Genomic DNA, 57,671 nt, shown 5'->3' with positions numbered 1-57,671 from the left:
CAGGATAGTGCTGAACTCTAACTTTTGTATTGTACCACAATTCTCCCTTTAAGCAGTACTTCACTCTATTTTTCTTTTAAGGGAAAACATGCTATTCTTTTAGGCAGGAAATGTAGAAAATGAGGTCGATATATTATGCATTATGATGTTATTGTCATCGGCGGTGGCCCTTCTGGGCTAATGGCTGCAATCGGTGCTGCAGAAGAAGGCGCAAATGTCTTACTTCTTGATAAAGGAAATAAATTAGGGCGTAAACTTGCGATTTCGGGTGGCGGTCGCTGTAACGTAACGAACCGTCTACCACTTGATGAAATCGTTAAACATATACCAGGAAATGGCCGCTTCTTATACAGCGCTTTTTCTATTTTCAATAATGAAGATATTATTACATTCTTCGAAAATCTCGGTGTAAAACTGAAAGAAGAAGATCATGGACGCATGTTCCCTGTATCAAATAAAGCACAATCGGTAGTAGACGCACTTTTAACACGATTAAAAGACTTAGGTGTAAAGATCCGTACGAATACACCGGTTGAAACGATTGAATATGAGAACGGTCAAACGAAAGCAGTTGTACTACAAACTGGCGAAGTGTTAGAAACAAATCACGTCGTTATCGCTGTTGGCGGAAAATCTGTTCCTCAAACTGGATCTACTGGAGACGGATATGCTTGGGCTAAAAAAGCCGGGCATACAATTACAGAATTATTCCCAACAGAAGTACCAATCCTTTCAAACGAACCATTTATTCGTGATCGCTCCTTACAAGGTCTAGCTTTACGCGATGTAAACTTAAGCGTATTAAACCCGAAAGGAAAAGCTATCATTTCTCATAAAATGGACATGCTCTTCACTCATTTCGGCCTATCTGGTCCTGCTGCACTTCGCTGTAGTCAATTCGTCGTGAAAGCACTGAAAAAGTTCAAAACGAATACCATTCAAATGAGTATCGATGCATTGCCAGACGAAAATAGTGAACAACTATTCCAGCGCATGCTGAAACAAATGAAAGAAGATCCGAAAAAAGGAATTAAAAACGTTTTAAAAGGTTATGTACCTGAGCGTTACTTCCTATTCTTATTAGAAAAAAATGAAATTGATGGCAGCGAACAAGCTGGACAAGTTTCTCACGAAAAGATTCGTGCACTTGTGAAAGACTTTAAAGAATTTACTGTGAATGTAAATGGTACGCAGTCAATTGAAAAAGCATTCGTGACTGGCGGCGGTGTATCCGTTAAAGAAATTAATCCGAAAGAAATGTCTTCTAAATTCACGAACGGCTTATATTTCTGCGGGGAAGTTCTTGATATTCACGGTTATACTGGTGGCTATAATATTACATCTGCTCTCGTTACTGGTAGAATTGCCGGAACAACAGCTGGAGAAAACGCGAAAATGCAATATTAAACTGAGAAACAGGGATTCCTGTTTCTTTTTTTATAGGTACATGAAATTATATCGGCGATTCTGTAAATATATCAGCGATTCTATTACTTATATCGGCGATTTTTCAAATATATCGACTTACCGACAAGAAACGACAAATATACGCTCCCCTTAACTTCCCATTGCTTTTTTGTTGCTTTATATACCTTAGTACCTTTATATTTTATATTGTTGAATATTTGAAAAAGGGTAAGGGGAAAACATATGAGAAAAAAAGTCATGATGTCTTTAATGCTAATGACGTTTCTTTCTGCAGTAGAAGGAACGATTGTTAGTACAGCAATCCCTCGTATAACGAGTGATTTGTCAGGCGTCGAACTTGTTAGTTGGGTATATGCAATTTATATGCTTGCAACAGCTGTTTCGACTCCAATATACGGAAAGCTCGCTGATTTATTCGGCCGTAAAAAAGTTTTACTTATCGGAGCTACAATCTTTTTAGTCGGTTCTGCACTTTGCGGAGTCGTTACATCGATGGAACAATTAATTTTCTTCCGCGCTCTTCAAGGTATCGGTGCTGGTGCTGTTATGCCGATCACAATGACAATTATTGGAGACTTATATAGCGAAGCGAAAGACCGCGCGAAAGCACAAGGCTGGATGAGTGCCGTTTGGGGTGTATCTGGTGTTATCGGACCGTTAGTAGGTGGATTTTTAGTTGATTCCCTATCTTGGCGTTATATTTTCTTCTTAAACGTTCCATTCGGCATTATCGCTTGCTTAATGATTGCCATTTACTACAAAGAATCTATTAAGCCCGCTAAACACCATATCGACTATCTTGGTGCAACAGTCTTCTCATTAAGTACGATCGCTCTACTATACGCATTATTAACAGGTAGCAGTAAGCAAAACTGGGGAGACATAACAATTATCGGCCTATTAATCTTCGCCGTCGTTTCATTCATTATTTTCTTATTCATCGAGAAAAAATCTCCGGAACCATTAATTCCGCTAGCACTTTTCTCTAACCGTACATTATCTACAATAAACATATTAACGCTTATTGCTGGCGCAATGATTATTAGTATTACAATGTACCTTCCAATTTGGAGTCAAGGTGTATTAGGAAAAAACGCAACGGAAGCTGGACTTATTTTAATGCCAATCCCTGTTATGTGGACATTTGGCGCTATCTTCTCTGGTAACTTAGTAGGAAAATTAAAAACGAAACAAATCATTTTACTTGGAGCTAGCATTTTATCAGTCGCTACGTTCTTATTATTTACATTATCAACACATTCACCATCGTTCCTTATTTATGTAGCAGTCGGATTATTCGGCTTAGGAATGGGGCTTGTGACACCGATTTACATGGTAACAATTCAAGCAGCCGTACCAGCTCATACACGCGGAACAGCCGTTGGTTTAAACACATTCATTAATACATTTAGTCAAACATTAGGTGCTGCAATCTTTGGAACAATCTTCAATACGATGATTCACGCACGTGGCATTAAAAACCTTGATCTTGTATCTGGCGGACACGGCGGGGCTACAACAAGTGTAGCCACTGAATCACAATCCGCATTAGCAGCAAGTGTACACGTCATTTATATGAGTACTTTCGTATTAGCAGTATGTACATTAATTATCGCTTGGCTTTTATTAAAGCCAGCTACACAAACAAGTGAGCAATAATAAAGAGGATGACCATTTCGGTCATCCTCTTTATTATTCTTCATTCTCCACAATATGTTTCAGCATGGACAATTTATTATCCCAAAAACGCTCATAATACGAAAGCCACTGTTGTAATTCCTCTAATGGTTCTGGATGCAAGCGATATATTTTCTCTCTTCCGCTTTTTCTTCCACTTACTAAATTCGCTTCTGAAAGAATATGAAGGTGCTTTACAACCGCAGTACGACTCATCGGAAAATGATCCGTTATTTTGGAAATCGGTAACTCTTTGTCACTTAATAACCGTATTACTTCTCGGCGGGTTGGATCAGCAATTGCTTGAAATACATCATATTTCGCTGCTGATGAGGACACTTAGCCTTCGACAACCTTTTTCAGTTTTTCGTTTACAATCGCTACCCAGCCACCGCTCATTCTATCGCGAATAATAGAGCTCTTCGCATTCGCTTTCGGAAGAATTTCATCAGGATGTTTCCAGCCGCCGTGAATTAACGTAAATTCTGTTTTATTATCTCCTAGGTCTTTCAAATGAAATGAAACAACCCAGCCATCTGTATCCCATGAGAAAGATAGGTGGTTTGGCTCATCGATTTCTAGCACTTTACATGGTGATGGCCCAAATGGTGATTGCACATGAAATTCATGTCCTACCTCTAATACAAAATCATTTGGCATAAACCATGAAGCAATCCCTTCTGCAGTTGATACTACATTCCATACTTTTTGAATAGACGCGTTAAAAACGATCGTTTGTTTAATATCAGTTAATGTATTTTGTTGTTCCATTTTCATTCTCCTTTATTCGGCAATCAAACATAACACCTTTTGGTTTCATTTCAGATAATATAACACCTTTCAGTTTCATGTCAATACTAACTCTTTTTTAATGTTGAGAAATTCTCAACATTTTTTCAACAGGACAAACACCCTCTGAGCATTCCCTCATAATATACTCACAAAGGCAACAAAAAATAAAAACTTCTCTCAACATGAAACTCCATCATTCATCTTGAAAGAAGCGCCTTACGTATATCATGCGTATTTCGTCTCTCCTCCTTCCCTCAGGGACACTACGCGAGATATGAAAAATCAGAAGGAATATGCCCACCATTTGAGTAGGTAGTTATTTCTCTTCTCCTCAACATTTCTTTAGGAGCGAAATGACTACCGACTCACTTTTTTCAAACAAAAATAAAAAGGGGTTGAACGCTATGTTCTATTGCATTAACTGCTCTGACATTCATCATGAAAAACATCCGAATGATAAAGTATTCAAAAACGGTTTTTATATTGATCCATTTTTAGGTGATCGTTATCACCTCGGTATGTGTAAAGATGCCCAAAATCATGAGACAGGGGAGCCTCTTCTAACGACGAAGAAATTAGGCACAACCCAATCTATTATGAATGTATTACCGACACATGTTGTCCCAACATAAAGCATAAAAAAGAGCTNNAGCTCTTTTTTATGCTTTATAAACGATCATTGCTGAAAAACAATAAATTTGGTTTTCATCATCGTTAATGGAAACACCAACTTGATACTTAATATCTACAAAGTTACTATCATCAATCTTTTTCAAAAAAACATTTACAGCGTCTTCTAAGTCTTTTTCGTGACTTTCATCAAATACTTTTACACGAATCATGTTAACACCATCCTAGATCGCAGCCCTCCGCCGCTTGATTATTGCCACGGTGCGTATCTATGATGCGATAAAATTTTCCGTCTTCATATATATATCCGTCTTCTAACACATATTCTTTACCTTCAGTATAGACATAAAACTTACCTATCATAAATTTACTCGTATATAATTCCAAATAATCTGGCCTAAATTTAGCTACAACTTTATTTGTAATATCAATTTTTATTGTGCGCCCCACCTTCTCTCCCTCCTTTGCAAAGAACGGATTTAGGTATATTGTATTAGCGATTTTACATTTTATGCTTAAAAAATAAGTGGATATGCCTTCCTCCCTCACCTGTACTATTTTTCTAAAAAAGTCATACATAAGTAAGAACAAAAAAATATAAATAAAAAGAGCTTTTACTTATTGACTATAATATTAACATTATGGTATTATATAAAATTTGACATTTTTATATACTTATGATATCATTAAAGATGGTTACCACATATGGAGGTGGATGATTTGTTTCAAATTGGTGATAAAATTGTTTATCCAATGAACGGCGCAGGAGTCATCGAAGCCATTGAAGAGAAAGAAATATTAGGAACAATACGTCAATATTGTGTGATACGCATCATTAGTAAAGATATGCAAGTAATGCTTCCTATGGATCAATTACAAAAATCGGGTATTCGTTATATCGTAGATAAAGGTACGTTAGATGATATACTTCTTGAATTTCAAAACGGGGAATCAGACACATCACTTTCCTGGAAACAAAGATATACAATGAATATGGAAAAAATGAAAAACGGCAATCTGCAAGATAGCGCAGAAGTTGTTCGGGATTTACTTCGCCGCAATAAAGAAAGAGCTTTAAATGCGAGCGAAAAACAAATGCTAGATAATGCCCGAAAAATGATGATTAGCGAAGTTGCACTTGTGCAAAATGTTTCTGAACATCAAGCAACAGAATTTCTTCAAGATACAATGAATCACTAAATTTAAAATAGCTGGCGCTATTTTTTTTGCAAAAAAAAGAACAAAGAGATTTATCTCTTTGTTCTTTTTTATTACCCGCGCCCTGCTTGAAACGATGGATATAACGTCATTCCACCGTCTGCAAATAGCGTAATTCCAGTTACGTAACTTGCCTCTGAGGAAGCGAGCCACGTTGCGACTGCTGCAATTTCTTCCGGTTTACCGATGTAGCCCATCGGTATCATACTTTCTACGTCAGCACGTTTTTTAGGATCAGCAAACTTCTCTGCATTAATTGGCGTATTTATTGCACCCGGTCCAATATTATTTACGCGAATGCCTTTTGGTGCGTATTCTAGCGCTAACGTTTCCGTCATCAATTTAATACCGCCTTTACTCGCCGCATAGTGCACAAATAGCGGCCATGGAATTTTCTCGTGAACACTCGACATATTAATGACAGACCCTTTAATATCGTTCTCTACAAAATATTTAATCGCTTCTCTACTTCCTAAAAAAGCACCTGTTAAATTTGTATTGATTACTTTATTCCAGTCTTCAAGCGGCATTTCATGCGATGGTACTGCATTTTCTATCCCTGCATTATTAATCATAACGTCGAGCGTACCAAATTCTTTCACAGCAGATTGAATGAGGTTCACAACATCAGACTCAACCGTCACATCACCTTTTACAGCAATCGCTTCTCCGCCTACTTTTTGAATTTCTTCTAATACATCATGCGCTTCTGACTCTCGCGAGCGATAGTTAATCACTACTTTCGCTTTCTCCTTAGCAAATCTTACCCCCATGGCTCTCCCAAGACCAGTTGCTGATCCTGTAATAACAACTACTTTTCCTGCTAAATCACTATACATTCCCATACCTCCTTTAACTTTTGGCAATACCTAACATAATTCCGGCTGCGATAATAAAAACGATACCGATAACAATACCTGTTAATTGGCGTTTTGTTTTCTTTTCACCTAATATAAGAATCCCGCCAAGCGTTGAAATAATAATTCCCATTTGTGATAGCGAGAAACTTGTTGCCACTCCAACACGCGGTTGCGAAATGAATAAAAACATATTTCCAGCTGCCCAAATTAATCCTGGAATAATATTTCGTATTGCATATTTATTAAATGGATGATGTTTAAACGTAAGCAAAATGCCCCCTAACACCATACCAACCGCTTGTGGCAATAAAGCTGACCAACCATCTACGTTAAATAGTCGAATCACTACTACGTAAACTAAATAACCGACTGTTGAAATCAATAAAATGATAATACCCCTTTTAAAATTTCCCGCTTGCTCTGCATTCTTTTCTTCTTCACTTTGAAGCGATGTTAAAATAACACCGATAATAATACAAACGAGCGCCAAAACGCCAAGGACGACTGATATTGTCGTGGACCATTCATGAAATACGATGACTCCGAATAAAGTCGTCGCAACTAATTGAAGTCCTGTTGAAATGGGCATCGTTCTCGAAACGCCCATTAAATCAATGCTTTTTAATTGATTCGCCTGACCAAGCGCCCAAAATAAACCTGACACAATTCCAACTCCAATAACAGTAGGAGTTAATACTGGCTTCATAAAAATATAAACAACAATCGAGAAAATAAGTGCACCAAACGTTGTACCGAGCGTTTGACTATACGGTCCTCCGCCCAGTTTCACGTTAAATAGCACAATACTTCCCCAAAATATAGCCGGTAAAATCGCTAAAAATATGTCCATCGCTCATTACCTTTCTTTATTAAATGTTATAAGTTATTACTCTAAATCATTAGAGTGAGCTTTTATTTTTTCTTTTTCTCGTTCACAAACTTTCTCTGCAATAGAACTAGAAACATTCTTTTCTCGCTCCACTTTCTTTATCTTTACGTGATCTAAATGATCTTCCAAAGTAAGTGTAACTTTATCATTCGGCGGATTATGTGCACCTTGGAACGTAAGAAATTGTAACGTAGTTTCAAATCTAGGAACGAACTCATCATTCTTGCCGAGACGCTTTACATTTATAACTGAAGCACATTCATATTGATCTTCTGTTACTTGTCTAATAACTGAATAGTACCTATTCGATAATGCACTCTCTAAAAGCTGCTCCCTTGATTCTTTCGCGAAAGAATCACTTGGAGAAAAGAAAAAGACCGAACATAGCATAATAATAACTACACATATTTTTTTCATAGTACCCTCCTTGTTCTATACGTTAGTGTTCGCAAAACTGCCATAAAAAAACGACTTCCCTTATATAGGAAAGTCGTTTTAATGAATCCAATATTAACCACCGCTCACCGGTGGGATTAGTGCAACAACATCACCAGATTGGACCCTGTCATCTTCATTTGCATATTCTTCATTAATCGCAACCATAATTGGTGCTGCCACTGGTACATTATATTCTTTAGCAACAACATCTTTTAACTCTGCAACCGTAATATTTTCTTTCTCTATTTGCAACTCACTTGTTCCAGCTTCCTCTTGCAAGTGTGCAAATAACAATACTCGAATCATACTTATAGCTCCTTCCCAGGCTCTCCCGACGGATATGGCGTTTTTTCTAATTGATCACCAATCCAAGAGTCTCCATCTTCCCAAAACTCCTTTTTCCAAATCGGAACAATTTGTTTTATGCGTTCCATAATATATTCATTCGCTTCATAAGCCGCTTTACGATGCGGTGTTGAAACAGCCACCACAACCGCAATATCAGAAATTTGTAGTGTACCAATGCGATGTGTAATCGCAACGTATGTGCCTGGCCACTTCTCTTTCACTTCTGAGCCAATTTTCTCTAGCATCTTTTCTGCCATCGTTTTGTAAGCGACGTATTCTAAGTATAATGTACGACGCCCTTTCGTAAACTCTCTAACCGTTCCAATAAATGTTGTAACAGCACCACATTCACGGCGAATAACCTTCTTCGTTACCTCTTCAACCAAGATTTCTGTATCAATTACTTCATAATACGTATTTGTCATTTCGTACTCCTTACCGTTTGTACAAACCAGTCTATATACAAATCTTCTTCTGTTATATGAAATACTTTATATTCTTCCCGTAAGTTTGCGGGAACATCATACCACGCAATAACCGCTACTATATTCTCTACTTTATGTAAAAGCTCAACGTCTTCCACAGAACGAAGTAAAACTACTTTTGGATAGCTCTCTTTTTTATAGCCTTCAATTAAAATTGTATCCACTTCAAAAAACTCATATAAGCGAATGATTTCTTGCAACGACCATTTCTCTCTTAATGATGAAAGGGAAAGTAATCCAGCACCTTCTACACTACTGACAACAGCACCAGCCTTTCGGTGCTTTTCACTATCCTTTTGTGCTACTTCCGGAAAACCACCGTGCCCGTGATGTTTAATGGTAGCAACCTTCATTTTCTGTTCAGCTAACGTATGCACGATTTTCTCCACAAGTGTTGTTTTTCCGCTATTTTGATATCCTACTATTTGTAAGATTGAAGGGGCTTTTCCCATGGCCAATCACATCCCTCGGCGTGCTCTAACAATAATACAGATACTTTCATCCCTGCCTCAAATCCTCTCGTTCCTCCAGGTAGCACAATAAAGGCATTCGCATCGGCAAGTGAAGATACCGCACTCGATTTATCTAAACCGACCGGCATCGCTTGTAATGCTCCGTCCATAATTGTCACCTTTGCTCTTACAAAACGAGTAAACGGATTTGGCTTTGGAAAGTCTTTTTGTAAAATAGCATCTGCTCTATATACGTGAGGCTCCTTCGCATACAAATATGTTTTTATAATCGGATGCACAAATAGCTCAAATCCTACGTAACAAGCTGACGGATTCCCTGATAAACCGAAAAGTAACTTTCCGTCAACTTCAGCTACTGTCGTTACACTTCCTGGTCTCATCGCTATTTTATTAAAGAGTACATTCGCTTGTAATCTTTCATAAATAGCCGGCAAGTAGTCATAATCCCCTACCGACACACCGCCTGTCGTAATTAAAATATCAACCTCATTCATCGCTGATTGAACAGCTGCAAAGCATGCATCTAACTCGTCGGCAAGTTGGCCATAATAACGAACTTTCCCTCCGGCTTTCATAATTTGAGCGGCAATCATATACGAGTTACTATTTCTAATTTTCCCCGGCTGTAACGACTCATGTACTTCTAACAGTTCACTTCCTGTCGTCACAATCCCAACAACAGGCTGTTTTACAACCTTCACAGTACTATATCCAAACGTCGCTAATAAGGCCGCAACACCTGGATTAATTGCAACACCTTTCTGAACGAGAACTTGATTTTGCTTTATATCTTCTCCTTTAAATGATACATTGTCACCACTGTGAAAAGGACGCTTTAACTTCATATATGTTTTTCCGTTCTTCTCAAAACCTTCCGTCAACTCTAGCATGACGACTGCATTACAATCATCTGGAATAGCTGCTCCTGTCATAATACGAACCGCCTGAAAAGATCCTACTTTTTCTGTAAAAACAGATCCCGCCCCGATTTCTCCTATTACTTCAAACTCAATCGCATTCTCTTGATTTGCTTCCTTCGTATCTTCTGCTCGAATTGCGAAACCATCGTAAGGAGAACGATCGAAATGAGGAACGTCATGATCAGAGATAACATCCTCCCCAAGAATTCTCCCGTAACTTTCCGTAATAGAAACCTCTTCTATTTCACCATTCTTCGCATATTCCATTACTCTCTCTACTGCCTCTGCAACTTGAATCGGAATTCGTTTTTCTACCATCGTTTCTCACCCCATATTTGCAATTTTTTTTATCTCGATTAAACTTTATATATTGAATAGAAATTACTTCAAGGAGGAATTCCATGTCTTCATTCACACACTTTAATGACCAAGGACGCGCGAAGATGGTTGATATAAGCGACAAAAAAGCAACCGTTCGAACAGCAATTGCGTGCTCTAGCATTGTTGTTACAAAAGAAATTTACGATAAAATCTCTCACAATGAAATCGGGAAAGGTGACGTATTAGCAGTTGCACAAATCGCAGGTATTATGGCTGCGAAACGCACTTCTGATATTATCCCAATGTGCCATCCTTTATTGTTAAAAGGTGTTGACGTTTCCTTCGATTGGAAACAATCCGGTGAACAATATCGATTACTTATTGAAGTAAAAGTTAAAACAGAAGGTAGCACCGGTGTTGAAATGGAAGCTTTAACAGCGGCTTCCGCTACCGCTCTTACCGTGTACGATATGTGTAAGGCTGTTGATAAAGGTATGATTATTGGCGAAACGTACTTACTTGAAAAAACAGGTGGAAAAAGTGGAGATTATACGCGAAAAGTTTAATCTTCCCTCTGTTGAACCTAAAGGGCTTCTTTAGGTTCAACCTATATATCTTGCATATAAACGTCTTGCTACATTGATATCATTCGTTCCATGAATAAACGCCCTGCCATCTGTAAATAAAACAAAACGAAATTCCTCTACTGGAAATGATAATAAATACGGAGTAGCTTTTACATCCACACTTCTTTGTAAGCGCTTTTTAATTTCCTCTAAATGAAATTCATTCCGCACACCTGGACGGATTTGTACTGTATTTCGGCCACATAGCACTTCTGTTTTCGTTTGTGCTTCAAATGTTAAACTTGGATATGTACGTAATCTTCCGCAAGATAAACACGTTTCTTTTTTCTGTCTATTCACTTTAAATGCCATCTGCTGATTATTCCAAAGGTCAAATGATAACATCGTTTCGCGAAGTACCCCATAGTCTTCTACTAATATTTTCAGCGCTTCCGTGATTTGATGCGCCACAACTAATTGTACTGCCGGCTGTATAATACCAGCCGTATCACATGTTGCTCCGCTTGCCGGATGCTCCATTAAACAGCGGAAACACGGTGTTTTTCCTGGTAAAATTGTATACGTTACTCCGTAGCTTCCAACGCAACCACCATATATCCACGGAATATTATACTTTTGTGAAATATCATTAATAAGAAGACGCGTTTCAAAATTATCTGTTGCATCTAATATTAAATCTACATCCTTCACTAACTCTTCCATTTCTTGCACTGTTACATCAGTCACAACCGGATTTATTTCCACCTCAGAATTAATCGCTTTTAAATGCTCTGCCGCTGCTACCGCCTTCGGTTTATACTGCTTTGCGTCTTCTTCTGTATATAACTGTTGCCTTTGTAAATTGCTCCATTCTACATAATCACGATCCGCAATTGTTATTTTTCCAACACCTGCTCTAACAATCGCTTCTGCATTTGCCGCACCAAGAGCACCAGCACCAATAATAAGTATATGCTTCTCTCTAATTTTTCTCTGCCCTTCTTCCCCAACACCAGCAAATAATATTTGTCTTGAATATCGCTCCTGCATACGATAGCCCCCTTTCTTATCCTCCTATATAAGACATTTCAATTTTCGGACGATTTTTTGCACTTTCTTCTGTCCGTTCATCCGAATATCTATCTTTTCTATTCATCCATACATCTTGTATAACGCTTAATAGCTCATCATCCGAAAGCTTTCCTCTAAGAAGTTCCCTTATATCGAGTCCTTCTGTTGCAAATAAGCAAGTATAAAACTTTCCATCTGCCGAAATTCTCGCTCTCGTACAAGAAGAACAAAATGACTCAGAAACAGAAGTAATAAAACCGACTTCGGTATTTGTTCCAACGTAACGATATCGCTTCGCAACTTCACCAAAATAATTCGCTTCAGCTGGCTCAAGCGGATACACATTATGAATCATTTCAATTAGTTCTTTCTTTGTAACAACTTGATCAAAGTTCCATCCATTTGTACTACCAACATCCATAAACTCAATAAACCTAAGCGTGATTCCTTGCTCTTTAAAATATGCAGCCATCGGAAGTACTTGATGATCGTTCATTCCTTTTTTCACAACCATGTTTACCTTTACATCAAGCCCAGCCTCTTTTGCAGCCATAATTCCCTTTATAACAGGTTTCGTATTAATATTTCGGCCATTAATAGCCTTAAATACATCGTCATCTATTGCATCTAAACTAACATTTACTCTATGTAATCCAGCTTCTTTTAATACTTTTGCTTGCTTCGTTAAATGAATCGCATTGGTCGTTAACCCTATATCTAACAGCCCGTCAATTTTCACGAGACGTGCAATAAGTTTTGCTAAATCTTTACGAAGTAGTGGCTCGCCACCAGTAAGTCTAATTTTTCGTACACCGATGCTAACAAATAATTTTGCCAATCGCTCAATTTCATCAAACGTCAGTAAAAACTCATCTTTCAAAAAAGCATAATCTGGCCCAAACACTTCCGCTGGCATACAATATGTACATCTAAAATTGCAACGATCAATGACAGATATGCGTAAATCTTGAAGTGGGCGTCCAAAAAAATCTGTAACCATCTCCTGCATCGCCACCCTCCCTTTCTGCCAAATTTCTCTCTTTTCATTCTATTATAATATATTTTCGAACTGCGATGTTTTTGCTCAAGTGAATAAAGTAAAACTTTCCTAATCAATGAGACTACATACAAATAAGGAGATAAAAAACCTTGAAGCATAGAAGCCCCAAGGTTTTCTTCTTATTAACTCAATCTAATAATCGTTAGAGTAGCTCCTGGCGTTGCCGTAGATAATGTAGCGATTGCAACTAATCCAAATAACTGCAGACTAATAGCAGCTCCAGCAGGCAAATTAGCAATAATTGTCGCATTAAATGAACCTGTAGCTACCGCTGGTGAATTTATCGTTCCCGCAAGCGGACTACCATTTACAGTTATACGAGAACTTACAAGTAAAGAGGCTGTTAAATTTATTGTATAAGCTATATAGTAATTCCCCGCATTCGCAACCGTAAATACAGTATTCCCTCCGCTAACAGTAATTCCTGGACCAATATTTTGATTGTTCGGTAATGGTACATTCGTGCCACCTAATAAAACAGAAATAGCGGTTCCTGATGTATTATTCGCAAATGCATATGTTGCAGTTGTACTAACTCCGGTCACACCCGTTGCTCCAGTGGCCCCGGTATCCCCCGTTGGACCTGTTACTCCTGTTGAACCCGTTGCTCCAGTGGCTCCCGTATTTCCCGTTGGACCTGTTACTCCTGTTACTCCTGTTACTCCCGTTGCCCCAGTACTTCCGGTTACTCCTGTATTTCCTGTTACTCCGGTACTTCCTGTTGGGCCGGTATCTCCTGTTGGACACGTATTTCCCGTTGGGCCCGTACTTCCTGTGGCTCCCGTATTTCCCGTTGGACCCGTATCTCCCGTTGGACCCGTGCTTCCGGTTGAACCCGTATTTCCCGTTACCCCCGTACTTCCCGTTGGACCCGTATTTCCCGTTGAACCCGTGACTCCTGTGGCTCCCGTATTTCCCGTTGGACCCGTATCTCCCGTTGGACCCGTACTTCCTGTGGCTCCCGTATTTCCCGTTACCCCCGGTACTTCCCGTTGGACCCGTACTTCCTGTGGTTCCGGTACTTCCCGTTGGACCCATACTTCCGGTTGAACCCGTATTTCCCGTTGGACCCGTATCTCCTGTTGGACCCGTACTTCCTGTGGCTCCCGTATTTCCCGTTGGACCCGTATCTCCCGTTGGACCCGTGCTTCCGGTTGAACCCGTATCTCCGGTTGCTCCTGTACTTCCGGTTGGACCCGTACTTCCCGTTGTCCCTGTCATTCCAGTCGGTACTGGAGGGAAAGTAGGGCCGACAAGATCTGGGGATAACTTAAAATTAGAATTTATCAACCTCTGTATTTTTTGATTTTCATCATTTCCTTCCACTACTCCCACCACCTCCCTAAAAATACAACTACAAAATATATTTCATATAAAGTGAAACTTTAATCAGCCCTCACCAATCGGGCTTTAACGGGCAGCCCGCCCCCCACTTCTTTACTTTCGCTGAATTTTGAGGTGAGGTCTTACTGCCCGTTAAAGTGGGATAAAAACTCACCTTCTATTTGAATTGTATTTTTCAAAAAGGCCTCCAATACTAATTTCCAAACAATTACTTCAATTTTTATGCTATAGATTTTCTTACAAATAAAAACTCCCCTACGATTTTAGGGGAGTCCAGCAATTGAATCCATATTATCTGTATTAGGGACAGCCTGTGCTATACTCGATGCATTTACACTTTGCCCCATATTTGTTCCTATTACAGTACCAGCAGGAGTACCTCGTGTATATGTTGTCGTCACTGAATCACCTGGCTGTAAACAAAGCTTCGTCTCCGTTCCTATTACTGTAACAACATCAATCCAAGTACACCCCATTGAACCACTATACGATTTCGAAGCAGTAAATGAAGTATCACTCAAATTATCACCAGTAAATATATTCCCAGTGTTATTTACAATAACAAACTCTTTTATATGAGCAGGCATAATTACACTCTACCTTTCCTCTATGAACCTAATGTACGTGTGCTCGTTGCTAATGGTGGAAGAAACACTGATGTCCGAATTACCGCTTCCGGCTGTCTTTTCCCATTTAAAAAAATAGCTGCACTCGATCCTCCAGCACCTGCATATACTTTCGCTACAGCTAAAGGTGAGATATCATAACAATCACCGACATTAACAGCTCCTGTATTATTCATAATTTTTACTTTACGCAAGTTAATCCCCATTTCCCTATCCCCCTTTTGTACACTGTATGCAAAAGAAAAAAACTTGAAACAAACACGTTTCAAGTTTTTTAAGCTACTTATTTCGTTTCTCCCTCATATTGAAGCATACCGCCAACCATGTTCACTGTTTTAAATCCTTGCTCATTTAAATAATGGCATACATTTTCACTGCGCATTCCCGAGCGACAAATAAAGATATACTCATTCTCTTTATCAAAGAAATCTACTTTATTTGGGATATCGCCCATTTTAATATGTACAGCTTCTGGAATTTTCCCTGCTGCTACTTCTTCATCTTCCCTTACGTCTACTAGAAATAATGTTTCTCCATTCTCTAAACGTTCTTGCACTTCTTCTGTAGTAATTGTTTTAACTTCTGTCATATGTCGTTCCTCCTTATATACAATAAAGCCTTTAGTTTCTTCTTTTAAATAATCATTTCTAATCAATTTTAGCATGCGAAAGAAAGAACGCAAAGAATGCAAAATTTATTTCTCAATTTTCTCGCAAAACTTATTCTTTACAAACATAACTCGTGCATTGTATCCTCAATATACTTGTTTTATGAAAGGAGTCAATGAAAATGACACTTTTTCTTTTCATTATGAGCATCATTTTCTTACTCGCTGCAATTATTGCGCTTAGTATGAAAAATAATAAAAAGATAAAATCACCACAAGAAATGTCATTCTTATTTCTATTGCTTAGTATCGCATTCTTCGGTATAGCAATTGCCACATATATTTTCCGTCTACAAATCATGTAAAAAAAGGTGCCTACTACATACATTGCACCTTTTTCACATCATTTATTTTCTACACAAAACTAGACACCTTCCGATTTAAAAATTCATAAACTTTCTTTTCAAATAAATGCGTATCAAATGCTCCCGCCATATGCCCATTTCTACTTTCTATCTCATACACTTCCGCATACTTCCCTTGTTTTTGCAATATGTCTACCATTTTGTAATTATAACGTGACGGCTGAAGTAAATCTTGTTTACACGGAATCATAAGTACATTTGCTTCTACCCTAGAAAGGGCCTCTTCTAAAGATGAAAATCCATGCGCAATATCATGTAATAAAACTGCTTTCGCAGTGTACATCCATGAATTTGCATCTACTAAAGCTATACTTCCATATGTCACTTTATTGATTTCTTTCTCAAATGATGTTAATGCAGCAAATGTTTCATAAGGTTCTTTCTCTATACTATTACGAGGGAATGTCGTTTCATAAAAATGCTCATCAAACGCGTTCATAAACATCATTTTATTTGCCAAATGAAGTCCCTTCGTTGGCTGCTCCTCCCCATATTTTCCGCCCTTCCAATTTGGATCCAGCCGGATAGCCTCAATTGCATTTTGCGCTACATTTACCGACGTAATAATTGGATTTTGCGGATTCGTAATAACCCCAATCATCCGCTCTACCATATGAGGATAATGAACAGCCCATTGTTGCGCAATCATCCCGCCAGCTGACGGCCCCATTACAGCATGTAGCCTTGCGATCCCCATATCTTTTATTAACTCATATTGTATACGAGCTACATCAAGAAATGTAAAAACCGGAAAATCCATCGCATATTCATCTCCAGTTTTCGGGTTAATCGATTTCGGTCCCGTTGTAATCACATAAGGGTTCTTCACCTGCACATTACAAAGATTATCAGTGCATATAACGAAGTATTTATTTGTATCAATTGCTTTTCCTGGTCCAATTAAACCATCCCACCAACCAGACTCCTCATCATGCGCTGTATATTTTCCTGCCGCGTGACTCGTTGCACTAAAGTAATGACAAATCAAAATCGCATTTGATCTCTCTCTATTTAAAGTACCGTACGTCTCATACCCCATTTGAACAGGAATTGCCCTACCATTTTCAAATGTAAGCTCCTTTAAAATAAACTTCTCCTTTTTTACAATTTGCACAGACTCGCCCTCTTCTCGTCATAATATGTACTGCTTACTAAAGGATTTTTTCTACGCAAACCAATCTCCTCCTTCTTTTCATAAATAAATGAATAATATACAAAATTAGCCACAAAATAGCACTATATTACAAAATTAAAGAGGGCATACATATGATTTGGAATTGGCTACGCAAGAAAAAAAAATCAAACAAAACAGAGAAAAACGAATCAGGTAACTCGGAGCAACAACTTAGCAATCAAGAGGATGATAACCAAAAACAGACTAGAAGTATGAAACATAATAAAGATAACAATGGAGAGCAAAAAAAAGAGGAACACAAGGAGTCTTCCCAACATAAGCAGCAAAATAAATCGAATCAAAAACAGCAACAAAGTGCTAAACAAGACGAATCTTCTCAACAACAACAACACTCTAAACAAGACAAATCAGAGCAAAATCAACAGCAACATTCAAAGCAAGACAACTCGGAGCAAGATCAACAACAACACTCTAAGCAAGACAACTCAGTGCAAGAGCAAGAACAACAACAACAACAACAACAACACTCTAAACAAAACAACTCAGATCAAGGGAAACAGCAGCAAAACTCTACAGGTAATAGTATTTATGATTTTACGAAACCAGAAAAAGATCGTATTCATTCTCTACAAGATTTAATAGAGAAACTCAAAAGGTCTAGTGATTTTGTTAATTATCATACATCTGACGATGAAACGATGCCTTATTGGATTTCTTACTATCGACCTTCGCTTGATGGTGAGAAGTTGCAAAAATATTTAATGCCTACTCTATTAGAACGACCTAACGCTTCATTAGAAGAGCTGAAAGAACATATTCCGATGAGCGGCATTACAATTACGAACGATTTACAAAAAATTGAGGATATGGTTTTAAAGGGGCATGCGATTGTTCAAGTAAATCAACAAGAGCAAAAGTGTATGCTCGCAAATATTGCAATTGATAATTATCGTGCACCCACTCCTCCTTTAAATGAATCAACTGTTATCGGTCCTCAGGAAGGTTTCGTAGAAGATATCGATACAAATATTAATTTAGTTCGGAAACGTCTTCCTGTTTTAGATTTACAAACAAAAGAAATGATTGTGGGCGAATTTTCCAAAACAAAAGTTGTCATGATGTATTTAGACAACCTCGCTGAAAAAGAGAATATAGATTTTCTCGACGAGTCATTACGCGCTCTTGAATATGATCAAATTAATGATAGTGCTTATATACAAGAACTAATGGGAGAAAAGTCAATTTTCCCTCTCTATATCAATACAGAACGTACTGATAGAGTTACAAAAGCACTCATTGATGGAAAAATCGCGATTTTTGTGGATGGTTCTCCAAGTGTCCTACTAACACCTGTATCCTATTTCGATTTTTTCATTTCCCCAGAAGACTATAACGTCTCCTGGATGTACGCTACATTTTCAAGGGTTTTAAGATTAATTGCCGTTCTATTTTCAATTTGCGCTACACCGCTATACGTTGCAGTTTTAAATTATCATTATGAACTTATTCCAAGTGATTTACTTGAAACTTTGATTTTATCAAGAGCACAAGTACCGTTCCCACCTTTAATCGAAGCACTATTTTTAGAACTTGCAATCGATTTATTAAGAGAAGCTGGCGCGAGGTTACCGATGAAAGTTGGTCAAACGCTCGGTATTGTAGGCGGTATCGTAATCGGGCAAGCATCTGTACAAGCTGGTTTAACGAGTAATATTTTATTAATTATCGTTGCCTTATCAGCACTCGCTTCCTTTATTACACCTATTTATAAAATGGGTAATGCGGTTCGACTACTACGTTTTCCTTTTCTTATGTTTGCAGAAATAGGCGGATTATTCGGGATTTCTCTTGGATTTATCTTTTTATTTACTCATCTATTTAGACTTACTTCCTTACGTAAGCCGTACGCTTTGTTTTATCCGACGAGGCAACAATCGGTTAAGGACTCTTGGATTCGTTTTCCTTTAACGATGATCGATACAAGAGATGTACAAGCAAGACCACAACATGTAAAAAAATCAGCAAAAGGGATTTCAACAAAACATAAATCCGACTTCGACGATTAAGAAATGAGGTGCATTGATGAGTAAAGTTCAAGAAAAATATCAAATATCTCCTGTCTTTGTCTTCTTCTTAATTCACGGTGCACAGTTTGGAGCTGGCGTTCTCGGCTTCGCTCGAATTACTGCCAAGGCCGCTGGATACGACGGCTGGATGGGCGTTCTAATCACAGGACTCTGTATCCATCTCCTTATATGGATGATGTATTTTTTATTAAAAGAAACAAACGGAAATTTAATTGATTTACAACGACAAACGTTTGGAAAGTGGATAGGGAATGTCTTTAATATTATCTTTGCAGCCTATTTTTTAATTGTCAGTATTTCGGTCATTCGAACGTATGTTGAAATTATTCAAGTATGGATGTTCCCAACTGCTTCCACGTGGATGTTAACACTCTTTTTATGCTTAGTTAGCTATTACATTGTCTCTTCTGGATTTCGTGTCATTACCGGTATTTGCGTCATCTCTGTTGGTGGTACATTAGGATATTTATTTCTAAGCTTATTCGTTTTGAAATATTCACATTGGGATAATTTATTACCTATATTCACACATTCTTTTTCAGACATTTTAAAATCCGCTCAAGTGTCAGTCTACAGTATGACCGGTTTTGAGATTTACCTCATGGTGTATCCATTTGTGAAAAAGCCTATGCAATCTCATAAATACGCTCAGCTTGGAGCACTATTTTCAAATCTTCTATATTTATTTAGTACCCTTTTAGCCTTTGCATTTTTTAGTGAAAAACAATTGTTAAAAACGATATGGGCCCAACTTTCTATGACTCAAGTCATTCAATTACCATTTATAGAAAGACTTGAATATATTGCAATTTCAGGCTATGCACTCGTTATTATTTCAAGTTTTATCCTCCCTTTATGGGCAGCAACGAGAGCAACACATGAAATATTCCGTGTAAAACAAAGAGGTGTTTTAATCGCTTTTATCTTTATCACTCTCATTGTTTCACAACTTTTAACAAACAGACACGATATTAATAACTTTATTAGTAATGCATCAAAGGGGAGTTTTTGGCTCATTTATGTATACATCCCAATCCTATTTATCATTGTGTGGGTGAAAAGAAAATGGAAAAAATCAAAAGCAAATTAATACTTATTTCTTGTATAGCACTTTTTAGTTTAACTGGATGTTTACAAAAAAATATTATCGATGACGTACACCTTATACAAGGAACTGTCTTTGATGTAGCAAAAGATAATAAAATAAAGGTAACATTTGTTTGTCCTATTCAGCAAAAAGGTAACAAAGTTCAAGTTTTTGAAGGGACAGCAAATGCGGTAAAACAAGTAAAAGCAGACACATCTTTAGAGTCTTCTCAACCATTTGCCAGCGGACAAATGCGTGTTTCTCTATTTACCCTCCGAATTGCTAAAAAAGGAATGGTTGCTTCCTTCGATACATTAATTCGTGATGTAAATATCGGAAATGCCTTATATGTTGCTTTACTCGACGGCAATGGTACTGAACTTTTAAAAGGAAAGTACACGACTTCATCTAACGTTGCAATTTATATAAAAAAAATGCTCGAACATAATATGAAGACAGGTCCTTTACCAACAGATAATCTGCATATAGGAGCGTTCCGTTATTATCAAGAAGGGCAAGACTACTATATTCCAATTCTAAAGAAACATGGTGATAAAATAAAAATCACGGGAATTGGTCTTTTTAAAAAAGATAAATATGTTGGTAAAATCGCGGAAAAAGATATGTTTGTATTTAAAGGATTGTTAGAAGAACATAAGTTAGATTCACATGAATTTAAAGCAGATCCTGGGTACGTAATGATTAACAATATTCGTTCTGTTCCAACATACGATATAAAAATAAAAAACGGAAAGCCCTCCTTTTCCATTCATGTGAAGCTTGATGCCCGTATTCAAGAAGTATCGAAACAAATTAACTTAGAGAATGCTAAAAACACAAAAAAGATTGAGAAGGTCGTTCAAAAACAATTAAATACACAAGCTGCTAAATTAATTAAGCAGTTTAAATCTTTAGGCGTCGATCCGCTTGGGCTAGGTGCTAAATATAAACAACATTATCGCCCATTCAAGTTAGAGGAGTGGAGACGAATGTACAAAGATGTTCCAGTTCATATAAAATACACCGTAAATATTACAAATTCTGGTGTGATTGAATGAGAAATGATTGAACTCCTCTCTCCAGCATGATACAACGGAAAGAGGAGTTTTTATTTTAGATAGAGAGAGAAGATATTTATGGGGGAGCTTATGTCTAAAAAATTAGTAAAGCCTATTTTAAATGGTATTTTATTTCTCGGCGTCTTTTTATTTGCTCATACATATTTAAAAAATGTTTCCTTCACACGTTATTTACTTGTCGTTATACCAATGTTGCTCGTTGGTATGTTTGGCATCGACCTTATTTTATCCATTTTAATAAAAGAAGAAAAATAACGAGCAGGGCCGTCCCAAAAGTATTCCGGGATGGCTTTCTTTTATTAATGGGTTATGTTTTGTCGTTTATTCGATATAGTCTTTCCCTATCTTAACTAAAAGCTAAAACTTTTGGACAGTCCCTTTTCATTTCATAATCACCCTATGTTACAATGAGATTCGGACAAAGCGAGAAAGGATGAAACAACATGACAAACGAAAAAGGTTTAGATAAAGGATACGAACTTGTTGCAAAAATGCATAAAGAGTTCGGACACCCTGTGACAAATACTCCAACAAAACTAACAGAAGAACGTGCAAAAATCCGTGCGAGTTTTATGCAAGAAGAGCTAGAAGAATTTCTGGAAGCAACGACTGTTGAAGATCAATACGATGCACTAATTGACCTTATTTATTTTGCATTCGGAACATTTGCCGAAATGGGCGTACGTCCTGATAAAGGATTCGAAATTGTAAATAACGCAAACATGGCAAAACTATTCCCTGATGGAAAACCTCGATTCCGTGAAGGCGACGGCAAAATTCTAAAACCAGAAGGCTGGCAAGCACCAGAACCACAACTTCGTGCTGAAATCGAACGTCAGCGCCAAGAAGCTGAAAAAAACTGCTAGGATTTCCTAGCAGTTTTTTATTATGTCTTTTTTTCTGCAATTCATTAATGACCAACGTGTCCAGCGTGCCCTGCTGCTCCACCAATACTAGCCGCTCCTGCCGCTGCCCCTGCTCCTCCTGCTCCAATTCCACCTGTCCAAGGAGAAGATTGTTGTTGATATTGCTGATATTGTTGGTGTTGGTGTTGATGTTGACCGTGTTGACCTTGGTGTCCTTGATGTTGATGACCATGATGACCTTGTTGGCCTTGGTGGTGGTGACCATGGTGACCTTGTTGGCCTTGATGATGATGGTGTCCATGGTGACCGTGCTGGCCTTGGTGCATTTGATAAAGAACAGCTTGCGGATGAATGTGGTGGTGACCGTGGTGATGTACTTGTTGTTGATGACCATGGTGGCCGTGTTGACCTTGGTGATGATGGTGTCCATGATGGCCATGGTGACCTTGATGATGCCCATGATGGCCGTGTTGACCTTGGTGATGATGGTGTCCATGATGGCCATGGTGACCTTGATGGTGGTGATGACCGTGAACAACTTGCGGATACCCACCTACCCCTCCAGCTACAACACCTACTTCTGGTACCGGAAATCCTGTCTGCACTCCTCCAACGAAAGAAGGAAATGTAGTTGGTGCTCCTACTGGAAATCCTGTCTGTACGCCAGCTACTGATGTTGGGAAGCTTCCTGTTACTGTAGGCATTCCAACCCCTGCTGTCGAAAAGCCTCCCATTGATGTCGGCATTCCAACCCCTGCTGTCGAAAAGCCTCCCATTGATGTCGGCATTCCAGTTTGCATACCAGCTACCGATGTTGGAAAGCCTCCTGCTGCTCCACCCATCCAGCTCGGAATCCCACCGTATCCTTGTTGGCCAGCTCCTCCCATTAACATCATTTGTTCATAACTACCCGATCCACCTCCGAAGAAGCCATGTGGTGCATTATTATCTATCCCTTTCATTCCTTTCACCTCTTCTACTCATTTTAGCCTACCTTTTTTATCATATTTCCTATAGAAAAATAGGTGTTTGTCTGTATGGGAATTCCGCTCTTTTATTTGTACGTAATGGAATAATTGAAAACTTAGACTAAGGTAATCCAGAAATTATTTTCTACACAAAAAAGCTCAGAGCATAAATACTCTGAGCTTTTTTGAATGAATTAGTTTGCAACAACGTTAACAAGTTTTCCAGGAACAACAATTACTTTACGAACTGTTTTCCCTTCAATTTGGTCTTGAATTGCTTCAAGTGCAAGTTGTTCCATTTCTTCTTTTGATGCGTCTTTACTCATTGTTAGTTTCGCGCGAACTTTGCCCATAACTTGAACAACGATTTCAACTTCATCTTCTACAAGTTTAGACTCATCAAATGTTGGCCAGCTTGCATATGTGATTGTTTCATTGTATCCAAGTTTGCTCCATAGCTCTTCCCCGATGTGAGGTGCAACTGGTGCAATCATTTTTACGAAACCTTCTACATATTCTTTCGGAAGTGTTTCAGCTTTGTATGCATCGTTGATGAATACCATCATTTGAGAAATCGCTGTGTTGAAGCGAAGCTCAGCATAGTCTTCTGTTACTTTCTTCACTGTTTGGTGGTAAGCTTTTTCAAGCTCTTTATTTGGTGCATCCGTAATTTTCTCACTTAATTCACCGTTATCTTGAATGAATAAACGCCATACGCGATCTAGGAAACGACGAGCTCCGTCAAGACCATTTTCAGACCAAGCGATCGAAGCATCTAATGGTCCCATGAACATTTCGTATAGACGAAGTGTATCTGCACCGTGGCTTGCTACGATATCATCAGGGTTTACAACGTTACCTTTTGATTTACTCATTTTCTCGTTGTTTTCACCTAGAATCATACCTTGGTTGAATAATTGTTGGAACGGCTCTTTCGTTGGAACTACACCGATATCGTATAATACTTTATGCCAGAAGCGAGCATATAGTAAGTGAAGTACAGCGTGCTCTGCTCCGCCGATATAAATATCAACTGGAAGCCATTGTTTTACTTTTTCGGGGTCTACAAGTGCTTCACTATTGTTTGGATCGATGTAACGTAGGTAATACCAGCAGCTACCAGCCCATTGTGGCATTGTGTTCGTTTCACGACGCCCTTTTTTACCAGTCTCAGGATCAACAACATTTACCCATTCTTCAATGTTAGCAAGTGGTGATTCACCTGTACCTGAAGGACGAATATTTTCTGTTTTCGGAAGAACTAACGGTAATTCTTCTTCTTTCACAGCTGTCATTGTGCCATCTTCCCAGTGAATTACTGGAATTGGCTCACCCCAGTAACGTTGACGGCTGAATAACCAGTCACGTAGACGGTACGTTACTTTTTGATTTCCTGCGTTTGTTACTTCAAGCCATTCAATCATTTTTGCGATTGCTTCTTCTTTATTTAAACCATCAAGGAATGCTGAGTTTACGTGTGCACCATCACCTGTGTACACTTCTTTCGTAATATCTCCGCCTTTTACAACTTCCTTCATTGGAAGATTGAATACCGATGCGAATTCATAGTCACGCTCATCGTGAGCTGGAACTGCCATTACAGCACCTGTTCCGTAAGTTGCAAGAACGTAATCAGCGATCCAGATTGGTAATTTCTCACCGTTTACTGGGTTAACTGCGTAAGCACCAGTGAATACACCAGTTTTTTCTTTCGCAAGTTCTGTACGCTCTAGGTCACTCTTCATTTTTACAGCGTTAATGTAAGCTTCTACCGCTTCTTTTTGTTCTGCTGTTGTAATTTCTGCAACAAGTGCATGTTCCGGAGCAAGTACACAGTATGTTGCACCGAATAATGTATCAGGGCGCGTTGTGAAAACTGTGAATTTCTCGTCTGTACCGTCGATATTGAAGTGTACTTCTGCACCTTCAGAACGACCGATCCAGTTACGTTGCATATCTTTTAAGCTTTCTGGCCAATCAAGCTCATCTAGATCTTCTAATAGACGATCTCCGTAAGCTGTAATTTTTAACATCCACTGTCTCATCGGACGACGCTCAACTGGATGTCCACCGCGCTCACTCTTACCGTCAATGATCTCTTCGTTTGCAAGTACTGTACCAAGTGCTGGGCACCAGTTTACAGGTACTTCGTCAACGTAAGCTAAGCCTTTTTCAAATAGTTTTAAGAAGATCCATTGTGTCCACTTGTAGTAGTTTGGATCTGTTGTATTTACTTCACGGTCCCAATCGTAAGAGAAACCTAATGATTTAATTTGGTTACGGAACGTATTAATATTATGCTCTGTAAATTCAGCTGGGCTGTTTCCAGTATCAAGTGCATATTGCTCTGCTGGAAGACCGAATGCATCCCATCCCATTGGATGAAGAACGTTATATCCTTGCATACGCTTCATACGAGATAAAATATCTGTCGCTGTATATCCTTCTGGATGTCCTACGTGTAGGCCTGCACCTGATGGATATGGGAACATATCTAGTGCATAAAATTTTGGTTTTTCTGTCTCATCTGGCGTACGGAATGTTTTATTCTCTTCCCAGTACCCTTGCCACTTCTTCTCAATTTCTTGATGATTAAAGCTCATGAGATACCCTCCTTGAAATTATATTTATTTTCACCGCCCAAAATACAAAAAACCTCTCATCCCTAGAAAGGGACGAGAGGTTGTAGATTCCCGCGGTACCACCCTAAATTAATGTACAAATATACATTCGCTTAGATCCGTAACGTGGATTAACGGCAATTGCTACTATTAGTTTCACAACTGCAACTCAAAGGCGAGTTCATAACGAAACGTGGATTGACTTGCACCGACCGTCAACTCTCTAAACCAGCTTCTATTACTACTACTCCTTCTCACTGTTATTACAAATATGAGTTAAGTGAACTACCCTTCGCTTAGAATCTCTTAAGAGCTTACTTAAAGCGGGGCTTCTCGGTTAATCGTTACTCTTCATAACTAATGAATTCGTCTTACGACAGCCGAGCAATCTCCCTTGTTCGAAAGGTTGTTTTATTTAAATATATTCTAAAACATGTGAACATGTTCCGTCAAACTAAACTGCAATTTTTTCTTCAACTGTTTCTTCTACTTTTACTCGTTTATCATAAATGCTCGTTGCTATAAGCGCTACTACAAGCATTACCATGATTGCTATAAACAATACTTCCATATTGTATAAATCAACAATCGCTCCGCCAACGACCGGTCCGAACATTTTTCCTACAGTCGCCGCGCTATTTACAACACCTTGATAAAACCCAAGCTTATCTTTTGGCGCAAGTATATTTGCAATGGTCGGAACTGCTGGCCATACGAATAGCTCACCAATTGTTAATGTTATCATCGCAACGAGGAACATTGTAAATTGCTGCGCTTGACTTAACACAATAAATGACGCCGCAAAAATAATAATTCCAATCATAATTTGTTGTTTTAAAGAACGCTTCATCCAGCGAATTAGCATACTAACTAATGGCTGCGCACAAACAATCATCGCTCCGTTTATCGTCCATAATAAACTGTAGTGACGAAGACTAATGTTTAATTCTTGCATATGTGTTGCAATTGCCCCTTGCCACTGTACGTATGTAACCCAGCATAAAGCATATGCTACACACACGATAAGAAGTGCTTTGAATCCAGGTGTAAGCGACCAACCTTTTTTCGTTTCGACTTCTTTTTGCACTCCCGGCTCTTTTTTGTCTTCCATACCACGGAATCCAATAAAAGCAATCAAAAAGAAAACAAAGTATAAAATAAAGTTCGCTAAGAAAATATAATCAAAACGATACGATGCAACTAATCCACCACATGCTGTTCCAATCGCAATACCAACGTTTTGTCCAACATACATCGCATTAAATGCTCGTCTTCCGCCCTCTGGCCAAACCGTACCAACCATCGCGTACATCGATGGGAAGACCATTCCAGAACCGAAGCCGATTAACGCTAGCCACACAACATATAATGGCCAACCGTGGAAGAACACAAGACCTAAAATTGATACGAGTGTAATCACAATTCCTACTAAAGTTGATTTATAACCGCCCCATTTATCAAATAAAACACCGCCGAGCAAGTTTCCGATTACACCAGTAAGCGAGTTGATCATTAATACCATTCCGGCCACAGATAAAGATTTTCCTAGGTGATCATGCAAATAAATTGTATTAAAAGGCCATAAAAAAGAAGCACCCGTGACATTAATAATCATCCCAGCTACTAATAGCCATACTTTCCTTGGCATAGTCTCCCCTCCTATTCTATTTTTTCGTTCATCTATAACAGTAAAATTGTAGTCGTTTTTAAATAGGAAGGCAACTGATTAATAGTTGATGAAATTCAGATAACGGTTTGTTGGTAAATAAAATTATATTGATTGCTGTTTGAAAATATATCGACTTACCGACAAAAAACGACAGCAGTAACAATAAAAAAAGAGGAGATTACATGAAGTTCATGCAGCCTCCCCTTATTTATACTATCCAACTTCTTTTTCTCGCTTCGCACGTTCTTTAGCGCCCCATTTAAATACCTTATCTAGTAGAGAGTATATTCTCCCAGACTCTTTCGTTAATAACGGCCCTAACGATGCTAATATTAAAACGTACAGTGCGGAGAACGGTTTAATCGCTGCCATTAAACCACCTGCAATACCGATATTCGCGACAATAATAGAGAACTCTCCGCGTGATACAAGTGTTAAACCTATATTCGTAGAAGCCTTATGCGATAACCCGGCTTTACGTCCTGCAATCATTCCAGCTGTAAAATTACCGATGAGTGTAATGAACACTGCTCCTAATGCCAACCACACTGCTCCTCCAAGCGAAAACGGATCTATACTTAAACCGAAACTGAAAAAGAATATGGCCCCAAAGAAATCACGAAACGGGACGACGAGGTGTTCAATCCGATCGCTATGCTCCGTTTCTGAAAAAACAAGCCCTAACAATAACGCTCCAATCGCTTCTGCAACATGAATCGTTTCTGAAAATCCTGCTACAAAGAATAAAATAGCAAATATTACGATAATAAAAATTTCATTTGACGAAATATCTAATATTTTATTTAAAAACGGCGTAGCTTTTCTAGCGATTACGAAGAATAGTAGCATATATCCTACTGCGATTAAAACCGATGTGAGAGCACCTACAAATGATGTGGCACCACCGAGTACTAACCCTGAAACGACTGATAAATATACAGCCAAAAAAATATCATCAAACATAATGATTCCTAATATTAATTCAGTCTCTTTATTACCAGATCTTCTTAAATCAACAATTACTTTCGCAACAATTGCACTTGATGAAATTGTAATGATTCCAGCAATAATTAACGTTTCTAGTAAGGGAAATCCCATCACATATCCATAAAGCAAACCTAATATGAAATTAAGCGATATGTGGACAGTCCCCCCGAAAGCAATTGACTTTCCTGATTTAATTAATTTTTTTATTGAGAATTCTAAACCTAAGTAGAATAGGAGGAATATGACGCCAACACGGCCGAGGAATGAAATAACTTCTCCGCTTTCAATAAACCTTAAATCGATAAGTCCTAAATCTGGGGCATGAGGCCCCACTAACATACCGAGTATAATGAGAAACGGAATAATCGAGAACTTTAACTTCGCAGCGAGGATAGCTGCAAAAGCTACTAATACTAACGCAGTTCCAACTTCAAAGATTAAAGTATCCATCGATTATGAATCACCTCCTGCTGAAAGCAATTCATTAATAATTCTTTTCACTTCATGTCTCGCGCCCGATAATACGAGCATATCGCCAGCTTCAATAATAGAATCTGGACCTGGATTAAAGAATTTCTTCATATTCTTTTTCAAAATGGCAATAATCGTTACGTTATATGTTTTTCTGACATGTAAGCTACCAATTGTTTGTTGTACGACTGGCGCATGATTTTCTACCTTAAACCATTCAATTGATAATCCTTCAAAAGCCATCTCAATTGTGTCTAACGCTTGCGGTCTATATACCATTCCGCCTAATATAGCCGCAATTTGTCTCGCTTCAGAATCACGAAGAGAAATGCTTGAAACACTCTCATCGTGATCCGCATCAAAATGATACATTTCCCTTCGGCCATCATCATGAATAACGATAACCATTTTTTCATTACCTTTTGTTATTACTTCAAATTTACATCCAATGCCCGGTAATTCACTCTCTCTAATATTCATATGTTCCGCCTCCTAAAATTTTTAGTTACGGCTTTTACAAATCTACATCAATCTCTGTTTTAAACTTCTCATCTTTTGAAATTCCTAAATACTTGAGCGTCTCAGATGGAGTCGCGTGATGGAAATGCTTTTGTAATAGCGCAATCGCTATTCCTCTTTTGTACGCGTGAAATCCAAATGTTTTTCTCATTGAGTTCGTTCCAATCTTTCCAACAATCCCAACTGCTTCAGCTGCGTTATGAATAACGCGATACGCTTGTTGACGCGTAATTGAATTTTTCGTTTTATTCGATTGAAATACGTAGTTTTCTCTTTGAGCATCAATAGATTGTACATACTCTAAAAGTGCTTCTTTTACTTTTGTATTTAAATAAATATCTTGTTTGAATTTTTCATCTTTCACAGGAAGAGAGTAAAACTCTTTCACAGTTCCATCTTCATTTAATACCTCTTCAAATTTCATACTAAGTAGTTCAGTAATCTTTAATCCGGTGTTAATTCCAATAACAAATAAAAGATAATCTCGCTGCGAGTGCTCTTTTAAATACTTTTTCATAGCCTCAATTTGGCTTATATCTTTTAATGCCTCTACAACTTCCATACATGTATCTCCTCATCTTATGAACGGTAATTTTCTCATTATCCTGTTCATTTTACCTTATCACGCTATGGGATTTCCATGTATTATCCATTATTTTCACAATATACGACTTAGGTCTGACAATTTTTCATTTGGAAATTTATGATTGCACAAATATGGTGTGGGTAGAAAAATAGGGGATACAAGTTCAGCTTCTTTCTATAGATCGGATTCCTCCTTTCATTCTCCAGTAGCTGATACTCACATATTATGTTACTTATTTATATTATATTATATATTTCAGTAACATTAAAGTATTTTTTCTGAAAATATAAAAAACCGAGCGTTTTCACTCGGCTTTTTACGTATTAATCTTCTTTCGGAAGAACAATTCCTTTATACAATTGAACTGTAATGAAGTAATAAATCGCATAAATTACTACGAAAATTACGATTGGTACCCAAATACGGAAGTAAGGATCAACTAGAATAAATCCGAAAATATTCATACCAACTAATACGTGGGCGATACCTACAATTGCTGGGAATAGGAAGACTAAGAATAACTCTTTATAAATTGATTTTGTTAATAATTCACGGCGCACCCCGATTTTACGAAGCATTTGATAACGCGTAATATCTTTTGATGCACCAGAAAGAATTTTGAACATTAAACAACTTGCCATCATTGCTAAGAAAGCAATTCCAAGGAAGAATCCCATAAACACTGTTCCGCTCGCAATGCCATAGAACATGTCGTAAGCTTGATATTTACTATCTAATCTTTCAGCTGCTACATTTTTATATTTATCTAGTTGCAACTCGTCAAGTTTTTTCCATTCTTTTGTGTGTGCTTCAAAATCATCTGTTTTTCCAATAAATACGGTTCCTTCTTTACCGTTTACAGTATCGTACATTTTTTGATCTACAATTTTAATTGCATGATCTTCATGTACGTAGAATGGCTCGATTGTTCTGAAAGTCTCGTCCCATTGTTGTGGAAGTTCTTTAGCGTTCGCATCTTTTTCATTCATTTCTCTAGAAACTGCACCCACTGGTAGTTCCTCTGAAACTTTTTTCGTTTTCACTAAATCTTTCATCGACTTCATGTTTTCCATATCTTTTACTAAAGGACGATTTTTCTCTAAATCCTCTTTTACATAGTAAACGTATTTATCATCGACTTTGTAACGATATTCGCTTTTCTCTTCAAATGTAATACCGTCTAAAATTTTCTTTTCCTCAGCTGTTGGATTATGAACTACTGAATCATAGATTACTAAACCATCAACCATTTTTATAACGTTATTTTTAAATGCCATACCACCTGAAATTGCACCAGCTCCAAGCGCTACTAACATCGCTACTGTCGCAAGTACTTTCGTTAAGCTATTAATACGGAAGTTTAATTGGGCGAACGTAAAAGCGTTAAGTCCTTTTTCACTACGTTTTTTATTACTTTTTAACTTTTTAATAATAACTGGAAGAAGAGATCCAAATAACATGTAAGTACCAGCTGTTGTTGTAACTAATGCAATAAGGATTCCCATCTCTCTTAGTTTTTCCATGTAAATCATTGATGCATATCCAATGCCTAATAAAATAACCGCAAGGAATGCAACTAAACCTGTCATTTTTCCTTTTACTGCAACACGCTCTGTTTGTGCGTCTGCATGTACAAGTTGCAGTACAGAAATACGTGATAATTTAATACTGTTCATAATTGCTGATAAGACAAATAATGCAAAGAAGAAAATACAAGTAACAGTCATAGATGGTAAATAAAATGCTTTATAGCCTTCACCAGCAAATTCAAGCTGTTTCATTAATAACTGTCCGATACCTTCTGCAAGCCCTACACCAACTGTAATACCAATCGCAAGAGACGCAGCACCTAATACAATCGTTTCAATAAACATAAGTAATGTAACTTTATGTTTTTTTGCTCCTAACATCATATACATACCAAACTCTTTTTGACGAAGAGATAATAAGAAAGAGTTCGCATATAGAATATAGAAGAACGTTATAATAGCGAGTAAAAATGAACCTGCTTGGAATACAAATCCAATCGATTGAATAACTGAGTTAGATTCGATAAACGCTTTATTCAGCGCTAACGTTTGGAACATATAAAAAATTGAAATGGACATGACAAGACCAACAAGTAAGACGATATAATCCTTCAGCTTACTTTTCAGCCCCGACATGGAAAGTTTGAATAACATGTCTTAGAACCTCCTCTCTTACGCTTTTTGTGTACCTAAATCTGCAAGTACATCTAAAATTTCTTTGTAGAACTCTTCACGCGTACCACCGCGATGAATTTCTTTATATAACTCACCATCTTGAATGAATAAAATACGCTGACAGTAACTTGCACTGTACGGATCATGTGTAACCATCATAATCGATACGCCTTGATCTTTATTTAAATTTGTCATCGCATCAAGTAAACTCGTTGCATTTTTAGAATCAAGCGCTCCTGTTGGCTCGTCCCCTAAAATAATTGCAGGCTCATGCACTAATGCACGCGCTGCTGCTGAACGTTGTTTCTGTCCACCAGATACTTCAGATGGATACTTTTGAAGTATTTCTGTAATCCCTAACATACCCGCTACTTTTTCTACTTTCGGTCCAATATTACGTGATGGAACACCTTGAAGAGAAAGTGGAAGTGCAATGTTTTCATAAATAGATAAGTTCTCTAATAAGTTAAAGTCTTGGAAAATGAATCCTAATTTTTGTGAACGGAAATCAGAAAGTTCACCTTGTTTCATTTTCGTAATATCCGTACCCGCAATTTCAACAACGCCGCCCGTTGCTTTATCAAGCGTTGAAATTACATTTAATAATGTTGTTTTACCGGAACCAGATGGTCCCATAATCCCAACAAACTCACCCTCTTGAATTGAGAATGAAACACCTTTTAACGCGTGTGATTGGTTCTCACCTTTTTTACCGTACACTTTTTGAACGTTTTTCACGTCTACAACTGGTTTCGTCATATATATCCTCCTACGCTTGTTTTTCCATTACCTATTTTGCGCCTTTTGAGGGTGAACTGCTATTTGTTAACATTACAATTACCTTACACTTTTGTAATATAAAAAAGGGGGCGTGTAAGGTTCGTTGGTAAATGAGATTTTATTGGCGATCTACCAAGGAATCTCCACTTACCGCCAAAAGATGAAAATAAAAATGGGCTGTTCCACAAAAGGAACAGCCCACTTCTCTCTTTATCCCGCTTTAATGGGCAGTAAGACCCCCCACTGATTAAAGTTTCACTTTATTTCTTTAAAGGTGTTACCGTCCAATACGTAATAACACGCCAAATCCATTCTAGCGGACCCATTTTAAAGATTTTCATCCAAATTACACTAAACACAATTTGAATAGCATAAATTGCGATACATACATATAACGTCTGTATGTATGTTAAGTTTCCTGCAAAGTTAAATACGCTACCGGCAATTAAAATCATTGCAGTTTGTCCAATGTAATTCGTTAAAGCCATACGTCCATAATATTTCAGTGGTGCTAATAATGTTTGAACTGGTTTTAACTGAAGTAATAAAATTAATGCTCCGACATAGAAAGCTGAAATAATTGGTCCGACTGTAACACCAATTTTTAAAAATTGACCTGCAGCATCCATTGTTCCATCCTCAGTCATAATTATCATATTTACAAATGGCTCAGCAGGAACATGCCCATATTGATACCATATAGCTACGACGCTTAAAACGAACATAACACCTGTAAAAATAGCGACTTTCTTTATGTTTTGTGAGAGGTTTTCAAATACACGATATTGTCCTGCAGCAAGACCTAATAAAATTAAGCCAAGTGGTAATAGTTCTTTAACGCCCATCACACTAAAAGCAATTGTCAAAATAAGACCAATTATTAAGTTCACTTCTTTTTTCGCTTTATAAAATGGTAAAACGATTAACCCGCAGATTGCATATAACGTTAACGCTTCGCCAGGCTGAAACATGTAATGAAGCAAACCGAAAATAAATAGCGCAACTAGACGGCGTAAAAATAGAACATATCCATTTTTCCCTTTTGCAATTGCTCTCGAGATAAAGATATAGAATCCCACTCCAAATAAGAATGAGAAAATCGAAAAGAAACGACCTTCTACAAATAAGTATAGAAACCTTTGATAGCTAGCATCTACTGTATTAGGATCTGGACTTTTAATATTAAGTAGTGCAAGAATATTCACTAAAATAATCCCCAGTAATGCGAAGCCACGAATGTAATCTAACTCATCAATTCGTTTGTTTGTAATGTTGTTCCCCATAAAGCAACTCCTTGTCCAAAATTTAATCCTCCCTTACTCTACTGGAAAAGTAAGCTTACAACTATCGACAAACCTTACAGAAATCTTACATTATTGTCATATAGCAAAATAAAACCAGGTCATATTGCGACCTGGTTTACTCTGATTGCTTTGATCTTTGAGGTTGTCCTTTTTTACTGTTGCGTTGTTTTACTTGAACAATTGGATCAAGCTCATTTGAAAATTCAGCGTTATGTCCATTTTGCGTTTTTTGCTCTGGATTATTTTGATCTGAACGTTTCGCCATTACATTCACTCCTTCTTAGTGCGGTGTAATAATCATTTGATGTTGTAGTTGGCGAATTGCCATGCGTGCTCTATTTAATTGCTCACGTTGCTCATCATTCGCATGTTGTTGCATCGTTTGTAAATCGTTATATGCTTGTTCTAATTTTAACTGCGCATCCGAATACTCCATCGTATTGTAATGCTCTTGTCTCATGCCTTGGTCTAATTGTTCTTTCGCATATTCCACAGCTTGTTCCGCTTGTGTAATATACGATTCAAGTGATTGACGCTCTGCCATAATTGTCCCTCCTTGCTTCAATTCCCCTTTAGTGTGTCCCTTCCATCTCTACCTTATGAGTATGTTATAATGGATTTTGTTTCATTTTGACTCGGCTTAGGAGGGAAAGTAATGAAGGTTCAAAACCCTTTTCCATATACAAACGACAATAAACGTTATCATACATGGAATTACCATTTACGAAATGAATTTGGTGAAAAAATCTTTAAAGTTTCATTAGATGCTGGCTTCGATTGTCCGAACCGTGACGGTACAGTTGCTTACGGTGGCTGTACATTTTGTAGCGCTGCCGGATCTGGCGACTTCGCTGGTGATCGCCGCGATGATGTTATAACGCAATATCATGAAATGAAAGAAAAAATGCGTTCAAAATGGAAAGATGGCAAATGTATCGCTTATTTCCAAGCGTACACAAATACACATGCACCACTTGAAGTGTTAAAAGAAAAATTCGAACCGCTTCTAGCAGAAAAAGACGTTGTCGGTCTTTCTATCGCAACTCGTCCAGATTGTTTACCAGATGATGTTGTTGAATATTTAGCGGACTTAAATAAACGCACATACCTTTGGGTTGAACTTGGTTTACAAACTGTTCACGAACGAACTGCAAACCTTATTAATCGCGCTCACGATTATCCGTCTTACGTGGAAGGCGTAAATAAATTACGTAAGCACGGCATTAAAGTTTGCTCTCATATTATTAACGGTCTTCCACTTGAAAATTACGACATGATGATGGAAACAGCTCGAGAAGTAGCGAAACTTGACGTACAAGGAATTAAAATTCATTTACTTCATTTATTAAAAGGAACGCCAATGGTGAAGCAATATGAAAAAGGACAACTAGAATTCCTTTCTCTTGAGGATTACGTAAGTCTCGTTGTTGACCAACTTGAAATAATTCCAGAAGACGTAATTGTGCACCGCATCACAGGTGACGGCCCACCTGATTTAATGATTGGTCCAATGTGGAGCTTAAATAAATGGGAAGTATTAAATTCCATCGATGCAGAATTTGTACGCCGCGGAAGCTGGCAAGGAAAATATGCAAATGAGGAGAAACAACAATGAAATTAGAACGTGTATTACCGTTTGCTCGCACACTGCTGCAAACGGCAGTTAAAGAAGGCGATTACGCTGTAGATGCAACTTTAGGAAATGGTCATGACACTTGCTTCCTAGCTGAAATCGTTGGAGATAACGGAAAAGTTTTTGGATTTGATATTCAAAAAGAAGCAATTGAAAGCTCAACTATTCGTTTAAAAGAAAAAGAACTTTTTGAACGTACTGTTTTAGTTCACGATAGTCACGATACACTTCTATCCGTACTACCAGAAGACGCAAAAGGAAAAGTAACAGGCGCTATCTTCAACTTAGGTTACCTTCCTGGCGGTGACAAGCATATCGTTACAAAACCGAACTCAACAATTTCGGCAATTGAACAATTACTAGAAGTAATGGCACCTGAAGGAATCATCGTCATTGTCATTTACCACGGACACCCAGAAGGACAAGTAGAACGCGACGCTGTTCTTAAATTTGCAGAAGAACTAGACCAAAACCAAGCTCACGTACTGCGCTATGGCTTCATTAACCAACAAAATAACCCGCCATTTATTGTGGCGATTGAGAAACGATAAAGTGAAACTTTAATCAGTGGGGGGGGAATCCCCCACTGATTATTAGTTGAACCAATCGGGCATTTATGGGCAGTTTATCTTCCTCCTAATCTCTTTGCTCCACCCGAATTTTAAGGTGGGAGTTTTACTGCCCGTTAATGCGGGGTAATATATCGACGATTTTTCAATTTTATCTATCGTAACTCCGGATATATCAACGATTTTTTCGATATATCGGCGAGTCGACACACTATATCGACTTATCGACAAAACATAACAAAAAAAGACGTGCACTCATTGCACGTCTTTTTCTTATTCTCCTATATAATGGATGTATACAATATTTGAAGAAAGAAGGATAAAACTTTGCTAGTAGAACTAAGGGGAATTCAAAAGAAGTATGGCAAATCACTTATACTAGACAACATTGATTTATCCATTCCAGAAGGAGAGGCACTCGCTATTATTGGCGGGAACGGGACTGGAAAAAGTACTCTACTCAAAATAATTGCAGGCTTTATTTCACCTACGGCAGGGACAATTCAAAGAAAAGAACATATACAAATCGGATATGTACCTGAACATTTTCCTGAAGGGATTCGTTTTACATTAGAAGATTATCTATATCATCTCGGCCACATTCACGGTTTATCAACAAAATATTTAAAAGATAAAATTCCGATGCTTCTGGAATCTTTTCACCTACATCATGCAAGACATTCTGTTGTACGAAACTTTTCAAAAGGTATGAAACAAAAGACTGGTATTATGCAAGCATTACTTACAGACGTCCATTTATTAATTTTAGACGAACCGCTTTCTGGGCTCGATCCTAACTCTCAGCAAGAATTAGAGCATATTTTACTCTCATTAAAACAACAAGGCATATCTATACTCTTCACATGTCACGAAAAACAGCTACTAGAAAACTTCGCCGATAGAATTGTGACGTTAGCAGATCATACAATTGCAGAAAATATCTCTTCACAAAAAGGAGCAGAACAAGTCTATATTGAGGCAATCGTTCACGAAACATTTTCAGCGATAGAACTACAAAAGCAATCCGGTTTTATACACGTTACACACAATGCAAATCAAAACCTTATTCAATTACAAATCGAAAAAGAATATACAAATGACATACTTCAGTTTTTATTACATAAAAAAGCATCTATCACACTGTTACAACCTAACTTTTAAATCGAAAGAAGGTTTATTATGTTCGCGCTTATTCGTTACCATTTTCTCGACTATACAAAATCGTATAAGTACGTCCCTCCTATTGCGATGTACTTTGTGAGCTTACTTTTTGTATATACATATAAACCAACTCCTATTGTACCGACATACTTAGAAACAGCTCTCGCACTTTATTTATTATCTGCCTGGATTACAGTCACAATTTTTCATACGGAAGACCCTGTACAAGAACAAATTACTATTTCTCACACAAATAATATTTCCGCACTATATGTGGGTAAATATATTACGGCTCTTCTCATTTGTACTGTGCTATCTTTTATATCTGTAATCTATCCAATTATTTTGCAAATGTTTAATGAAGAAATGACAGTTTCTTTATTTTTAGTCGGATTTCTCACTCATATGTCTTTCTCTATACTAGGAATTTCAATTGCAACTTTATTTACTAGAAATGTTATTCCAAAAGCAAGCACTGCTTGGCTTAGCCTTACATTTATATTGCTTATAACGATTGCATCTATCCGGTTTAAAAAAGAGTTACTATGGTTTTTACCACCTGTCGAAAGCTTTCTAATGCTTGGACAATACAAATATAATATACTGTCTCACACGCTATGGCTCACAGCTTGGGCTATCGTATATTCATTTTTATTACTTACTTTATTTCTTTTTATTGTTCGCAAAAAACGTTTTTAATTACATATTAAAGGAGACGAAACAATGATCGGAATACTAGCAGGAATGGGACCAAAATCAACTGGGCCATTCGTTGATACAGTTGTAGCAAAGTGCCAAACAATATACGGAGCAAAACATGATATGGACTTTCCTCATATGATGATTTATTCGTGTCCAACACCGTTTTATATGGATCGCTCTATTGATCACGAAGCGATGAAAAAAGCGATTATTGACGGGGCACAAAAACTTGAAAGTACTGGCGTAGACTTTATCGCTATGCCGTGCAATACGGCGCATCTTTATTTTGAAGAATTACAATATTCTCTATCCATTCCGATTTTAAATATAGTCGATGAGACGTTACAAGCAATTCCTGAAAATACAAAAAGAGTCGCTCTTCTCGCAACAGAAGCGACAGTTCAAGCTGGTATTTATCAAGACAGGATTGCAAAACGGAATATAGAATACATTCATTATGAAACATGGCAAACGATGATTAATCAAATTATTACGTATATTAAAAGCGGAGAAGTTGAAGAAGCTCGCAAATTATGGAGCGCGCTCGTTGTGCAGTTGAAAGATGAAGTAGATACCGCAATTATCGCATGTACTGATTTAAATGTAGTGGCGGGTGAGGATTTTGTTGATTCCACTCAATGTCTTGCAGAGGCGGTTGTTAGGATGTATTTATCAAATATAAAGAAATCTTCATAAACATAGAAAACACTCCTTCTGAAATTTATTTTATGTTTAATAAAAATCCCACAAACTTTTAACTTTCTTCACAATTCTTTCAAAGTATCCACACTTAATCTCGCTATATTAAATAAGTAGTTATTCATATAGGGAAGGTTAGGGGAACTGAAAGTATGAAAGTAAATCGTTCGCTTCATTACATTTTTTGGCGTTGGCATTTTTATGCTGGGCTTTTTATTACGCCGCTTCTTATTACGTTGTCACTGAGCGGCATTGGGTATTTATTTCGGGAAGAGGTTGAGGATTTCATCTATAAAGATTTATATTTTGGGAAGAGCGCCCAAACAGAGTCTATTTCGATGTCTGATTCTATTTCCTTAACCGAGAAAAAATATCCACATTATAGTGTGGCGAAAATTAGTGAGTTTAATGGGGATTATAATACGAGACTTACGATTGCAAATGAATATACAGGGCAACAAAAGTATGTGTATTTAGATAGCAATAATCAAATTGTCGGAGATCAAAACGCAAGTGAAACGTTTGCCAATATAATGCGGGAATTACATAGTTCTCTTTTAGTTGGTGGCACTGTCATCAACTATACTGTAGAACTTGCGGCGTGCTGGACAATCTTTTTAATTGTAACTGGGTTGTATATGAGTATACGACAGTTCAAAAACACACCAGCATCCAATAAGCGAGAAAAAGCAAAACGACGTCATTCTATTATCGGTATTATATTTACAATTCCACTCGTTCTGCTAGTCGCATCTGGATTGCCATGGTCAGGATTTATGGGTAACCAAATTTATAAAATCGCATCGTCGAATGAATCGCTCGGATATCCGAAATTGTATATGGCGCCGCCTGAATCAAAGGTAAAAGAATTGCCATGGGCAACAAGAAAAGAAGCTCCTCCTGAATCGGATTCAAATGAACCGAAAGCTATTTCTGTCGATGAATTACAAAAAGGAATTGAAATAAAGAAGCCATACGTTATCTCACTACCAGCTGATCCGAAAGGCGTATTCACCGTTTCGAAATCAAGCGGTTCTGGTATTACAGGTATGCATGTTGCACCAAATGAAGAAATAACAGCTTACTTTAATCAATATAGCGGAGAACTCATTTCAAAAACAGACTATCGTGATTATGGATTACTTGCACAATGGTTCACTTACGGCATCCCGCTTCACGAAGGACATTTATTCGGATGGCCAAATAAAATATTATGCTTACTAACGACATTATCTTTATTACTTCTTATTTATTACGGAGTAAAAATGTGGTTTGCAAGAAAGCCGAAAGGAAAATTAGCAGCACCTCCAAAGCAAAGAGATAAGAAAAGCATAATCGTTTTCTTTATCATGATGGTTATACTAGGCGCTGTCATGCCTTTATTCGGACTATCTGTTTTAGTGATTTTTGCGGTTGAACTTCTTATATATGTATTTTCAAAAATACGATCATAATAAAAAAGCATTTGTACTACCGTGTACAAATGCTTTTTTATTTACTATTTTCTTTCTTTCTACCACTTATTAAAAAGACCATATCTACTATAATAATCAATGCAATGATAACTTGGGCTACATAATCCATTGTTGTAGGACCACCGGCTTTATTCATCATCATATACATTCCTGTTACAAATGAAATGGAAAGTAGCACGAGTAACGTTATTTCAATATGGTCATATAGCTTTTGAAACAATTGCTTCATTTCGCCACCACCTTTACCATATTATAACAAAAAAACCACTCAATATGAGTGGTTTTCTTCATCACTGCGCCGTTTTCTTTCGGTACATCTTCCCGTTCCAATAGAAGAATCGTGAAGTGAGACCTCCGTATTTTACAATGCGCCGTGCCATTTTGTGCATATTCTTTTGTGCTGATACTTTTTGGTCTGATAAATAAATACCAAGTAACCCGCGGCTTATAAGACGATGAAACTTCGCATGAGGCAAATCACCAATGCTCTTCTCTGCTTCTTCTACAAAATGTTTCATACGATCTAATATCACTTGCTCGTTTTCGTAATAACTACAGAAATTCAAATCCCCGCCAGCGCGGTCTTCTTCTTGATCAATGAAATAATCAAGTAAGATATGAAGTCCTTGTACGTAAGGGAAGTACCCTTGTCTAATTTTCGCAATATCTTCATCATGTAATTCATCATGGAATGCGTATGCGACAAGACAGAAGATTCCAAGCGTAGAACCGGCACATGCTGAAAATTCAAACCAACTCATCTCAGGTAAGTTTTCTTTATGTGCTTCAAACCACGTTTGTAATCGCGGTTCTCTTTCTTCTAATTTTACATGTTTATGAATTTGCAAATCACAATAATAACAAGCAAGTTCATGAAGAATAGGAGCAATTTTATCATAGTGCTTCGTTTTCTTTAAAACATCTTGGCATGTTTCAACAAGTTCATCTAAATAACCACCATCATCTTGATCATCACGATAACGATAATAATTACCGCCACCTTCTACTTCAGGTGATAATGCCATTAACATAGATTCATGCAATGCGGCAAAATCATTCGGATCAAGTGATGTACTGCGATCACATAAATTATCTAAATAGTCGCTGATCGTTTGATACGCTACGATAAAACGAATACATTCCTCTCGGTGCTCATTTGCTAATAGCGCTAAAATGCCACCGCCTTCACAATGAAACGTTTTATGCTCAATACTTGCGATTGCCTGACTATGAAGCTCATCATTCGGAATATGGTAGGCACGCTCTTTCCACATCGCTAGCTCATGGTGTACAACCGGAAACACATCACGGTATACTTTCGCCATGAGCGTTATGGGATTACTCGGTACGTTCACTTCTTCCTTCATCTCCTCTATTCAATGTACAAATAAATTACTTATTTGTTTGTTTCTATTATGTTATTGATGCGTATTTCAGTAAATGACTGAATATAATTCAAAATTTCATCACGCTCATACTCATTTAATAACTCGTGATAACAATTCGGCCATTCTTTGAAAGCCTTATCACTTATTTTAACATTATCAAACCAAGTGCGGACACGTATTTTATCTACAAGTTTATCCTCACAAGCTTGCATTAGCAAGAGTGGAACGTCTGGAAAATCATCTATTTTCTTATGAGCAATTTCGATAGACTTAATCAATTCACTATACCAACGTACTGATACTTTGCGCAAGAACAATGAATCATTCTCCATCGCGTCCCTAACTTCATGATTACGAGTTGACATTTCCACTGTAAGATTCGTTGCAAATTGCAATTTTGGAGCGATAATATTTAATATTTTTGAGGCAGCTTGAAGTGGTGCTGAAGGTCCAGCCAATACGCCTAAACATGGTGAACTTAAAATAATACCGTCTACATCTTCTCTCTTCGTTTCTTGCATCATACGAATAACGATAAGACCACCCATACTATGACCGAATATAAAAATAGGTAACCGATACTTTCTTGCCTCTTTCACCCATAATTTAACTTCCTCTATGTATTCATCAAATGAATCAATATGTCCTCTATTTCTTGAAGTCGTTCCATGCGACGGAAGGTCTCCCATCACAACGTGGTAGCCGTTATGATTCCACATTTCCGCAACAGCCTCGTAACGTCCGTGATATTCCATCGCGCCGTGCACAATAACGATTACAGCCTTTGCTTCCTCCGCTTCATAATTCCACATACGGACATCCTCCATTTCACTCTTTTTCATAATTTGATACACTTAAACTAGTCTCTAGGAAAGGAAGGCTTTACATGATATATTCTTACAAAGAAAAAAATCCGAAAATTGCGAGTAGTGCTTTTATCGCTGACTATGTTACGATTACAGGCGATGTTTCCGTTGGCGAAGAATCAAGTATTTGGTTTAATACAGTCATCCGTGGTGATGTGTCACCAACAATCATTGGGGATCGAGTAAATGTACAAGACCAATGTACACTCCACCAAAGCCCTCAGTATCCTCTTATTTTAGAAGACGACGTTACAGTTGGGCATCAAGTTATTTTACATAGCTGTCATATTAAAAAAGATGCTTTAATTGGAATGGGGTCTATTATATTAGATGGTGCTGAAATTGGCGAAGGAGCTTTTATCGGCGCTGGAAGCCTCGTTTCACAAGGAAAGAAAATCCCGCCAAACACGTTAGCCTTCGGTCGCCCAGCGAAAGTCATTCGTGAATTAACAGAGGAAGACCGTAAAGACATGGAGCGAATTCGCACGCAATATGTTGAAAAAGGTCAGTATTATAAATCATTACAGAAGTAACTTTTCCAGCTGCCATTAAAGTGGCAGTTTTTTTATAAAAACTAACTTTTTCTTTACAAAACATTATTACTCCCTCAACAAAATCTTATTAAAATAAAAGCTAATATCTCCATATATATGTAAGCGAGGGAGGAGAATTTTCATGAAGGCCAGTGGACTGTATAAAATAGAATGTTACATTTTCAAAGGAATTAACCGATACTTTGATCAAAAAACATTAAATATCTTTTTCAGCAATATTACTCATATAGGTGGTGCTACTTTCTCAATCGCACTCACACTTTTCTTTTTAATGTTCGCAAAAGGGACTTTGCATCAAGCTGCAATCGCATCTGCTATTTCTTTAGCAATTAGCCATATTCCTGTACAAATATTAAAAAGATGGTATCCGCGAAAACGTCCTTATTTAACAATTCAGGATGCGAAATATCCAGTCCATCCATTAAAAGACCACTCTTTCCCATCTGGTCATACAACAGCCGTTTTCTCTGTCCTTATTCCATTTATTTGTTATAATCCAAGTTTATTTGTTTTTTTATTACCGTTAGCATTATGCGTCGGTATTTCTCGCATTTATTTAGGGCTTCACTATCCATCTGATGTATTTGTCGGTATGTGCCTCGGCGCTTGCTCTGGCATCATCTCTTTTTATCAATTCATCCCACTTTTCACATAAAGGAGTGATATGATGAGAGTCGCCATTTTCACCGATACTTTTACACCACAAGTCAACGGGGTTGCGAAAACATTAGAACGATTAACACGTTACTTTCAGAAAGAAAAGATCCCCTATTCTGTTTTCGCCCCTCAGCATACAGCTGAAGATAATTTCGTGGCTAATGTGAACAAGATGAGAAGTATCCCGTTAACAATATTATATCCAGAATGTCGCTTTTCTTTTCCTACTCCGCGCATTAAACGAGAACTTCTTTCCTTTAAGCCTGACATGATTCACATTGCTACACCTTTCAACATGGGACTTTGTGGATTGTATTATGCAAAAAAGTTAAACATCCCAGTTGTCGGTTCTTATCATACTGATTTCGATGCTTATTTACGTTATTACAAAATCGAATTTCTCTCTCATATGCTTTGGAACTATTTAAAGTGGTTTCATAGTCATATGCAAAAAAATTTTGTCCCCTCTCCCGAAACATTACATCAATTAAAAAATAAAGGCTTTCAAGCTCTCTCTATTTGGGGACGGGGTGTAGATTGCAATCTCTTTCATCCAGCTTACAATACAGACCTATTCCGAAAAAAATATAATATTACAGCTAAGTACGTCCTTTCCTATGTTGGACGGATTGCCCCTGAAAAAGATATTGATACGCTGCAAAATCTTATCGTTAAATCAGCGCATACTCGAAACGATATTCATTGGCTTATAGCAGGAGACGGTCCTCTAGCAACAAATTTACGTGAAGCTGTTCCGAAAACAAATGTCACGTTTACTGGCTATTTACAAGGCGTGGATTTAGCTGAAGCATATGCTTGTTCTAACATCATGGTATTTCCATCAGCTACTGAAACATTCGGAAATGTTGTACTTGAATCGCTTGCATGCGGTACACCTGTCATCGGTGCAAATAGTGGCGGGGTTAAAAATATTATTACAGATGGAAAAACAGGAATTCTTTGCCCGCCCAAACATGCGGATTCATTTCTATCATCCATCCATTCTTTATTGCGAAATGAAGAGCAACTTATACAAATGGGCATAGCGGCTTCGTCTTATGCTAAAACAAAAAGCTGGGATGAGATTTTCCGTGGGTTACTTGACCAATATGAAGAAGTCCTTCAGCACACCGCATCAGAATTACTCGCTTAAACAGAAGAACTCCCTTCAACTAGACGAAGGGAGTTTATTACACAGTTATAAATTTTAGTTTCATAAATGATACATAAGGTTAAATATCGTTTTATTTCTATATTTATTATATCAAAAATAAACATAACTAAATAGACTTGTAATAAAAACCCATAAAAATCAATATATAGTTATACAATATTTTAACTGTATAGTGATTTTAAGAAATTCCCCTTAAAATCAACTTACTCACATACCTTTATACAGTAATTGTTCCCCAATTTCTGTATACCAAAAAACCTTTCATTCATTTGAAAGGTCTTTTTGAGCCTGCACATATTCTTCTTTCGTATTCACATTTATAAACCAATCCGCATTCGCTTGTACATCTTCACCAGCAATATATTTCACATTACATTGTGATAAAAGCTGGCCCATACTTCTTTTCTCTTCCTGAAGCAATGCATAAATCTTTTCTTTCACGCGGTTATGATACGCTGCAAGTAACGGTTGTTTCCTTCCATTAATAATAGGTACAACCGCATCATATTCATTGCTCGTTTGCTCTAGCAAAATGGTAAACCATTCTTGTGAAACATTTGGCGCATCGCAAGGCATAATAGCATACCAATCTGCTTCTATATATTCCATTCCTGATACAATTCCAGCAAGTGGGCCATTTCCTTTATAATGCGGAATATCTTCTATAACAGGAACTTGTACGAGTTCCTCCACTCGCTCCTTTATATCGGAGTTACTAATGACCAAAACTTCTTGCAACGCACTTGTCATCACTTTCAAAATATGCTCAATAAAAGTACTACCCTGCCAGCTCGCTAACGCTTTCGGCTCACCGAATCGACTCGACATACCGCCCGCTAATACAATTCCAGCATACTTACTCATTGGCGATGCAGCTCAAATGTAATATGACCTAATTCCGGTAAAATTAATTTATTCATCGCAAGACGAACTGCTCCGCTAGATCCCGGCATAGAAAAAACAACTTTACGCCCAATTGTACCGCCGATTGCTCTACTTAACATCGCGCTGCTTCCGATATCTTCTAAATAACTAATCATGCGGAACAACTCACCAAAACCGACAATTTCTTTATGTAATAACGCTGATACTGCTTCAATCGTCACATCACGCTTCGTAATACCAGTACCGCCATTTGTTAACACGACATCAACATCTTCTCTATGATAACCATCTAACACTGCTCGCTGAATACTTTCTTTATCATCTTTTACAATTTCATAAGAGGTCACTGTATGCCCTGCTTCTTTTAATAATTCATGTAATAGTTGTCCGCTCTTATCCGTCTCTTCTGTACGTGTATCGGAGATTGTTACGATTTTGCAATGCACCTCTTTCGGTGCTTGTTTTTTATGTTCGGTTACGCTCATTTTTTATCTTCCCTTTCCTAAAGTCTTTTCTTCATTTTATCATACCTATCTTTACACAATTATGTATGAAGCCGCTAATACATCATGATACAATATAAGTATATACAACCACAAAAAGGAAAATATACTTACTTATGCTCCTAGACTACACATCATTAGCTACTCTTTAAATCCTCTTATATTTTCCACATAGTAGATTTCATTTTAAATTACAAAATAATTTGGAGGTTCATTCACTATGGAACTTTATAAAAAACTAACAACAACATTCATCCTCTTATTCGTCGCTTCCATTACTGTCGGCTTTTCTCTAAAAGGCGCAATTCCATACGCTACATTCGTAAGCATTATATTCGCAACACTATTTTTACTAAGCAGTGCCTTTTGCGCAGGTAAAGCACGTCAAATGAAAGGATAATTACATATATTCAAGAAGAAACCAATCCTTTGTAAATCATGCGGGAAAGAAATACAAACGTATGAAAAAGCATGGATTCATATGCCATTTCCGGCAAGTGGTATGACTAATATAAGAAAGTATATTGAACTAGACGGACACATTTATTGTAGCTCGTGTATTGAAATAATGAACAAAAACTAGTAAATATAAAAGGTGGGCTTGTATTGTTTGAATCAAACCGTATTCAGTTACGAAAGTTTTCCGAAGATGATATTCTAACGTATTATAAATGGCATAATGATATAGACGTTATGAGTTCAACTACCCTTAACCTTGATAAATATTCCTTACAAGATACAGAAAAACTTTGCCAGCAATTTATTCATTCTTCAAACTCTAAGAGCTATATCATTGAAGAAAAAGCTACGAATCTTCCAATTGGTATTACTTCTTTAATTCATATTGATTCGTATAATCGAAACGCTGAATGCATTATTGATATTGGTAAAAAGGATTACTGGGGGCAAGGTTATGGGAAGGAAGCTTTCACTTTATTATTGAAGTATGCATTTTTAGAATTAAATTTACATCGCCTTTCTTTACGAGTATTTTCTTTCAACGAGAGAGCAATTAAATTATATAAATCACTCGGTTTTCAACATGAAGGAACTTGTAAAGAAGCTATATTCCGCAACGGCACTTGGCATGACATTGAACTCTTCGCTTTATTCCAACGTAATTATAAATAAAAAAAGCTTTGCGCTCACGGCGCAAAGCTTTTTTTCATATATTATAGACCAGCTTGCTCTTTTAAAGCTGCAGCTTTGTCTGTACGTTCCCATGTTAGATCTACATCAGTACGTCCGAAGTGGCCGTAAGCTGCTGTTTGTTTGTAAATTGGGCGACGTAAGTCTAGCATTTTAATAATACCAGCTGGGCGAAGATCGAAGTTGTTACGAACTAGTTCTACTAGTACGTCTTCAGATACTTTACCAGTGCCGAATGTATCAACTGAAATTGATACTGGTTGTGCTACACCAATTGCGTATGCAAGTTGTACTTCTGCTTTCTCAGCAAGACCAGCTGCTACGATGTTTTTCGCAACATAACGAGCTGCATATGCTGCAGAACGGTCAACTTTCGTTGCATCTTTACCAGAGAATGCACCGCCACCGTGGCGAGCGTATCCACCGTAAGTATCAACGATGATTTTACGTCCTGTTAAACCAGCATCACCTTGTGGTCCACCAATTACGAAGCGGCCAGTTGGGTTAATGAAGAATTTCGTTTCTCCATCGATTAATTCTGCTGGTACTACAGCTTTAATTACGTGCTCTTTTAAGTCGCGATCGATTTCTTCCCATGTAACATCTGGGTGATGTTGTGTAGAAATTACGATAGTATCAACACGTACTGGTTTACCATTTTCATCATACTCAACTGTAACTTGCGTTTTTCCATCTGGACGTAGGTATGATAATGTATCATTTTTACGTACTTCAGTTAAACGGCGAGCTAATTTGTGAGCAAGCGAGATTGGAAGTGGCATTAACTCTTGTGTTTCATTACATGCGAAACCAAACATTAAACCTTGGTCTCCTGCACCAATTGCCTCAATCTCAGCGTCAGTCATTTGACCTTCGCGTGCTTCTAGCGCTTGGTCAACACCCATAGCGATGTCAGCAGATTGCTCATCGATAGATGTTAAAACTGCACAAGTTTCTGCATCGAATCCGTATTTTGCGCGTGTGTAACCAATGCCTTGAATTGTTTCACGAACGATTTTTGGAATATCTACGTAAGTAGAAGTCGTAATTTCCCCCGCTACCAATACTAAACCAGTTGTTACAGTTGTTTCACAAGCTACACGTGCATTTGCGTCCTTTGATAAGATCGCATCTAAAATTGAATCAGAAATTTGGTCACAAATTTTATCTGGATGTCCTTCAGTTACAGACTCAGATGTGAACAGATGACGTTTTTTTGTCATGTGGTAAACCTCCCTACAGTAATTGTATATATTGTACGGAACTCATCCTTAATTTGCCACAGATTGCGACATACATTTATTCTCCCACACAAGCATACAGAAAAACCTTTCCTACTTTAATAGAGGAAAGGTTTAATTTGCTACTTGCATACTGCTTTTTGCCCTTCGCTCTTATCGTTCGAGACCTGTAGCCTCGCACAGGTTTTAGCACCTATTCACTTGTGTTTACCAATACAAGTGAGGTTGCTGGGCTTCATCGGGCCTGTCCCTCCGCCAGCTCGGGATAAGAGAGTATCCGTCCCAACCTATACTAAAGAAATGATATTCATTTGTCAATTAATATTCACATTTTCCTGAAAGTTTTTCTCAATACGCCTAAAATGAAATATTAATAAGGAAATAATGTATTCACACAAACAAAAAGAAATAAATAGTATACATTATTTATATAATTGTGTTATACTCTTGTTGGGGATTACGAGAAATATTTCATTAAATGAAAAGGATGGTATATAAATATGAGTACTGTGAATGTCCAAATTGGTTTACACGAATTATTGAACGGAAGCAATGCACAGATTCAACTAAGTGTTCCGCAATTAGTGGAAAAAGTATTAATGCGAAATGAAGGGAAATTAACTTCGACTGGTGCTGTTTCTGCTTCAACTGGAAAATATACAGGACGTTCTCCTAAAGATAAATTTATTGTGAAAGAAGCATCGGTTGCTGACAAAATTGCTTGGGGAGCTGTGAACCAACCGATTTCTGAAGAACATTTTAATAAATTATATACGAAAGTTTTAGAATACTTAAAAGAAAAAGAAGAGTTATTCGTCTTCAAAGGATTTGCAGGCGCTGACCGCAATTACCGCCTACCAATTCAAGTTATTAACGAATATGCATGGCACAATTTATTTGTACATCAATTATTCATTCGTCCAACTGAAGAAGAATTAACAACTCATGAATCAGAGTTCACAATTGTTTCTGCACCGAATTTCAAAGCTGATCCAGCTGTTGACGGTACAAACTCTGAAGCATTCATTATGGTTTCATTCGAAAAACGTATCGTACTAATTGGTGGTACAGAATACGCTGGAGAAATGAAAAAATCAATCTTCTCTATTATGAACTTCTTATTACCTGAACAAGATATTCTTTCTATGCATTGCTCTGCAAACGTAGGTGAAGAAGGCGACGTAGCACTATTCTTCGGTTTATCTGGAACAGGTAAAACAACATTATCTGCTGATCCAAACCGTAAATTAATCGGTGATGATGAGCATGGTTGGTCTGATAACGGTGTATTCAATATTGAAGGCGGTTGCTACGCAAAATGTGTAAACCTTTCTCACGAGAAAGAACCACAAATTTTCGATGCAATCAAATTTGGATCTGTTTTAGAAAACGTTATCATTAATAACCAAACGCGTATGGCAGACTACAACGATACTACTTTAACAGAAAATACTCGTGCTGCATACCCTATGCATGCGATCGACAATATCGTGCTGCCAAGTGTTGCTGGACACCCAAATACAATCATTTTCTTAACTGCTGATGCATCTGGCGTATTGCCTCCAATCAGTAAGTTATCAAAAGAACAAGCTATGTACCATTTCTTAAGTGGTTACACTAGTAAACTAGCAGGAACAGAGCGCGGCGTTACATCTCCGCAAGCAACATTCTCAACTTGCTTCGGTTCACCATTCTTACCACTTGATGCATCTCGCTATGCTGAAATGCTTGGTGAAAAAATCGAGAAGCACGATGCGAAAGTATTCTTAGTAAACACTGGCTGGACTGGTGGCGAATACGGCGTTGGTAAACGTATGAACTTAGGTTACACTCGTGCAATGATTCAAGCAGCATTAAGCGGCGAACTTGCAAAAACTGAAACAGCTAAACATGACATCTTCGGTCTTGAAGTTCCACTTCACGTACCAGGTGTACCTGACGAAGTGTTAATGCCTGAACAAACTTGGGCTGATAAAGCTGCTTACAAAGCAAAAGCAATCGAGCTTGCGAACGAGTTCAAAGCGAACTTCAAAAAGTTCGACAGCGTTTCTGAAGATATTATTAACTTAGGCGGTCCAATCGCTTAAGTACAAACTTTCTGTTGGAATACCCCTTACTCATATGAATAAGTGGCGTGTAACCGTAAAGTTTCGCGTACTCACCGACAAAACCCAATGCGGCTTAACGGTTTATACACACTTACATAAAAAAGAAGCTTACGTTTTTTACGTAAGCTTCTTTCTATATCTTATCTCTTCTTCTATGACTTACCTTTCGAATTTACAGAAAATTCATTTTATAATCATTCATTTTTAATTTTTTCATGATACAATTTACATATACAGGAAAGGGTGAGATCTATGAAAAATTTTTCTCGTACAGGAAAAATTTTATTCAGTTACGGAGCAATCCAACTTTTTTGGGGACTTGTGATGCTTAACGTTAATTTATTCGAGCATACAAGTGAAACGATAAAATATATTATTCTAATTACCGGAATAGCTTTTTGTATTATATCCAACTTTTTTAAAGAACCTAAGAGTCATACTAATACGTAATTTCATATTAACTTAATGGAAGCGGAAACCTGCATTTTATGCAAAGTTACGCTTCCTCTTGTAATATCATCACTTACCCCAGAGTAAACCCATTTTCACATAGACAAATTACGGCTTGGAATATATAAACTTTATCCCTACTCGTTACATCTCTCTGGTTTCACATCGCATGGAGCTAAAAAAGGCCCTGACCACTTCTATCCCCCGTTGGATCACCCTTCCAGATTAACCCATTTTCACACAGACAAATTACAGCTTCGAATATATAAATTATATCCCTACTCGCTACATCTCTCTGGTTTCACACCGCATGGGGCTAAAAAAGGCCCTGACCGCTTCTATCCTCCGCTGGATCCTCTCTTCCATCTAAAAAGAGGCTTTTTATCTTTTTATCTTTTTATCTTTTTATCTTTTTATCTTTTTAACTCTTCGTTAATTCTTTCTCATCTTTCATGCTATAGTATCCTAAATTAACAACAATTAAGAAATAACCGCCCATAATCCCTACTGCAAATGCCCACATCACCATATGGTGCTCAATTTCGTACATAATAATAGCACCTAAAATAGCAGCGGCAAAACGGTTAAACATACCGAGCGTCGGTGCTTTCGTTTTCTTTACGATACTATCTCCAAGCTTCTCAATTCGTCTCCCTAAAAGCCAAACACAATACATACTTACGATAAGCCCAATTCCTGCACCTAGAAAATGTGCTGAAAACGGCGTTACCATCCAGCCGAGCAAAAGAATACCCAGTATATAATACGATTGAATCTTAAACGACCTTAATGACATACTAATCATGCTGTACCTCTCTTCGTTAGTTCTGATCTATCCAACAAAATTTTCCTTCAAATCCATATTCCTTAGACCCATTTCACCCAAATTAAAAACAACATAAACAATATGTTTATGTTGTTTGAATGTTTTTAGAAAATAATATTATACAAGATTTTAAACATCATATTTTCATAATTTGTGACGTTTTTCCAAACATTTTTCGTCCATTTATGAAAAAAGTGATATCAATCTATGAACATACGGATATGATGTAATAAGTACACAAATAAAGGGGGCGTCTAATGATATATTTTTTAATGGCTCTCATTCACCTCATTATCCCTGCACTTATTGGACTTTCATTGTATTGGTACACGAAAAATCATAGTATTTTCTACGCTGTCCTCGGTGTTCTTCTTCCAGGTATTATTCTTATCACACTCTTCCGTATTCCATTTTTAAACTTAATTCCACTTATTACTGCTATCTTATTTCTCGTCTTCTTACCAAAAATAAAAAAATAGGAAAGCAGATCATAAGTGATCTGTTTTCCTATTTTGATATAGGTTCCCCTGCAGTAGAAGGTACATTTACTTTCTCCGATTTTACAAACCATAGACCGAAGAAAATAATAATTCCACCGATTATTTGTTGAAACGATACATATTCATTTGCCCATACAGCTGCAAATAAAACAGCTACAAGCGGCGTTATATACATGTATACCATCGTATGTGACGCCCCAATTTTTTGAACACCAACATACCACATCACTAAACCAAATACCGTTACAAAGAAGATAGAATATAGTAAGGCGAATAGTGTCATTCCGTGTGTAATGTGAAATGGCATTATAAATACATATGGTCCACTTAACAATAAAAGCGGTATTGCACCAACTAATGCTGACCATGCGGTAACACGTAGTGCTGAATATTTTTTAATTAATGGACTTGCTAAAACAGGATAAAGCCCCCAGCATATTGATGTAATGAGTCCAATCCCATTCCCGTAAAAAGAACTAGCAAGTGAATGCCCTGCTGCTAAAACTAATACTGCACCACCAAAAGCAATGATAGAACCGATGAGCTTTCGAGAAGAAAACTTTTCTTGTTTCAAGAAAATCGCAAATACAGTTGTAAAAATAGGTGAAATAGAAATGAGTAAAGAGGCATTTGTAGCGGATGTATATTTGACAGTTTCCATAAATAACGTTTGATACAGTACAATACCTACAACGCTAACGATAATTAATCTAGGTATATCTTTTCTCTCCATGTAAACCGACTTTTCAATAAAAAATGTAAGGAGTAACATAAGCGGTGCCGCCGATATCATCCGAAGTGCAGTAAACTCAATTGCTGTAAATTCTAACAGTCCATATTTCGCAATGGTAAAATTAATCCCCCAAATAATAACGACTGCTAAAATTAATAACTCAATTCCCCATCTTCTCATGCGTATCCCCTCCGCAAATAAAATTATACAGAAAATTCAATCATATGTACATTTCATTATGTGAAAAAATCTTCGTATTCATCTGGAGAGGTTCTCTTTGTTTGATACATGTAATTATATCGGCGATTTTTCAAATATAGCGGCTTATACAATAAAAAAAGGTGGTTCCAACATACATTTTGGAACCACCTTTCCTTACTTACACTCGAACATGTAGCTTCATATTTGGATTATAAAATTGGCTGGGGCTCTTCAGCTGAAAAGTTCCTCCACCTTCATGCCAATCAACTGTTAACTTATCATCCATAAATACAAGCTTCGTGCGATCTGCAATAAAATTCATTGCACTAGATTCGATATCCACATCACGCTCATCTTTTTCTGCTACAGCTACTAAATCAATGATTCCGCTCATTACACAACCGCAGCCTTCATTATCGTAAAATAACTTTATATATTTCGCTTCATTTGGAATCGTATCCATAATCTTTTTATATGCTGCTTCTGTTACAGTAACGTACATACGTTAATCTTCATCCTCTCTTCTCGTATCATTCATATATTGTACCACTATTTTTCTAATCACTGATCTATAAACTCACACTTAAAAAATTCATTCCACAAAAAAGGAGATTACTCCCAAATAAGTGATCTCCTTTTTAAAAATAATTTTTCATGATATCGGCAATATAATCTTCACCGTCGTTCCAACCCCAACTTCACTTTCAAAACTCATTTTACCGTTGTGATCTTTAATAATTTTTTCTGTAACTACTAAACCTAAACCTGTTCCAGTTTCTTTTGTTGTGTAAAAGGCTTCATTTAGCTTCGGAATTTTGTCTTTTGGAATGCCGCAACCCTCATCCTTAACTTGAATAATGATTGCATCTTCTACAGTCACTTTAATCGTAATCGTTCCACCAACTGACATTGCTTCAATCGCATTTTTAATTAAATTAAAGAATACTTGTTTTAATCGTTTTTCATCGCATGGAATCGATGGTATGTCTTTACTATAAATACCTTGTATGTGCACGCCTTGATTTAAAGCAGGCTTTCCCATAACTCGAATAACATAAGCGATAATTTCTTCTATATTATGAATTTCTGATTCTGGTGATTTAGATTTCTCAAATCCACTAAGTTCTGTAGCAATCATATGAATTCGTTCTACTTCTTGTTTCATAATATCGCTATATATTTTATCCTCTGGGTATTTATTCGCTTGCTTATTCACAAATTTATCTAAATTAGCTAGAGGTTTTCTAATTTTGTAACCAATAACTGTAGCCATTTTCCCAACAGTTGCTAGCTTTTCTGTTTGTTGTATTTCTTTATCCATCATCTCAAGCGTACGAACGTAAGATTGAAACCTTAAAAACATAATCCAACATATAATAGTAAATACGCTATATAATGCCATCGGGATTAAAACGAGTGACGATTGAATAATGATTCCTATAAGAGCATATTTCCCAACAAGTATGCTCGGAACTAACCAAAAATACCTTTTGTTCACAAAGAGTGGGGCAAATAAAATAAAAAATCCTTCTACTATATTCCCACCATCAAACTCAGCATCACTACCGTAGTAAATCATAAAATTATGGATAAAATCTAATAGGTTATATCCAATTAGAATAATATATTTCACTGCAAATGGGTTCTTCCATTTCATGAAGTATACTCCAATACAAAACAAAATCACCATTAGAAAATAAAGCCATAAACCTAAACCATCTTCAAGTTGTCCTACTCCTTCTTGCTCTCCTCCTATTAAAGGTACAATAAATTCGTAGGCAAGATCGTATACAAAAAATATAATGAAAAATAAACTTAAAAATATTTTCAGTGCCTTCATTTCTTCATTCTTAAATATATCGTCTTTATTCATATGGTAACTCCTAGCTTTTCTCCCACTTGTATTTCATTATTTCCACACTTTTTTGGAAGAATAATATCTATTCTCGTTCCCTTATCTCTTTCACTTGAAATATGTAACTTACCAAGGTGTTCGTTAACAATTCGATCCGCTACCGTAAGTCCCAGGCCAATTTTATCTTGTTTCGTTGTATAAAAGGCCTCTTTAACACGAGCTGAATTTTCTTTCTTAATACCGTAACCATTATCAATTACACTTAGCATTACATAATCTCGTCCTTTATTTTCTAGCCGTAACTCTAATGTGCCACCTTGCTCCATTGCCTCCAGAGCGTTTTTTATGACATATAGAAAGACCCCTCTTATTTTCCGCTCATCACATTCAACTTCTATCGTCTTTTCTTCCACATTAGAAATAAACTGGACGCTAGATTCATTCATTTTTTCGCGAACAATTGTTACTGCTTGTAATGCAATTTCACCTATATTATGTTTCTTATAAACAGAAGGTTTACATGTAGCAACCTCCATTAACTCATTTATCATATTATTCATATTTTCTATTTCAAAGATCATCTGTTGGTAAATAGGGTCCTCTCCATGCTTCTCTCGTTGTAATTGCGTAAACCCTTTTAATGAAGCAAGTGGATTTTTAATTTCATGTCCCACTGTCGCTGCCATTTTTCCGATTACTGCTAATTTTTGTGATTCACTAGCGATCTTAATACTTTCCTTTACCGCTGAAAGGTATTGTATAAATCGATTTAAAATGATGTATGCCGCTATTAATACGAGTGTATACATAATGAGGAACATAAATCCTTTTACTTCCTTTAATACAAATAAATAAATAACATATTTCCCTACAATAGTCGAAAGTACAAACACAAAATATTTTCTATTTAAAAATATAGGTACAAAGAAGATGAAAATAATTTCTATTATATTTACTCCATCAAATGCCGCCTCATTATAAAGCAGATACGAAAGTATATTAACGATTTCTATTCCTATGTATGCAAATACACATGTATATTTAACAAGGTTCGCTTTCTCTTTTTTTATTAAATATAAATTCACACCGAGTATTGCAGTCCCACAAATAACTTGCCATAGTATGCTATGTCCCTTATCCGTTAGCGATTCGTTCTCTAGTACGGTTGCGTAGAAAATTTGGTATGAAACAACAATGACATAGAGCACCCATAAAAAAATTTTTGCATTCCTTTCTTCTTCTTTATATGATAGAAAACTTCCTTTCACTTCAACACCCCTTCAAAATAATATCTCGAAGAATACCATTTATTATAATAAATGATTTTCACAGACAAACAAAGATAAATCGAACATTTGAGGAAAATCATCCCAATAAAGTGCATTATCTTCAGACTATATATAAGCATAAAAGCTATAAACAAAAATACTTATATTATGGGTGTAAAAAAATAAAAAGCATAACAACGCTTTTGGGATAGAGTATATGAATAGGATAGGGGGATCATTTATGTTTGTTACCGTCGAGAAAGATGTTCATATTTTTGTGCAAGACGTTAATCCCGGACCTGATAGTAAAACCGTTTTCTTCGTCCATGGCTGGCCTTTAAATCATCAAATGTACCAATATCAGCTCAATGTGTTACCACAGCATGGTTTTCGCTGCATCGCTATGGATATACGCGGGAACGGGCAATCTGATAAACCGTGGACCGGTTACACATACGATCGTTTAGCAGACGATATTGCCATCGTTTTAGAAGCACTTCAAGTCGAAAATGCTACATTAGTTGGTTTCTCAG

The 57,671-nt window shown here is 37.2% G+C and carries 65 protein-coding genes, 1 pseudogene, 1 riboswitch and 1 other annotated feature (1 of these 68 cut by a window edge); of the genes and pseudogenes, 26 read left to right on the top strand and 40 right to left on the bottom strand.

Going from position 1 to position 57,671, the window contains the following annotated elements:
- Positions 1 to 135 precede the first annotated feature (135 nt).
- Entirely contained in the window at positions 136 to 1,407 is a 1,272-nt protein-coding gene (locus tag COL05_RS16560) for a BaiN/RdsA family NAD(P)/FAD-dependent oxidoreductase (RefSeq protein ID WP_071756950.1), read from the top strand.
- Positions 1,408 to 1,650: 243 nt separating this feature from the next.
- Entirely contained in the window at positions 1,651 to 3,087 is a 1,437-nt protein-coding gene (locus COL05_RS16550) for an MDR family MFS transporter (protein WP_098669413.1), read from the top strand.
- 33 nt (positions 3,088 to 3,120) lie between these two features.
- Here COL05_RS16550 and COL05_RS16545 read toward each other — a convergent pair whose 3' ends face one another.
- Entirely contained in the window at positions 3,121 to 3,444 is a 324-nt protein-coding gene (locus COL05_RS16545; RefSeq protein ID WP_000098837.1) for an ArsR/SmtB family transcription factor, read from the bottom strand.
- The gene (locus tag COL05_RS16540; protein WP_000437775.1) at positions 3,445 to 3,876 is read right to left on the bottom strand and encodes an SRPBCC family protein; all 432 of its coding nucleotides are present in this window, start codon (positions 3,874 to 3,876) and stop codon (positions 3,445 to 3,447) included.
- Between the two features lie 425 nt (positions 3,877 to 4,301).
- Between COL05_RS16540 and COL05_RS16530 the strand changes: the two genes are divergently transcribed.
- Positions 4,302 to 4,529 carry a DUF3973 domain-containing protein gene (locus tag COL05_RS16530; protein ID WP_000498989.1) on the top strand — a complete coding sequence of 76 codons (228 nt, stop codon included), beginning with the start codon at positions 4,302 to 4,304 and terminating at the stop codon, positions 4,527 to 4,529.
- Between the two features lie 27 nt (positions 4,530 to 4,556).
- On the opposite strand, the gene COL05_RS16525 is transcribed toward COL05_RS16530, so the two are convergent.
- On the bottom strand, positions 4,557 to 4,739 hold the full coding sequence (locus tag COL05_RS16525; protein ID WP_000621751.1) for a sporulation protein Cse60: 183 nt from the start codon (positions 4,737 to 4,739) through the stop codon (positions 4,557 to 4,559).
- Between the two features lies 1 nt (position 4,740).
- Entirely contained in the window at positions 4,741 to 4,977 is a 237-nt protein-coding gene (locus tag COL05_RS16520) for a DUF2553 family protein (protein ID WP_000533799.1), read from the bottom strand.
- A 255-nt stretch (positions 4,978 to 5,232) separates the two neighbouring features.
- Between COL05_RS16520 and COL05_RS16515 the strand changes: the two genes are divergently transcribed.
- Positions 5,233 to 5,727, top strand: a complete 495-nt coding sequence (locus COL05_RS16515; protein WP_098669411.1) for a CarD family transcriptional regulator — start codon at positions 5,233 to 5,235, stop codon at positions 5,725 to 5,727.
- Positions 5,728 to 5,798: 71 nt separating this feature from the next.
- On the opposite strand, the gene COL05_RS16510 is transcribed toward COL05_RS16515, so the two are convergent.
- The 7 genes from COL05_RS16510 to moeA form a co-directional block, all read right to left on the bottom strand.
- A complete protein-coding gene (locus COL05_RS16510) occupies positions 5,799 to 6,584 on the bottom strand; it encodes a glucose 1-dehydrogenase (protein ID WP_098669410.1) in 786 nt (261 codons plus the stop codon).
- Positions 6,585 to 6,597: 13 nt separating this feature from the next.
- On the bottom strand, positions 6,598 to 7,455 hold the full coding sequence (glcU, locus tag COL05_RS16505; protein ID WP_098669409.1) for a glucose uptake protein GlcU: 858 nt from the start codon (positions 7,453 to 7,455) through the stop codon (positions 6,598 to 6,600).
- A 36-nt stretch (positions 7,456 to 7,491) separates the two neighbouring features.
- Entirely contained in the window at positions 7,492 to 7,911 is a 420-nt protein-coding gene (locus tag COL05_RS16500; RefSeq protein ID WP_098669408.1) for a DUF3888 domain-containing protein, read from the bottom strand.
- A 93-nt stretch (positions 7,912 to 8,004) separates the two neighbouring features.
- Complete coding sequence (gene moaD / locus COL05_RS16495) at positions 8,005 to 8,238, bottom strand: molybdopterin converting factor subunit 1 (RefSeq protein ID WP_098669407.1); 234 nt, start codon at positions 8,236 to 8,238, stop codon at positions 8,005 to 8,007.
- Positions 8,239 to 8,240: 2 nt separating this feature from the next.
- Complete coding sequence (gene moaE, locus COL05_RS16490; protein ID WP_098669406.1) at positions 8,241 to 8,705, bottom strand: molybdopterin synthase catalytic subunit MoaE; 465 nt, start codon at positions 8,703 to 8,705, stop codon at positions 8,241 to 8,243.
- A complete protein-coding gene (mobB, locus tag COL05_RS16485; protein ID WP_098669405.1) occupies positions 8,702 to 9,217 on the bottom strand; it encodes a molybdopterin-guanine dinucleotide biosynthesis protein B in 516 nt (171 codons plus the stop codon). Before mobB ends, moaE begins: the two co-directional genes overlap by 4 nt.
- Positions 9,187 to 10,476, bottom strand: coding sequence for a molybdopterin molybdotransferase MoeA (moeA, locus tag COL05_RS16480; RefSeq protein WP_098669404.1), 1,290 nt, complete (start codon positions 10,474 to 10,476; stop codon positions 9,187 to 9,189). The genes mobB and moeA overlap by 31 nt, the downstream gene beginning before the upstream one ends.
- Before the next feature lie 83 nt (positions 10,477 to 10,559).
- On the opposite strand from moeA, the gene moaC reads away from it, so the two are divergent.
- Complete coding sequence (gene moaC, locus COL05_RS16475) at positions 10,560 to 11,045, top strand: cyclic pyranopterin monophosphate synthase MoaC (protein WP_098669403.1); 486 nt, start codon at positions 10,560 to 10,562, stop codon at positions 11,043 to 11,045.
- Between the two features lie 36 nt (positions 11,046 to 11,081).
- Here the strand turns inward: moaC and COL05_RS16470 are convergent, their stop codons facing one another.
- From COL05_RS16470 to COL05_RS16440, 6 genes and pseudogenes are all read right to left on the bottom strand, one after another.
- Positions 11,082 to 12,095 (bottom strand): molybdopterin-synthase adenylyltransferase MoeB, encoded by a 1,014-nt coding sequence (locus COL05_RS16470; protein ID WP_098669402.1) that lies wholly within the window; start codon positions 12,093 to 12,095, stop codon positions 11,082 to 11,084.
- Positions 12,096 to 12,111: 16 nt separating this feature from the next.
- On the bottom strand, positions 12,112 to 13,125 hold the full coding sequence (moaA, locus tag COL05_RS16465) for a GTP 3',8-cyclase MoaA (protein WP_098669401.1): 1,014 nt from the start codon (positions 13,123 to 13,125) through the stop codon (positions 12,112 to 12,114).
- Between the two features lie 173 nt (positions 13,126 to 13,298).
- Positions 13,299 to 14,349 (bottom strand): annotated as a pseudogene (locus COL05_RS16455) (BclA C-terminal domain-containing protein); the annotation flags it as partial.
- Between the two features lie 434 nt (positions 14,350 to 14,783).
- Positions 14,784 to 15,107, bottom strand: a complete 324-nt coding sequence (locus COL05_RS16450; RefSeq protein ID WP_098669400.1) for a hypothetical protein — start codon at positions 15,105 to 15,107, stop codon at positions 14,784 to 14,786.
- Between the two features lie 20 nt (positions 15,108 to 15,127).
- A complete protein-coding gene (locus COL05_RS16445; RefSeq protein ID WP_000512468.1) occupies positions 15,128 to 15,352 on the bottom strand; it encodes a spore germination protein in 225 nt (74 codons plus the stop codon).
- 77 nt (positions 15,353 to 15,429) lie between these two features.
- Positions 15,430 to 15,735, bottom strand: a complete 306-nt coding sequence (locus COL05_RS16440) for a rhodanese-like domain-containing protein (RefSeq protein ID WP_000141212.1) — start codon at positions 15,733 to 15,735, stop codon at positions 15,430 to 15,432.
- Positions 15,736 to 15,935: 200 nt separating this feature from the next.
- On the opposite strand from COL05_RS16440, the gene COL05_RS16435 reads away from it, so the two are divergent.
- On the top strand, positions 15,936 to 16,118 hold the full coding sequence (locus COL05_RS16435; RefSeq protein WP_098669399.1) for a hypothetical protein: 183 nt from the start codon (positions 15,936 to 15,938) through the stop codon (positions 16,116 to 16,118).
- Between the two features lie 49 nt (positions 16,119 to 16,167).
- On the opposite strand, the gene COL05_RS16430 is transcribed toward COL05_RS16435, so the two are convergent.
- Positions 16,168 to 17,292: a homoserine O-acetyltransferase family protein gene (locus tag COL05_RS16430; protein ID WP_098669398.1), complete on the bottom strand. Its 1,125-nt coding sequence runs from the start codon at positions 17,290 to 17,292 to the stop codon at positions 16,168 to 16,170.
- Between the two features lie 152 nt (positions 17,293 to 17,444).
- On the opposite strand from COL05_RS16430, the gene COL05_RS16425 reads away from it, so the two are divergent.
- From COL05_RS16425 to COL05_RS16405, 5 genes are all read left to right on the top strand, one after another.
- Positions 17,445 to 19,379 carry a spore germination protein gene (locus tag COL05_RS16425; RefSeq protein ID WP_098669397.1) on the top strand — a complete coding sequence of 645 codons (1,935 nt, stop codon included), beginning with the start codon at positions 17,445 to 17,447 and terminating at the stop codon, positions 19,377 to 19,379.
- Between the two features lie 16 nt (positions 19,380 to 19,395).
- The gene (locus COL05_RS16420; RefSeq protein ID WP_098669396.1) at positions 19,396 to 20,490 is read left to right on the top strand and encodes a spore germination protein; all 1,095 of its coding nucleotides are present in this window, start codon (positions 19,396 to 19,398) and stop codon (positions 20,488 to 20,490) included.
- A complete protein-coding gene (locus COL05_RS16415) occupies positions 20,466 to 21,545 on the top strand; it encodes a Ger(x)C family spore germination protein (RefSeq protein WP_098669395.1) in 1,080 nt (359 codons plus the stop codon). Before COL05_RS16420 ends, COL05_RS16415 begins: the two co-directional genes overlap by 25 nt.
- Before the next feature lie 90 nt (positions 21,546 to 21,635).
- A complete protein-coding gene (locus tag COL05_RS16410; protein ID WP_000038782.1) occupies positions 21,636 to 21,821 on the top strand; it encodes a hypothetical protein in 186 nt (61 codons plus the stop codon).
- Between the two features lie 188 nt (positions 21,822 to 22,009).
- Positions 22,010 to 22,432: a pyrophosphohydrolase domain-containing protein gene (locus tag COL05_RS16405; protein WP_000180559.1), complete on the top strand. Its 423-nt coding sequence runs from the start codon at positions 22,010 to 22,012 to the stop codon at positions 22,430 to 22,432.
- Positions 22,433 to 22,476: 44 nt separating this feature from the next.
- On the opposite strand, the gene COL05_RS16400 is transcribed toward COL05_RS16405, so the two are convergent.
- The 11 genes from COL05_RS16400 to COL05_RS16345 all read right to left on the bottom strand — a co-directional run bounded on the left by COL05_RS16400 (position 22,477) and on the right by COL05_RS16345 (position 35,085).
- On the bottom strand, positions 22,477 to 23,394 hold the full coding sequence (locus COL05_RS16400; RefSeq protein WP_098669394.1) for a hypothetical protein: 918 nt from the start codon (positions 23,392 to 23,394) through the stop codon (positions 22,477 to 22,479).
- A gap of 200 nt (positions 23,395 to 23,594) precedes the next feature.
- On the bottom strand, positions 23,595 to 26,003 hold the full coding sequence (gene leuS, locus COL05_RS16390) for a leucine--tRNA ligase (RefSeq protein ID WP_098669393.1): 2,409 nt from the start codon (positions 26,001 to 26,003) through the stop codon (positions 23,595 to 23,597).
- Positions 26,004 to 26,068: 65 nt separating this feature from the next.
- Positions 26,069 to 26,288: a binding site (T-box leader), on the bottom strand.
- Between the two features lie 187 nt (positions 26,289 to 26,475).
- The gene (locus COL05_RS16385) at positions 26,476 to 27,669 is read right to left on the bottom strand and encodes an MDR family MFS transporter (RefSeq protein WP_098669392.1); all 1,194 of its coding nucleotides are present in this window, start codon (positions 27,667 to 27,669) and stop codon (positions 26,476 to 26,478) included.
- A 234-nt stretch (positions 27,670 to 27,903) separates the two neighbouring features.
- Positions 27,904 to 29,127, bottom strand: coding sequence for a cation:proton antiporter (locus tag COL05_RS16380; RefSeq protein WP_098669391.1), 1,224 nt, complete (start codon positions 29,125 to 29,127; stop codon positions 27,904 to 27,906).
- Between the two features lie 3 nt (positions 29,128 to 29,130).
- Complete coding sequence (locus COL05_RS16375; RefSeq protein WP_061531264.1) at positions 29,131 to 29,628, bottom strand: cation:proton antiporter regulatory subunit; 498 nt, start codon at positions 29,626 to 29,628, stop codon at positions 29,131 to 29,133.
- Between the two features lie 34 nt (positions 29,629 to 29,662).
- On the bottom strand, positions 29,663 to 30,229 hold the full coding sequence (locus tag COL05_RS16370; protein WP_098669390.1) for a tyrosine-type recombinase/integrase: 567 nt from the start codon (positions 30,227 to 30,229) through the stop codon (positions 29,663 to 29,665).
- Between the two features lie 347 nt (positions 30,230 to 30,576).
- Positions 30,577 to 32,436 carry an FtsX-like permease family protein gene (locus tag COL05_RS16365; RefSeq protein ID WP_098669389.1) on the bottom strand — a complete coding sequence of 620 codons (1,860 nt, stop codon included), beginning with the start codon at positions 32,434 to 32,436 and terminating at the stop codon, positions 30,577 to 30,579.
- An 18-nt stretch (positions 32,437 to 32,454) separates the two neighbouring features.
- Complete coding sequence (locus COL05_RS16360) at positions 32,455 to 33,216, bottom strand: ABC transporter ATP-binding protein (RefSeq protein ID WP_071711001.1); 762 nt, start codon at positions 33,214 to 33,216, stop codon at positions 32,455 to 32,457.
- Between the two features lie 281 nt (positions 33,217 to 33,497).
- A complete protein-coding gene (locus COL05_RS16355) occupies positions 33,498 to 34,520 on the bottom strand; it encodes a DUF418 domain-containing protein (RefSeq protein ID WP_098669388.1) in 1,023 nt (340 codons plus the stop codon).
- A gap of 136 nt (positions 34,521 to 34,656) precedes the next feature.
- Entirely contained in the window at positions 34,657 to 34,806 is a 150-nt protein-coding gene (locus tag COL05_RS16350) for a hypothetical protein (RefSeq protein WP_001129341.1), read from the bottom strand.
- A gap of 15 nt (positions 34,807 to 34,821) precedes the next feature.
- Positions 34,822 to 35,085: a YtzC family protein gene (locus COL05_RS16345; RefSeq protein WP_000840868.1), complete on the bottom strand. Its 264-nt coding sequence runs from the start codon at positions 35,083 to 35,085 to the stop codon at positions 34,822 to 34,824.
- A 111-nt stretch (positions 35,086 to 35,196) separates the two neighbouring features.
- On the opposite strand from COL05_RS16345, the gene mnmL reads away from it, so the two are divergent.
- The 6 genes from mnmL to COL05_RS16310 all read left to right on the top strand — a co-directional run bounded on the left by mnmL (position 35,197) and on the right by COL05_RS16310 (position 40,759).
- Positions 35,197 to 36,156 carry a tRNA modification radical SAM protein MnmL/YtqA gene (mnmL, locus tag COL05_RS16340; RefSeq protein WP_098669387.1) on the top strand — a complete coding sequence of 320 codons (960 nt, stop codon included), beginning with the start codon at positions 35,197 to 35,199 and terminating at the stop codon, positions 36,154 to 36,156.
- A complete protein-coding gene (gene mnmM / locus COL05_RS16335) occupies positions 36,153 to 36,725 on the top strand; it encodes a tRNA 5-(aminomethyl)-2-thiouridylate-methyltransferase MnmM (RefSeq protein ID WP_098669386.1) in 573 nt (190 codons plus the stop codon). Before mnmL ends, mnmM begins: the two co-directional genes overlap by 4 nt.
- A gap of 345 nt (positions 36,726 to 37,070) precedes the next feature.
- Positions 37,071 to 37,904 (top strand): ABC transporter ATP-binding protein, encoded by an 834-nt coding sequence (locus COL05_RS16325; RefSeq protein ID WP_098669385.1) that lies wholly within the window; start codon positions 37,071 to 37,073, stop codon positions 37,902 to 37,904.
- 18 nt (positions 37,905 to 37,922) lie between these two features.
- Positions 37,923 to 38,603 carry an ABC transporter permease gene (locus COL05_RS16320; RefSeq protein ID WP_098669384.1) on the top strand — a complete coding sequence of 227 codons (681 nt, stop codon included), beginning with the start codon at positions 37,923 to 37,925 and terminating at the stop codon, positions 38,601 to 38,603.
- Between the two features lie 24 nt (positions 38,604 to 38,627).
- The gene (locus COL05_RS16315; RefSeq protein ID WP_098669383.1) at positions 38,628 to 39,302 is read left to right on the top strand and encodes an aspartate/glutamate racemase family protein; all 675 of its coding nucleotides are present in this window, start codon (positions 38,628 to 38,630) and stop codon (positions 39,300 to 39,302) included.
- A 155-nt stretch (positions 39,303 to 39,457) separates the two neighbouring features.
- Positions 39,458 to 40,759, top strand: a complete 1,302-nt coding sequence (locus tag COL05_RS16310; RefSeq protein ID WP_098669382.1) for a PepSY-associated TM helix domain-containing protein — start codon at positions 39,458 to 39,460, stop codon at positions 40,757 to 40,759.
- Positions 40,760 to 40,796: 37 nt separating this feature from the next.
- On the opposite strand, the gene COL05_RS16305 is transcribed toward COL05_RS16310, so the two are convergent.
- The 3 genes from COL05_RS16305 to COL05_RS16295 all read right to left on the bottom strand — a co-directional run bounded on the left by COL05_RS16305 (position 40,797) and on the right by COL05_RS16295 (position 42,980).
- A complete protein-coding gene (locus COL05_RS16305) occupies positions 40,797 to 41,009 on the bottom strand; it encodes a hypothetical protein (RefSeq protein ID WP_098669381.1) in 213 nt (70 codons plus the stop codon).
- A gap of 61 nt (positions 41,010 to 41,070) precedes the next feature.
- Positions 41,071 to 42,135, bottom strand: coding sequence for a tetraprenyl-beta-curcumene synthase family protein (locus COL05_RS16300; RefSeq protein ID WP_001102454.1), 1,065 nt, complete (start codon positions 42,133 to 42,135; stop codon positions 41,071 to 41,073).
- Positions 42,136 to 42,176: 41 nt separating this feature from the next.
- Positions 42,177 to 42,980 carry an alpha/beta hydrolase gene (locus tag COL05_RS16295; RefSeq protein ID WP_098669380.1) on the bottom strand — a complete coding sequence of 268 codons (804 nt, stop codon included), beginning with the start codon at positions 42,978 to 42,980 and terminating at the stop codon, positions 42,177 to 42,179.
- Between the two features lie 74 nt (positions 42,981 to 43,054).
- Between COL05_RS16295 and COL05_RS16290 the strand changes: the two genes are divergently transcribed.
- From COL05_RS16290 to COL05_RS16280, 3 genes are all read left to right on the top strand, one after another.
- Positions 43,055 to 43,567 carry a gamma carbonic anhydrase gene (locus COL05_RS16290; RefSeq protein WP_098669379.1) on the top strand — a complete coding sequence of 171 codons (513 nt, stop codon included), beginning with the start codon at positions 43,055 to 43,057 and terminating at the stop codon, positions 43,565 to 43,567.
- A gap of 142 nt (positions 43,568 to 43,709) precedes the next feature.
- Positions 43,710 to 44,243, top strand: coding sequence for a phosphatase PAP2 family protein (locus COL05_RS16285; RefSeq protein ID WP_098669378.1), 534 nt, complete (start codon positions 43,710 to 43,712; stop codon positions 44,241 to 44,243).
- 12 nt (positions 44,244 to 44,255) lie between these two features.
- Positions 44,256 to 45,398, top strand: a complete 1,143-nt coding sequence (locus tag COL05_RS16280) for a glycosyltransferase family 4 protein (protein ID WP_098669377.1) — start codon at positions 44,256 to 44,258, stop codon at positions 45,396 to 45,398.
- A 282-nt stretch (positions 45,399 to 45,680) separates the two neighbouring features.
- Here the strand turns inward: COL05_RS16280 and COL05_RS16275 are convergent, their stop codons facing one another.
- Entirely contained in the window at positions 45,681 to 46,283 is a 603-nt protein-coding gene (locus tag COL05_RS16275) for a molybdenum cofactor guanylyltransferase (protein WP_098669376.1), read from the bottom strand.
- Entirely contained in the window at positions 46,280 to 46,789 is a 510-nt protein-coding gene (locus COL05_RS16270) for a MogA/MoaB family molybdenum cofactor biosynthesis protein (RefSeq protein WP_098669375.1), read from the bottom strand. Before COL05_RS16270 ends, COL05_RS16275 begins: the two co-directional genes overlap by 4 nt.
- Before the next feature lie 238 nt (positions 46,790 to 47,027).
- Here COL05_RS16270 and COL05_RS16265 point away from each other — a divergent pair, with 238 nt between their 5' ends.
- Both COL05_RS16265 and COL05_RS16255 read left to right on the top strand, forming a co-directional pair.
- On the top strand, positions 47,028 to 47,207 hold the full coding sequence (locus COL05_RS16265; protein ID WP_098669374.1) for a hypothetical protein: 180 nt from the start codon (positions 47,028 to 47,030) through the stop codon (positions 47,205 to 47,207).
- A 206-nt stretch (positions 47,208 to 47,413) separates the two neighbouring features.
- Positions 47,414 to 47,938: a GNAT family N-acetyltransferase gene (locus COL05_RS16255; protein ID WP_098669372.1), complete on the top strand. Its 525-nt coding sequence runs from the start codon at positions 47,414 to 47,416 to the stop codon at positions 47,936 to 47,938.
- A 41-nt stretch (positions 47,939 to 47,979) separates the two neighbouring features.
- On the opposite strand, the gene metK is transcribed toward COL05_RS16255, so the two are convergent.
- A complete protein-coding gene (metK, locus tag COL05_RS16250) occupies positions 47,980 to 49,179 on the bottom strand; it encodes a methionine adenosyltransferase (RefSeq protein WP_000163127.1) in 1,200 nt (399 codons plus the stop codon).
- 168 nt (positions 49,180 to 49,347) lie between these two features.
- Positions 49,348 to 49,469: riboswitch (SAM riboswitch) on the bottom strand.
- A 228-nt stretch (positions 49,470 to 49,697) separates the two neighbouring features.
- On the opposite strand from metK, the gene pckA reads away from it, so the two are divergent.
- Positions 49,698 to 51,284, top strand: a complete 1,587-nt coding sequence (gene pckA, locus COL05_RS16240; protein WP_098669371.1) for a phosphoenolpyruvate carboxykinase (ATP) — start codon at positions 49,698 to 49,700, stop codon at positions 51,282 to 51,284.
- A gap of 273 nt (positions 51,285 to 51,557) precedes the next feature.
- A complete protein-coding gene (locus COL05_RS16235) occupies positions 51,558 to 51,755 on the top strand; it encodes a hypothetical protein (RefSeq protein ID WP_098669370.1) in 198 nt (65 codons plus the stop codon).
- A gap of 421 nt (positions 51,756 to 52,176) precedes the next feature.
- Here COL05_RS16235 and COL05_RS16230 read toward each other — a convergent pair whose 3' ends face one another.
- Positions 52,177 to 52,560 (bottom strand): ATP synthase subunit I, encoded by a 384-nt coding sequence (locus COL05_RS16230; protein ID WP_000624931.1) that lies wholly within the window; start codon positions 52,558 to 52,560, stop codon positions 52,177 to 52,179.
- 278 nt (positions 52,561 to 52,838) lie between these two features.
- Here COL05_RS16230 and COL05_RS16225 point away from each other — a divergent pair, with 278 nt between their 5' ends.
- Entirely contained in the window at positions 52,839 to 53,060 is a 222-nt protein-coding gene (locus COL05_RS16225) for a hypothetical protein (RefSeq protein ID WP_000639043.1), read from the top strand.
- 28 nt (positions 53,061 to 53,088) lie between these two features.
- Here COL05_RS16225 and COL05_RS16220 read toward each other — a convergent pair whose 3' ends face one another.
- The 4 genes from COL05_RS16220 to COL05_RS16205 all read right to left on the bottom strand — a co-directional run bounded on the left by COL05_RS16220 (position 53,089) and on the right by COL05_RS16205 (position 57,138).
- Complete coding sequence (locus COL05_RS16220) at positions 53,089 to 53,994, bottom strand: DMT family transporter (RefSeq protein ID WP_098669369.1); 906 nt, start codon at positions 53,992 to 53,994, stop codon at positions 53,089 to 53,091.
- Between the two features lie 199 nt (positions 53,995 to 54,193).
- Positions 54,194 to 54,517 carry an iron-sulfur cluster biosynthesis family protein gene (locus COL05_RS16215; protein ID WP_000289561.1) on the bottom strand — a complete coding sequence of 108 codons (324 nt, stop codon included), beginning with the start codon at positions 54,515 to 54,517 and terminating at the stop codon, positions 54,194 to 54,196.
- Between the two features lie 150 nt (positions 54,518 to 54,667).
- Entirely contained in the window at positions 54,668 to 55,888 is a 1,221-nt protein-coding gene (locus COL05_RS16210) for an ATP-binding protein (protein ID WP_098669368.1), read from the bottom strand.
- Positions 55,885 to 57,138 (bottom strand): ATP-binding protein, encoded by a 1,254-nt coding sequence (locus COL05_RS16205; RefSeq protein WP_098669367.1) that lies wholly within the window; start codon positions 57,136 to 57,138, stop codon positions 55,885 to 55,887. Before COL05_RS16205 ends, COL05_RS16210 begins: the two co-directional genes overlap by 4 nt.
- Before the next feature lie 241 nt (positions 57,139 to 57,379).
- Here COL05_RS16205 and COL05_RS16200 point away from each other — a divergent pair, with 241 nt between their 5' ends.
- Positions 57,380 to 57,671 carry the start of an alpha/beta fold hydrolase gene (locus tag COL05_RS16200; protein WP_098669366.1) on the top strand. 518 nt of this gene lie beyond the right edge of the window, so the window shows 292 of its 810 coding nt (coding positions 1–292); it begins with the start codon at positions 57,380 to 57,382; its stop codon lies beyond the right edge, outside the window.

It is taken from the genome of Bacillus sp. AFS059628 (genome assembly GCF_002571225.1).
GTDB lineage: Bacteria > Bacillota > Bacilli > Bacillales > Bacillaceae_G > Bacillus_A.
This window is presented reverse-complemented; position numbering and strand designations above follow the sequence as displayed.

Coding starts and splice junctions, on each gene's coding strand:
- COL05_RS16560 (WP_071756950.1), top strand. CDS start 136: ATGCATTATGATGTTATTGTCATCGGCGGTGGCCCTTCTGGGCTAATG.
- COL05_RS16550 (WP_098669413.1), top strand. CDS start 1,651: ATGAGAAAAAAAGTCATGATGTCTTTAATGCTAATGACGTTTCTTTCT.
- COL05_RS16540 (WP_000437775.1), bottom strand. CDS start 3,876: ATGGAACAACAAAATACATTAACTGATATTAAACAAACGATCGTTTTT.
- COL05_RS16530 (WP_000498989.1), top strand. CDS start 4,302: ATGTTCTATTGCATTAACTGCTCTGACATTCATCATGAAAAACATCCG.
- COL05_RS16525 (WP_000621751.1), bottom strand. CDS start 4,739: ATGATTCGTGTAAAAGTATTTGATGAAAGTCACGAAAAAGACTTAGAA.
- COL05_RS16515 (WP_098669411.1), top strand. CDS start 5,233: ATGGAGGTGGATGATTTGTTTCAAATTGGTGATAAAATTGTTTATCCA.
- COL05_RS16510 (WP_098669410.1), bottom strand. CDS start 6,584: ATGTATAGTGATTTAGCAGGAAAAGTAGTTGTTATTACAGGATCAGCA.
- glcU (WP_098669409.1), bottom strand. CDS start 7,455: ATGGACATATTTTTAGCGATTTTACCGGCTATATTTTGGGGAAGTATT.
- COL05_RS16500 (WP_098669408.1), bottom strand. CDS start 7,911: ATGAAAAAAATATGTGTAGTTATTATTATGCTATGTTCGGTCTTTTTC.
- moaD (WP_098669407.1), bottom strand. CDS start 8,238: ATGATTCGAGTATTGTTATTTGCACACTTGCAAGAGGAAGCTGGAACA.
- moaE (WP_098669406.1), bottom strand. CDS start 8,705: ATGACAAATACGTATTATGAAGTAATTGATACAGAAATCTTGGTTGAA.
- mobB (WP_098669405.1), bottom strand. CDS start 9,217: ATGGGAAAAGCCCCTTCAATCTTACAAATAGTAGGATATCAAAATAGC.
- moeA (WP_098669404.1), bottom strand. CDS start 10,476: ATGGTAGAAAAACGAATTCCGATTCAAGTTGCAGAGGCAGTAGAGAGA.
- moaC (WP_098669403.1), top strand. CDS start 10,560: ATGTCTTCATTCACACACTTTAATGACCAAGGACGCGCGAAGATGGTT.
- COL05_RS16470 (WP_098669402.1), bottom strand. CDS start 12,095: ATGCAGGAGCGATATTCAAGACAAATATTATTTGCTGGTGTTGGGGAA.
- moaA (WP_098669401.1), bottom strand. CDS start 13,125: ATGCAGGAGATGGTTACAGATTTTTTTGGACGCCCACTTCAAGATTTA.
- COL05_RS16450 (WP_098669400.1), bottom strand. CDS start 15,107: ATGCCTGCTCATATAAAAGAGTTTGTTATTGTAAATAACACTGGGAAT.
- COL05_RS16445 (WP_000512468.1), bottom strand. CDS start 15,352: ATGGGGATTAACTTGCGTAAAGTAAAAATTATGAATAATACAGGAGCT.
- COL05_RS16440 (WP_000141212.1), bottom strand. CDS start 15,735: ATGACAGAAGTTAAAACAATTACTACAGAAGAAGTGCAAGAACGTTTA.
- COL05_RS16435 (WP_098669399.1), top strand. CDS start 15,936: ATGACACTTTTTCTTTTCATTATGAGCATCATTTTCTTACTCGCTGCA.
- COL05_RS16425 (WP_098669397.1), top strand. CDS start 17,445: ATGATTTGGAATTGGCTACGCAAGAAAAAAAAATCAAACAAAACAGAG.
- COL05_RS16420 (WP_098669396.1), top strand. CDS start 19,396: ATGAGTAAAGTTCAAGAAAAATATCAAATATCTCCTGTCTTTGTCTTC.
- COL05_RS16415 (WP_098669395.1), top strand. CDS start 20,466: ATGGAAAAAATCAAAAGCAAATTAATACTTATTTCTTGTATAGCACTT.
- COL05_RS16410 (WP_000038782.1), top strand. CDS start 21,636: ATGTCTAAAAAATTAGTAAAGCCTATTTTAAATGGTATTTTATTTCTC.
- COL05_RS16405 (WP_000180559.1), top strand. CDS start 22,010: ATGACAAACGAAAAAGGTTTAGATAAAGGATACGAACTTGTTGCAAAA.
- COL05_RS16400 (WP_098669394.1), bottom strand. CDS start 23,394: ATGAAAGGGATAGATAATAATGCACCACATGGCTTCTTCGGAGGTGGA.
- leuS (WP_098669393.1), bottom strand. CDS start 26,003: ATGAGCTTTAATCATCAAGAAATTGAGAAGAAGTGGCAAGGGTACTGG.
- COL05_RS16385 (WP_098669392.1), bottom strand. CDS start 27,669: ATGCCAAGGAAAGTATGGCTATTAGTAGCTGGGATGATTATTAATGTC.
- COL05_RS16380 (WP_098669391.1), bottom strand. CDS start 29,127: ATGGATACTTTAATCTTTGAAGTTGGAACTGCGTTAGTATTAGTAGCT.
- COL05_RS16375 (WP_061531264.1), bottom strand. CDS start 29,628: ATGAATATTAGAGAGAGTGAATTACCGGGCATTGGATGTAAATTTGAA.
- COL05_RS16370 (WP_098669390.1), bottom strand. CDS start 30,229: ATGGAAGTTGTAGAGGCATTAAAAGATATAAGCCAAATTGAGGCTATG.
- COL05_RS16365 (WP_098669389.1), bottom strand. CDS start 32,436: ATGTTATTCAAACTTTCCATGTCGGGGCTGAAAAGTAAGCTGAAGGAT.
- COL05_RS16360 (WP_071711001.1), bottom strand. CDS start 33,216: ATGACGAAACCAGTTGTAGACGTGAAAAACGTTCAAAAAGTGTACGGT.
- COL05_RS16355 (WP_098669388.1), bottom strand. CDS start 34,520: ATGGGGAACAACATTACAAACAAACGAATTGATGAGTTAGATTACATT.
- COL05_RS16350 (WP_001129341.1), bottom strand. CDS start 34,806: ATGGCGAAACGTTCAGATCAAAATAATCCAGAGCAAAAAACGCAAAAT.
- COL05_RS16345 (WP_000840868.1), bottom strand. CDS start 35,085: ATGGCAGAGCGTCAATCACTTGAATCGTATATTACACAAGCGGAACAA.
- mnmL (WP_098669387.1), top strand. CDS start 35,197: ATGAAGGTTCAAAACCCTTTTCCATATACAAACGACAATAAACGTTAT.
- mnmM (WP_098669386.1), top strand. CDS start 36,153: ATGAAATTAGAACGTGTATTACCGTTTGCTCGCACACTGCTGCAAACG.
- COL05_RS16320 (WP_098669384.1), top strand. CDS start 37,923: ATGTTCGCGCTTATTCGTTACCATTTTCTCGACTATACAAAATCGTAT.
- COL05_RS16315 (WP_098669383.1), top strand. CDS start 38,628: ATGATCGGAATACTAGCAGGAATGGGACCAAAATCAACTGGGCCATTC.
- COL05_RS16310 (WP_098669382.1), top strand. CDS start 39,458: ATGAAAGTAAATCGTTCGCTTCATTACATTTTTTGGCGTTGGCATTTT.
- COL05_RS16305 (WP_098669381.1), bottom strand. CDS start 41,009: ATGAAGCAATTGTTTCAAAAGCTATATGACCATATTGAAATAACGTTA.
- COL05_RS16295 (WP_098669380.1), bottom strand. CDS start 42,980: ATGTGGAATTATGAAGCGGAGGAAGCAAAGGCTGTAATCGTTATTGTG.
- COL05_RS16290 (WP_098669379.1), top strand. CDS start 43,055: ATGATATATTCTTACAAAGAAAAAAATCCGAAAATTGCGAGTAGTGCT.
- COL05_RS16285 (WP_098669378.1), top strand. CDS start 43,710: ATGAAGGCCAGTGGACTGTATAAAATAGAATGTTACATTTTCAAAGGA.
- COL05_RS16280 (WP_098669377.1), top strand. CDS start 44,256: ATGAGAGTCGCCATTTTCACCGATACTTTTACACCACAAGTCAACGGG.
- COL05_RS16275 (WP_098669376.1), bottom strand. CDS start 46,283: ATGAGTAAGTATGCTGGAATTGTATTAGCGGGCGGTATGTCGAGTCGA.
- COL05_RS16270 (WP_098669375.1), bottom strand. CDS start 46,789: ATGAGCGTAACCGAACATAAAAAACAAGCACCGAAAGAGGTGCATTGC.
- COL05_RS16265 (WP_098669374.1), top strand. CDS start 47,028: ATGGAACTTTATAAAAAACTAACAACAACATTCATCCTCTTATTCGTC.
- metK (WP_000163127.1), bottom strand. CDS start 49,179: ATGACAAAAAAACGTCATCTGTTCACATCTGAGTCTGTAACTGAAGGA.
- pckA (WP_098669371.1), top strand. CDS start 49,698: ATGAGTACTGTGAATGTCCAAATTGGTTTACACGAATTATTGAACGGA.
- COL05_RS16235 (WP_098669370.1), top strand. CDS start 51,558: ATGAAAAATTTTTCTCGTACAGGAAAAATTTTATTCAGTTACGGAGCA.
- COL05_RS16230 (WP_000624931.1), bottom strand. CDS start 52,560: ATGATTAGTATGTCATTAAGGTCGTTTAAGATTCAATCGTATTATATA.
- COL05_RS16225 (WP_000639043.1), top strand. CDS start 52,839: ATGATATATTTTTTAATGGCTCTCATTCACCTCATTATCCCTGCACTT.
- COL05_RS16220 (WP_098669369.1), bottom strand. CDS start 53,994: ATGAGAAGATGGGGAATTGAGTTATTAATTTTAGCAGTCGTTATTATT.
- COL05_RS16215 (WP_000289561.1), bottom strand. CDS start 54,517: ATGTACGTTACTGTAACAGAAGCAGCATATAAAAAGATTATGGATACG.
- COL05_RS16210 (WP_098669368.1), bottom strand. CDS start 55,888: ATGAATAAAGACGATATATTTAAGAATGAAGAAATGAAGGCACTGAAA.